36 protein-coding genes (1 of these 36 running past the window's edge) are annotated in these 46,450 nt (G+C 41.5%); 13 read left to right on the plus strand and 23 right to left on the minus strand.

Annotation, left to right across the window (positions count from 1 at the left end; all coding sequences use genetic code 11):
- Positions 1-280 carry the 3' portion of a hypothetical protein gene (locus BVH04_RS06975; RefSeq protein ID WP_086540757.1) on the plus strand. It extends 248 nt beyond the left edge of the window, so 280 of the gene's 528 nt are visible here — the last part of the coding sequence; its start codon lies off the left edge, out of view; it ends in the stop codon at positions 278-280.
- A 526-nt stretch (positions 281-806) separates the two neighbouring features.
- On the plus strand, positions 807-1,151 hold the full coding sequence (locus BVH04_RS06980; protein WP_086540758.1) for a hypothetical protein: 345 nt from the start codon (positions 807-809) through the stop codon (positions 1,149-1,151).
- 244 nt (positions 1,152-1,395) lie between these two features.
- Here BVH04_RS06980 and BVH04_RS06985 read toward each other — a convergent pair whose 3' ends face one another.
- Positions 1,396-3,561, minus strand: a complete 2,166-nt coding sequence (locus BVH04_RS06985; protein WP_086540759.1) for a xanthine dehydrogenase family protein molybdopterin-binding subunit — start codon at positions 3,559-3,561, stop codon at positions 1,396-1,398.
- A gap of 2 nt (positions 3,562-3,563) precedes the next feature.
- On the minus strand, positions 3,564-4,022 hold the full coding sequence (locus BVH04_RS06990) for a (2Fe-2S)-binding protein (protein WP_086540760.1): 459 nt from the start codon (positions 4,020-4,022) through the stop codon (positions 3,564-3,566).
- 285 nt (positions 4,023-4,307) lie between these two features.
- On the opposite strand from BVH04_RS06990, the gene BVH04_RS06995 reads away from it, so the two are divergent.
- From BVH04_RS06995 to BVH04_RS07020, 6 genes are all read left to right on the plus strand, one after another.
- Positions 4,308-5,480, plus strand: coding sequence for an MBL fold metallo-hydrolase (locus BVH04_RS06995; protein ID WP_240510858.1), 1,173 nt, complete (start codon positions 4,308-4,310; stop codon positions 5,478-5,480).
- Between the two features lie 307 nt (positions 5,481-5,787).
- On the plus strand, positions 5,788-6,936 hold the full coding sequence (locus tag BVH04_RS07000; RefSeq protein ID WP_086540762.1) for a Gfo/Idh/MocA family protein: 1,149 nt from the start codon (positions 5,788-5,790) through the stop codon (positions 6,934-6,936).
- Between the two features lie 233 nt (positions 6,937-7,169).
- Positions 7,170-7,676 (plus strand): DUF2911 domain-containing protein, encoded by a 507-nt coding sequence (locus BVH04_RS07005; protein WP_240510859.1) that lies wholly within the window; start codon positions 7,170-7,172, stop codon positions 7,674-7,676.
- A gap of 435 nt (positions 7,677-8,111) precedes the next feature.
- Positions 8,112-10,211 (plus strand): outer membrane protein assembly factor BamB family protein, encoded by a 2,100-nt coding sequence (locus tag BVH04_RS07010; protein ID WP_086540764.1) that lies wholly within the window; start codon positions 8,112-8,114, stop codon positions 10,209-10,211.
- A 402-nt stretch (positions 10,212-10,613) separates the two neighbouring features.
- On the plus strand, positions 10,614-13,547 hold the full coding sequence (locus tag BVH04_RS07015; RefSeq protein WP_086540765.1) for a PVC-type heme-binding CxxCH protein: 2,934 nt from the start codon (positions 10,614-10,616) through the stop codon (positions 13,545-13,547).
- Complete coding sequence (locus tag BVH04_RS07020) at positions 13,547-13,957, plus strand: MoaF-related domain-containing protein (protein ID WP_086540766.1); 411 nt, start codon at positions 13,547-13,549, stop codon at positions 13,955-13,957. The genes BVH04_RS07015 and BVH04_RS07020 overlap by 1 nt, the downstream gene beginning before the upstream one ends.
- On the opposite strand, the gene rhuM is transcribed toward BVH04_RS07020, so the two are convergent.
- Positions 13,954-14,115 carry a RhuM family protein gene (rhuM, locus tag BVH04_RS26595; protein WP_394335225.1) on the minus strand — a complete coding sequence of 54 codons (162 nt, stop codon included), beginning with the start codon at positions 14,113-14,115 and terminating at the stop codon, positions 13,954-13,956. The genes BVH04_RS07020 and rhuM overlap by 4 nt on opposite strands.
- Positions 14,116-14,794: 679 nt before the next feature.
- Here rhuM and BVH04_RS07030 point away from each other — a divergent pair.
- Entirely contained in the window at positions 14,795-16,210 is a 1,416-nt protein-coding gene (locus BVH04_RS07030; RefSeq protein ID WP_086540767.1) for a nucleoside hydrolase-like domain-containing protein, read from the plus strand.
- 328 nt (positions 16,211-16,538) lie between these two features.
- Here the strand turns inward: BVH04_RS07030 and mnhG are convergent, their stop codons facing one another.
- The 8 genes from mnhG to BVH04_RS07070 form a co-directional block, all read right to left on the minus strand.
- A complete protein-coding gene (mnhG, locus tag BVH04_RS07035) occupies positions 16,539-16,928 on the minus strand; it encodes a monovalent cation/H(+) antiporter subunit G (RefSeq protein WP_086540768.1) in 390 nt (129 codons plus the stop codon).
- Positions 16,925-17,197 (minus strand): cation:proton antiporter, encoded by a 273-nt coding sequence (locus tag BVH04_RS07040; RefSeq protein ID WP_086540769.1) that lies wholly within the window; start codon positions 17,195-17,197, stop codon positions 16,925-16,927. The genes mnhG and BVH04_RS07040 overlap by 4 nt, the downstream gene beginning before the upstream one ends.
- Entirely contained in the window at positions 17,194-17,670 is a 477-nt protein-coding gene (locus BVH04_RS07045; protein WP_086540770.1) for a Na+/H+ antiporter subunit E, read from the minus strand. Before BVH04_RS07045 ends, BVH04_RS07040 begins: the two co-directional genes overlap by 4 nt.
- On the minus strand, positions 17,667-19,193 hold the full coding sequence (locus tag BVH04_RS07050) for a proton-conducting transporter transmembrane domain-containing protein (RefSeq protein WP_086540771.1): 1,527 nt from the start codon (positions 19,191-19,193) through the stop codon (positions 17,667-17,669). The genes BVH04_RS07045 and BVH04_RS07050 overlap by 4 nt, the downstream gene beginning before the upstream one ends.
- Positions 19,190-19,543 carry a Na+/H+ antiporter subunit C gene (locus BVH04_RS07055; RefSeq protein ID WP_086540772.1) on the minus strand — a complete coding sequence of 118 codons (354 nt, stop codon included), beginning with the start codon at positions 19,541-19,543 and terminating at the stop codon, positions 19,190-19,192. Before BVH04_RS07055 ends, BVH04_RS07050 begins: the two co-directional genes overlap by 4 nt.
- Position 19,544: 1 nt before the next feature.
- The gene (locus tag BVH04_RS07060) at positions 19,545-19,955 is read right to left on the minus strand and encodes a Na+/H+ antiporter subunit B (RefSeq protein WP_086540773.1); all 411 of its coding nucleotides are present in this window, start codon (positions 19,953-19,955) and stop codon (positions 19,545-19,547) included.
- An 11-nt stretch (positions 19,956-19,966) separates the two neighbouring features.
- Complete coding sequence (locus BVH04_RS07065) at positions 19,967-22,270, minus strand: putative monovalent cation/H+ antiporter subunit A (protein WP_086540774.1); 2,304 nt, start codon at positions 22,268-22,270, stop codon at positions 19,967-19,969.
- A 280-nt stretch (positions 22,271-22,550) separates the two neighbouring features.
- Entirely contained in the window at positions 22,551-23,600 is a 1,050-nt protein-coding gene (locus BVH04_RS07070; RefSeq protein ID WP_240510860.1) for a hypothetical protein, read from the minus strand.
- Positions 23,601-24,030: 430 nt separating this feature from the next.
- On the opposite strand from BVH04_RS07070, the gene BVH04_RS07075 reads away from it, so the two are divergent.
- The gene (locus tag BVH04_RS07075; protein ID WP_086540775.1) at positions 24,031-24,726 is read left to right on the plus strand and encodes an outer membrane beta-barrel protein; all 696 of its coding nucleotides are present in this window, start codon (positions 24,031-24,033) and stop codon (positions 24,724-24,726) included.
- 72 nt (positions 24,727-24,798) lie between these two features.
- Here BVH04_RS07075 and BVH04_RS07080 read toward each other — a convergent pair whose 3' ends face one another.
- Both BVH04_RS07080 and BVH04_RS07085 read right to left on the minus strand, forming a co-directional pair.
- Positions 24,799-25,896, minus strand: a complete 1,098-nt coding sequence (locus tag BVH04_RS07080; protein ID WP_086540776.1) for a hypothetical protein — start codon at positions 25,894-25,896, stop codon at positions 24,799-24,801.
- A 141-nt stretch (positions 25,897-26,037) separates the two neighbouring features.
- Positions 26,038-27,228 carry a hypothetical protein gene (locus BVH04_RS07085; protein WP_086540777.1) on the minus strand — a complete coding sequence of 397 codons (1,191 nt, stop codon included), beginning with the start codon at positions 27,226-27,228 and terminating at the stop codon, positions 26,038-26,040.
- A gap of 115 nt (positions 27,229-27,343) precedes the next feature.
- Here BVH04_RS07085 and BVH04_RS07090 point away from each other — a divergent pair, with 115 nt between their 5' ends.
- Positions 27,344-28,495, plus strand: coding sequence for an ATP-binding protein (locus BVH04_RS07090; RefSeq protein ID WP_086540778.1), 1,152 nt, complete (start codon positions 27,344-27,346; stop codon positions 28,493-28,495).
- A gap of 131 nt (positions 28,496-28,626) precedes the next feature.
- Here BVH04_RS07090 and BVH04_RS07095 read toward each other — a convergent pair whose 3' ends face one another.
- The 6 genes from BVH04_RS07095 to BVH04_RS07120 all read right to left on the minus strand — a co-directional run bounded on the left by BVH04_RS07095 (position 28,627) and on the right by BVH04_RS07120 (position 37,812).
- Positions 28,627-29,388, minus strand: a complete 762-nt coding sequence (locus BVH04_RS07095; RefSeq protein WP_240510863.1) for a 6-bladed beta-propeller — start codon at positions 29,386-29,388, stop codon at positions 28,627-28,629.
- 41 nt (positions 29,389-29,429) lie between these two features.
- Complete coding sequence (locus tag BVH04_RS07100) at positions 29,430-29,732, minus strand: hypothetical protein (RefSeq protein WP_086540780.1); 303 nt, start codon at positions 29,730-29,732, stop codon at positions 29,430-29,432.
- A gap of 150 nt (positions 29,733-29,882) precedes the next feature.
- On the minus strand, positions 29,883-33,089 hold the full coding sequence (locus BVH04_RS07105) for an efflux RND transporter permease subunit (protein WP_086540781.1): 3,207 nt from the start codon (positions 33,087-33,089) through the stop codon (positions 29,883-29,885).
- Between the two features lies 1 nt (position 33,090).
- Positions 33,091-36,135, minus strand: coding sequence for an efflux RND transporter permease subunit (locus BVH04_RS07110; RefSeq protein ID WP_086540782.1), 3,045 nt, complete (start codon positions 36,133-36,135; stop codon positions 33,091-33,093).
- 3 nt (positions 36,136-36,138) lie between these two features.
- The gene (locus tag BVH04_RS07115; RefSeq protein ID WP_086540783.1) at positions 36,139-37,209 is read right to left on the minus strand and encodes an efflux RND transporter periplasmic adaptor subunit; all 1,071 of its coding nucleotides are present in this window, start codon (positions 37,207-37,209) and stop codon (positions 36,139-36,141) included.
- A gap of 81 nt (positions 37,210-37,290) precedes the next feature.
- Entirely contained in the window at positions 37,291-37,812 is a 522-nt protein-coding gene (locus BVH04_RS07120; protein WP_086540784.1) for a septal ring lytic transglycosylase RlpA family protein, read from the minus strand.
- A gap of 240 nt (positions 37,813-38,052) precedes the next feature.
- Between BVH04_RS07120 and BVH04_RS07125 the strand changes: the two genes are divergently transcribed.
- Both BVH04_RS07125 and BVH04_RS07130 read left to right on the plus strand, forming a co-directional pair.
- Positions 38,053-39,282 (plus strand): metallophosphoesterase family protein, encoded by a 1,230-nt coding sequence (locus BVH04_RS07125; RefSeq protein ID WP_205635814.1) that lies wholly within the window; start codon positions 38,053-38,055, stop codon positions 39,280-39,282.
- Positions 39,279-42,308, plus strand: a complete 3,030-nt coding sequence (locus BVH04_RS07130; protein WP_086540785.1) for an SbcC/MukB-like Walker B domain-containing protein — start codon at positions 39,279-39,281, stop codon at positions 42,306-42,308. The genes BVH04_RS07125 and BVH04_RS07130 overlap by 4 nt, the downstream gene beginning before the upstream one ends.
- Positions 42,309-42,445: 137 nt before the next feature.
- Here the strand turns inward: BVH04_RS07130 and BVH04_RS07135 are convergent, their stop codons facing one another.
- The 4 genes from BVH04_RS07135 to BVH04_RS07150 form a co-directional block, all read right to left on the minus strand.
- Positions 42,446-43,642 (minus strand): ATP-binding protein, encoded by a 1,197-nt coding sequence (locus BVH04_RS07135; RefSeq protein ID WP_086540786.1) that lies wholly within the window; start codon positions 43,640-43,642, stop codon positions 42,446-42,448.
- 436 nt (positions 43,643-44,078) lie between these two features.
- The gene (locus BVH04_RS07140) at positions 44,079-44,687 is read right to left on the minus strand and encodes an alpha/beta hydrolase (protein ID WP_086540787.1); all 609 of its coding nucleotides are present in this window, start codon (positions 44,685-44,687) and stop codon (positions 44,079-44,081) included.
- Positions 44,680-45,630, minus strand: coding sequence for a ring-cleaving dioxygenase (locus BVH04_RS07145; RefSeq protein WP_086540788.1), 951 nt, complete (start codon positions 45,628-45,630; stop codon positions 44,680-44,682). The genes BVH04_RS07140 and BVH04_RS07145 overlap by 8 nt, the downstream gene beginning before the upstream one ends.
- Positions 45,631-45,762: 132 nt before the next feature.
- Positions 45,763-46,290, minus strand: coding sequence for a YceI family protein (locus tag BVH04_RS07150; RefSeq protein WP_086540789.1), 528 nt, complete (start codon positions 46,288-46,290; stop codon positions 45,763-45,765).
- Between the last annotated feature and the right edge of the window lie 160 nt (positions 46,291-46,450).

The following is a 46,450-nucleotide window of genomic DNA, read 5'->3' on the forward strand; positions in this document are numbered from 1 at the left end:
AGCAAATGGAGTAGTCACAAGAGTTCAAAAAGCAAAAGGTCTTGGTAAAGAAGGTTCTCTCGAAATCGAAATCAAAAGCGTACAGGCAGTTGATGGTACAGAGATTAGATTAACTAGTACTAAGGTTTCTGAAGTAGGTGAAGATAAGCAAACAACGGCTATCTTATTAGGAGTATTTATCTGTATTTTATTTCTAACAAAGAAGGGCAAAAACGCTGTGGTTCCTAATGGCTTCACTATCGATGGAAGAGTAGCTTCCAATGTAGAAATAACTGTATAATTTCTCGTTTCAAATAAAAAAGCCTTCTGAATTAATTTCAGAAGGCTTTTTTATCTTAAATGACGTTGTATTTTCTTCGTGTCAATATATAAGTATCGAAATTTTTCTTTGTAGTCTAGCCAAAGTGCTCTCCAAACCAAGGAATCATTGCTTCAATCACCTCTGGAGCGCAAGGAGTGGTGGCATTGCAATCTAGGTAAATGGGTTAATTTCATGTTTTAACAGAATTGGAAGGTACAATTTCCATAGTATTCAGTAAATGGTTATGAGGAAGGGGTTGTAAGACCGTTGACCGATTTTACACCCTAGATCAATTTGAGTCTTTTTTAAGATTTACCATATTTCTAAAGGAAGCGGATAAGCAATTTGGTTGATCGATTACAAACTACTGTTTAAAGACATTTGAATAAAAATAGAGGATTTCCTTCAATTGGCAGTGACATCTTGTATTAATAGAAATTGAACAGAAGCTTTCGCATGTCACTCTTACAACTTGAACCTAAACAAGAATTCATTAAATTCAAACATGCAAGAAACCTGGACACTCGAACTATCCAAATCTGAAAAACCTCTTTCTGATCAAGTCAAGGATCTATTGGTAGAAAATGAGAAAGACTTGGGCATTTTCCTTTCCTACTATTTCAAGAAAGAAGGAGCACTCGCTGAGAAAGTTAATTTAGGTTCTGTGATCAATTTCGAGGATCAAACTTCAGGAGATTTCAACTTAGAGTTTGACTTGGTTCACTTCAATGCCTGTCTGGCTATAAACGAGCAAAAGCGGGATACGATGAAAATCACCTTCGAGATTGAAGATGAAAAACTGAATCTTAAAGGCCCCTATTGGCCTGAAAGAGAGATGGATGAAATTTAGATTATAGTGTAAAGTAGCTAGTAGCAAGACATTAGTATAAAGATTTAAGTAACTAAACTTGAGACATCAGAAATAAGAACCAAGAGTTGAAAATCAAGAGCTAGGAAATACGGTTGACAAATAACGACTAGCTTATCGCACAAAAGCACTTCCATATGTTTCTGGAAGTGCTTTTACTTGACTCTTGGATCTAATAACTATCGTATAGTTTCTTGATACTTATGTCTAAAGTCTATCTACTTTTCTACGCTCTCTTTATCTTCAAATTAATATCCTGAAACTCTGTCTGGTCAATAAATGGCTGACTTCGCAGTCTTCGTTGTGTTGCGCTGAAAATAGCATTTGCGATAGCTCCACCAGTCGGTGGTAGGCAAGGCTCACCCAACCCCGTAGGATCATAGCCGCTATCCAAATAATAAGTATCTACCTCGGGCACTTCCTTCATACGGATTAAGCGATACTTGTCGAAGTTTGTTTGCGTTGGCAATCCACCTTCAAAAGTGAGGTTGCCAAACATCGCGTGACCCATACCATCTACCACTCCACCACGCACTTGGTGATTGGCTCCTGTTGGGTTTACAACCATTCCACAATCAGTCACCACATGAATTTTCTTTAAAGTAGGAGTTCCGTTTTCCATTTCAATATCAGCTACTTGAGCTACATAGGTTCTATGAGAGAAATAAACAGAAATACCCTGTTTAACATTCGATTTTTTTCCCCAGTTTGATTTCTCAGCCGCGGTTTTTGTCACAGCGATCATACGATCTACGTTATATTGTAGCTCACCTCCTACTGGATTCGCTTTGGCTTTTTCATAGAGTTCAAGCCTGAATTCAACCGGATCTTTTTTCGCAGCTGTTGCTACTTCATCCAGAAAAGACTGCTCAGCATAAGCTAGAAAATTGGTAATCGGTGCTCGCCACGCATTAGTAGTAATGGATGATTCATAATTAATATTTTCGATCAACACATTATCCACTGCTCCGGCTGGGAAATTATTCTCTCGAGTGCTGTTACCTGCATTCATCCCCACACCACGCAGTTTGTAGCCTGTCATATTGCCATCAGCATCCAGAGCCGCTTCAAATCTATAGCGAACAGCTGGACGATAAGCTCCGCCAGTTAGATCATCTTCTCTACTCCAAGTCAGCTTCACAGGTGCGTTCATCATTTTGGAAACATGAACAGCTTCTGCCACATAATCTGCACGAAGTCTTCGTCCAAAACCTCCTCCCAATCGAGTGATTTCTACCGTGATATTCTCAGGAGCAATTCCCGATACCTCTGCTGCAGTCTTTCTTGCGCTTTCAGGAGTTTGTGTCGGACCGACTAATTCAACTGAATTTTCCTTGACATGAGCAAAGAAATTCATTGGCTCCATAGGAGAATGCGAAAGGAAAGGACATTGGTATTCCGCAGTTACGACTTGAGCTGCGTTTTTAAAAGCAGCTTTCACATTGCCATCTTCCCGTTTTACTTCAGTTTTTCCGTTAGCAAGTAAATCTTTGAATATCTGATCGTGATCAGAAGAGCTTTCCACTTTTCCATCAGCTTCGTATTCTACTTTCAGAAGTTTCTTGGCTTTCATGAGTGGCCATGTGGAAGTTCCCACCACGGCTACACTGTTTTCAAAAGTCACCACATCTTTGACTCCTGCTACATTTCTGGCGGCAGCATCGTCGATAGATTTTATTTTCATCCCAAAAGGAGCACGCTGAATCATCGCATGAAGCATTCCTTCACGGTAAAAATCCAAACCAAAAAGTGGCTTTCCTGTAAAAATAGCTCCGTTATCTACATTCTTTACGGGTGTACCAATGATCTTAAAATCCTTTTTATCCTTTAAAGTAATCTCTTCCGGAGCGGTCAAAAGTGCTGCATCATTGGCAACTTCTCCATAACCGATTTTCTTTCCGCTGGATTTGTGATAAATCACTCCTTCGGAAGTTGTCAACTCCTCGGCAGAAACCTCCCATTTCTTTGCCGCAGCAGCTACTAGAAGATGCTTTGCTGTAGCTCCTGCTTTGCGCAAGCGCTCCCAAGAGTGCGGCATTGCTCCAGAACCACCGGTCAGCTGACGTTCGAACTTGTCTGTATCCAAATTTGCCTGAAGAACTCTGACTTTTTTCCAATCGGCATCCAATTCTTCAGCTACCACCATTGGGAATGAAGTCTTGATATTTTGTCCCAATTCAGGATTAGGTGAGTATATCACGATGTCGCCTGTGGGTGAAATGGATAGGAATGCGTTGAAATTCTTGGCTTGACCCAAAATCTCCTCGGTACTTAGCACTTCCATTTTTGGCGAGTCGCAACTCATCCAATTGAAGCCAATAAATAATCCTCCAGCCGTGGTTCCGGCGATTTTCAGAAAATCTCTTCGATTTGTTTTTGTGAGTGTTGCCATGATTATTTGGAGTTTGCAGCCATCGCAACGGCCTCTCTGATTTTATGATAAGTACCACATCGACAGATGTTTTTGTTCATTGCTTCATCTATTTCTTCCATTGAGGGAGCTGAGTTTTTATTTAGAAAAGCAGAAGCATTCATGATCTGACCAGCTTGGCAATAGCCGCATTGGGCTACATCCACTTCTGCCCAGGCTTTCTGCACCGGATGATCACCATCTTCTGAAAGTCCTTCGATCGTGGTTATCTCATCCTCAGTCAGACTTGCTGCTGGGGTAATGCAAGAAAACATCGCTTCTCCATTTCTATGAACCGTGCATGCGCCGCATTGCGCGATGCCACATGAATACTTTGTTCCGACTAATCCAAGATGATCTCGAAGTACCCAAAGTAGTGGGGTATCTTCTTCTACATCAACCGAATGAGCTTTACCGTTGATTTTAAGATTTATAAGTGCCATAGGTTATTGATTAAATTTATCCGTTTAAGATAAAGAAAATCAGATAAGTAGAGAAACCGATTATAAAAATTAGGGTTGTTTGGAATCAATTTAACTCCTACTCTGGCGCAAAAGCGCAGATATCTCTCATCGCATCTTTGTGATTTTCTTTGCGTCCTCTGAGTCTTTGCTGTAAAATAGGCTAATCACGGGAATCAATGTGGTTATTTTCTTGATTTTTGCACCTTTTGCATAGTATCTCAGTTCAACACCAATAGTTTGACCCACAGCTTTTATAGCTCACCTATGCTCAAGTTTTTATACAAATCACTGAAATACATAATGATCATCATCATTTCAATTATCATCATTATAGTAATTATCGCTACACTTTTTATCACCCTCAGTCCTCAGTTTGGAGGAAGTCCTTCCAAACAGAAATTGGCTCAATTCGAGAAACTGGATTACTACGAAGATGGAAAATTCAGCAATCTCATGCCTACCAATATGGATATGGATTTCACTGAAGCGATCAAAATGCTTCCTGAGTTTTTCAAAAATGATCCAACCCGAAGACCTGATTTTGAATTGCCTATTACGCATAGAGATTCTATGGAGCTGGTCAAAAAAGATCATTCTACCCGTTTGGTTTGGTTTGGACATTCTACCTTTTTACTACAGATAGATGGGAAAAATATTCTCATTGACCCTATGTTTGGTGAAGTTCCATCCCCTAGCCCACTTTTAGGTAAGAAGCGTTTTAGCAAGGAATTGCCGATTACCGTTGAGAAACTTCCGCAAATTGATATGATCATCATGTCCCATGATCACTACGATCACCTGGATTATGGATCCATTCGTAAGTTGAAGGATAAAACAACGGCTTTTTATATGCCTCTGGGAATGGGAGCGCACTTTGAAGAATGGGGAGTGGATTCTTCCAAAATCCATGAATTAGGCTGGTGGGATGAGATTCAAGCTGATGGCTTACTTCTGGCATTAACTCCTGCCCGACATTTTTCCGGTCGTGGATTAAACAACCGCTTTTCTACGCTTTGGGGTTCTTGGGTGATCCGTGGCGAAAGTGACAACATCTACTTCAGTGGTGACAGTGGCTACGGTCCACACTTTAAGCAAATCGGAGAGAAATATGGCCCTTTTAATTTTGCCATGATGGAATGCGGTCAATACAATGAGCGCTGGACTGATATACATATGGTGCCTGAGGAAACTGCACAAGCTGCACAAGACCTTCAGGCAAAAACTTTCATGCCTATTCATTGGGCAGCATTTACGCTGGCAATGCACTCTTGGACAGATCCGGTAGAACGGGTGATAGCAAAATCTAAGGAAATAAACCAACCTGTTTTTGTCCCTGAGATCGGTGAATTCATCGAGTTGGATAAAAATCTCGTGACAGGCCGTCAGTGGTGGTTAGAGCCATCTTCGCCGTCTATCCAAATGATTTCCAAACAGTAGAAACCAAAATATCAAGGATTTCCACCCCTTTTCCCTAATACTAAAACAGATTCTATTGAAATCACTTTACGGGAATGGGAATGTTTTGAGGCATTTTTCCTAATTTGACATTCTGAAATCAATGAATATTTGCTTTTCTGCCACTAATAGAAAATGAACAAACTAGGATTCGCTTAACGCTAGCGAAATGGGTTTATCGGTCTTCCGTCATCGGTCTTCCAGCTCAGGTCCAAGTTTATAATCTATTACATAGTAGACTACCAGATAATCACTTTAAAATTAATTTTTAAACAACCTAAAAAAACCTATGCCCCAGACTATCAAAGCTGCCATCGTGGGAACCGGATTTATCGGACCAGCTCATTTAGAAGCACTACGAAGAATTCCTTACGTTCTAGTGACAGGCCTTGTGGAAGTAAACCAGGAAGTGGCAGATGCCAAAGCCGCTGAGCTTGGAATCCCAAATGCCTATACGTTTGAAAATATGCTGAAGGATGACAGCATCGACGTAGTACACATTTGTACGCCTAATTTCCTTCATTTTCCGCAGGCAAAAGCCTGTATGCTAGCTGATAAGCACGTCGTGTGTGAGAAGCCTTTATCAGTGACAGTAGAAGAAGCTGAAGAGCTTGTTTCTTTGGCAAAAGAAAAAGGATTGATTAATGCCGTTCACTTCAATCTTCGCTATTATCCTATGGTTCGCCAGATGAAAGTGATGCGTGAGAAAGGCGAATTGGGAGAAGTATATTCCGTAATGGGTTCTTACCTACAGGATTGGCTTTTCTTCAAAACTGACTACAGCTGGAGATTGGACCCGAAGCAATCTGGTGGATCAAGAGCAGTAGCTGATATAGGTTCTCACCTGTTGGACATGACCGAATATGTGACTGGTCTGAAGATCATCGCTGTTATGGCTGATTTCTCGACCGTCTATCCTACCCGATTGAAGCCTTTGAAAGCAGTAGAATCTTTCTCTGGGAAAAAGCTGGATCCATCAGATTACCAGGAATATGATGTGACTTCGGAAGATTATGCGACTATTCTCCTTCGATTTGACAATGGACGTACAGGTTCAATCACCGTCAGCCAAATCAATGCAGGACGAAAAAACCGTCTGAACATCGAGGTCTCCGGTTCTAAGTCCAGCTTTGAATTCAATGCCGAGAAGCCTAATGAACTTTGGATCGGTAAGAGAGAAACTGCCAATTCCATTTTGATGAAAGATCCAGCGTTGGTGGATGAAGGAGCACGTTCTTTGGTAAGCTTCCCAGGAGGTCACCAAGAAGGCTTTCCAGACACTTCCAAGCAGCTTTTCAAGGAAGTGTATGCAGCAGTGAGAGAAGGCAAGCAGCCTGAGTCTCCTACTTTCCCAACTTTTGCCGACGGCCTGAGAGAGTTGATCATCGGTGATGCGATTGTGGAAAGTAATGCGAATGAAGCTTGGGTGAAGATTTAGGGAAATTGTTGGATGATGGATGTCAGATGACGGATGTTACATAATTTTCGGCATTTTAACTTTCTTGAATGGTTTAACTTTAATGTTGGTGATAATCTTTTAAGCATGAATTTACATCTTAGATAACTGAAGATCCGGCATCGGTCACCTGACATCCTACATTATGTTCCTCCCAAAGACTTTCTGTTTTGATAAAAAGTTGTATTTTCAGGTCAAATCTAAAACCAATGACAATGAATTTTAAAAACACCCTTTTAGCCTTTGCCCTACTTGCATTTGTAGGCTTTGCGGCTAACGCACAAGAGAAAGCTAGCCCGGCCAAAACTGCAGAAGGAATGGTAGGCGATGCAAAAATCACAATTAATTACAGCAGTCCTGCGGTAAAAGGCCGTACGATCTGGGGAGATTTGGTTCCTCTGGGCGAAGTATGGAGAGCTGGTGCAGATGAGGCGACTACCTTCACTACTACTAAGGACATCATGGTAGAAGGTAAAAAACTTACTGCCGGAACATACGGTTTCTTTATTATCCCTGGCGAAACTAGTTCCACACTCATCTTCAACAAAACTGCAAAGCAGTGGGGAGCATTTGCTTATGATAAAGCTCAAGATGCTTTGAGAGTTGATGTTCCTTCTGGACAAGGCTCGTCTATGGAAGAGCGTTTGGTTTACGAAGTAAAACCATCCAGCTTCGAAATCAGATGGGAATATGGAAAAGCATCTGCGAAATTGGGAATGTAATCGATTTAAATAAAATATGAAAAGCCACAGGGATAGTAATCCTTGTGGCTTTTTTGGTTCTAAACTCTTTTGGGTTTAACCACAGAAATACAAAAGTTTTGCAAAAGTCATGGATTTTCTTTCTCTGGCGAAACTGTACTTCAGCGGATTGAATTAAGTTGTTTGAGTAATAAAATCTAATTGATAGAATGGTGTCATTTCCTCCAGATGACTACCTTAGGTTGGAAAGATTGGAAAATGCAGTTTTAGAAATTAATAATTTAATCTGATTATCCGCAATGATGCCAGTTACCTCTTTTTCTTTGCTAAACTGGCAGGAAGACCGATGACGAGTGACCGAAGTACAGGCAATGCTAGTGTTTACCATATATTAAGTCGCTTTTTGCCTTTTACTGGTGCAATTGCGGATATACATTTAATTTAATATAAAGATTCATGAGAAGGTATGCTGAAACTGTCTTTTTGTTATTTCTCACTTTAATTTTTTCACACTGTTCCAATGATAAAAATGCAGATTGGCCGGAGTATAACGGTGATGGCGCGAGGAGTCACTATTCTCAACTCGTCCAGATCGATACCTCGAACGTTTCAAAACTAAAAATTGCCTGGACCTATTCTTCCGGCGGCAAGGATACCCTTCGAAACCTCTCACAAATACAATCCAACCCAATAATCATTGATGGGGTAATCTTTGGAGTTTCGGCAGATACGGAGGCATTTGCCCTAGAGGCAGAATCCGGAAAAGAACTTTGGAAGACAGCTATTAAGGAAAAAAACGGAACAACTAGCCGCGGAGTAACCTATTGGTCTAACAAAGAAGATAAACGTATTTTTTTTGGAGTGGGTCCTTGGCTTTATGCGCTTGACGCAAGAACCGGTAAAATGATTGATACTTTCGGAGTGAATGGACGAATCGATCTTAAAGTGGGAATTGACCGACCTGGCGCCGATAATTATGTGACTTCAAACACCCCAAACACTATTTTTGAAAACTTAATCATCACGGGGACACGGGTTTCAGAATCTGAAACTGCCCTGCTTGGTGACATCAGAGCATATGATACACGAGATGGGAGTTTGGCCTGGACTTTTCATACCATACCAGAGGAAGGTGAAGCAGGTTATGAATCATGGGTCCCTGCAAATCCAAGGCAAAGAATCGGTGGAGCAAACTCCTGGATGGGAATGGCTATAGACCGGGAAAGAGGTGTCGTGTATGTGCCCACTGGATCAGCAGCCTTTGATTTCTATGGAGGCAACCGCAAAGGCGACAACTTGTATGCAAATTCCCTTTTGGCACTAAACGCCAGTGACGGACAACTTCTATGGCATTATCAGGTCGTCCGTCATGATATTTGGGATCGCGATTTACCTGCTCCTCCTAACCTATTCACAATCACGCGAGACGGTAAGCAAATAGATGTAGTGTCAGTTATCACCAAGCAAGGATATACCTTCATATTTGATCGTGGTACAGGGGAGCCGATATTTCCAATAGAGGATGTTGCCTTTCCGCAGGAGGCGGCACCGGGTGAGTATCCAAGTCAAACCCAACCTGTCCCAGTTAAGCCGGCGCCTTTTACCAAGCAATCCTTTACGGCAAATGACTTCAATTCATTTGTAGCAGACAAGGATTCTCTGGCTGAAATTTTAGCCCAAGCAAATACAGGATCCGCGTATACGCCTATCACAAAAAAGATGACGATTATATATCCTGGCACCGATGGCGGTGGTCAATGGGGAGGATCTGCAACGGATCCAGAGGGTATGATGTATATACCTGCAAAAGAAATACCCGTCTATACCTCTTTGGTACTAAGGAAGAATGAAATCACCCAAGTACTTTCCAATGAAAACACGCTGTATAACCTATACTGCTCAAATTGTCACGGAAAAGATCTCAATGGCAGCCATGATGGTTCCTATCCTGGATTGATCAATATAAAAGCCCGACTCACACGAGATCAATTGCTTGCAATGATGCTTAACGGGAAAGGTATGATGCCCTCATTTTCTCATATTTCGCAACCTGAGCGAGATGCAATTGCCAACTTTCTACTGGGTACGGCTACTGATGAAAATGTAAAGACCACACAACAAAATTTCTCAGCCTATCAGCACACCGGATACAATCGATGGTACGATACGAATGGTTATCCAGTAAATACTCCACCTTGGGGTACTCTAACGGCAATTGATTGCAATACAGGAGAAAGACGCTGGCAGGTTCCTTTGGGAGAATATAAGGAGCTTACTGCTAAAGGAATACCCCCTACCGGAACCGACAATTATGGCGGTCCGCTTGTGACAGCCGGAGGCCTAATTTTTATGGCAGGTACACCGGATGAAAAAATCAGGGCTTTTAAAAAGTCCACGGGGGAAATGGTATGGGAGTATGATCTTCCTGCCGCAGGATACGCTACACCCAGTTCTTACAGCATTAATGGGAAGCAATATATTGTAATCGCATGCGGAGGAGGAAAGCTAAATTCAAAATCAGGAGATCAATATGTGGTATTTACCCTCGAGGACTAAATCCTCTAGTGTCAGGAGAAAAATTAAGCCTATTTCAAAACCTTAAACTACTCTAAGCCTGCAGCCTAACTTGATTTTGCATTTTTGGCGAACTGGCAAAAATCTACTTTTCGATTCGATTTTTTCAAAAGCTCAATTTCTCGATCTGCCTGTAGCCCGTAACATGTCGAACGACTACTGCCCAGAGGCTTAAATAATTTAGAATGGAATTGCTGCAAATAGCAATCGGAGCCTACCAAGTCCAAACAGCGATTTGACTAAAATAAGAGGGTCATATAATTATGGGCATGCAAATCCCAAAAATAGTTGGAGCATCTCTAGCAGTAGGATCATGAATATACTTTCAGCACTATCTAATTTCCCAAGACTTTTTTAAATTGACTGTAATAAATTGATTTGATCATGCGCGTATTAAATGGTGGTATTTTATTTCTGGTTCTAGCGGGTATTAGTTTCAGTCGATCTGAAAAACGTGAAACCCTGGCTGGCTTTCAAATTGAGGAGGGTTTTTCCTTATCACTTGTTGGGAGTGAACCTCTGTTTGCGGATCCAGTTGATTTTGAATTTAACGAAGCCGGTGAGGCCATGGTGCTTGAAATGCCCGGCTACCCTTTTGAAGATCAACAAAGCCGGATAGTTTTATTGCAGGACACAAATAATGACGGAGTTTATGATGACTCGCAGGTTTTTGCTGAAAATCTTCAATTAGCTACTTCATTTTTACCCTACAAAGAAGGCGCGCTGGTGGCAGCTCCACCTTATCTTTTGTATGTAAAAGATTTGGACAAAGACAAAAAAGCAGATGCCATTGATACTTTGATGGGCGGATTTTCCACCGGGAATCTTCAGCATAATTACAATGGCCTGACCTATGGATTGGATAATTGGATTTACGCAGTAAATGGGGGCAATTCAGGTAAGCCTTTTTGGTGGGGCGATTCCTCTTCGAGAATGGATCTGCGTGGTCAGGATTTCCGGTTCAATCTCAAAACGCGCGTCATGGAACGCATCGGAGAATCTTCGGGTGGATTTGGCTTGGGCATGGATGAATGGGGGCGATTATATGAAACCCACAACCTTACACATATTTCACACCTGGTATTTCCTGATCGCTATCTGAATGGTGCGCGCTTGCTGCAGGAACATACACTTGAAAATATTTCCGATCATGAGGAAAATGGCCTTGCCCGCATTTATCCCATTGGCGAACAGGAATCGCGGGTAAATCATCCCGAGCAGTCAGGTTATTTTTCCGGGTCTTGTGGAATCACCTATTATGGTGGCGGAGCATTTGGCGCGGAGTATAACAATACCGTTTGGGTGGCCGATGTAGTACTCAATCTCATTCACACCGATAAAATCACAGCCAAGGGATCTTCCCTAAAGGCTTCGCGTATGATGGAAAAGCGCGAATTTCTTGCCAGTACTGATCGGTCCTTCCGGCCGGTGAATATGAGCGTAGGACCTGAAGGCGCAATGTATGTGGTAGATATGCATCGGCAAGTGATCGAGCACCCCGAGTGGATACCGGATGAAATCGAAAAGACACTTGATTTAAATGCAGGGAAGGACAAAGGAAGAATTTATAAGATCACCAAAGTGGGTGAAAAAAACCCATTTGACGTAACTCAATTAAAATCTATAGACGGGATGATTGAGGGGTTAAAACACAGCAATCAATGGGTGCGCAAAACAGCTCATCGCTTGCTAATGGATCGTGAGCTGACAGATCCGCAGCTAAACAAATTATCAGAGCTACTTACCTCCGAAAACGAGCTGGCCCGACTTCATGCCCTATGGATTTTACAGGGAAAGAATAAACTTACAGCAGATCAACTCACTCGGGCATTAGAAGATCCTACTGCTGGAGTACGTGAAAATGCCTTGTTGATTGCTGAAAACACCTTGTCATCCAACCAAGATCTGCTTAAGAATTGCATCGCTCTGATGACTGACGCCGATGCACGCGTGCGCATGCAGGCTGCACTTACAGTAAGTACTCTTGATGATGTGATGTTTGATCAGCATAAAGCTAAATTACTTCCGGTCTATCTAGAGGCAGCCAATACCAAAATGGATGATTGGAATATTGCGGCCATCACACTGGCTGCAAAGCATGCGGCTCCTGAATTTTTCAATAGACTGGTAGCATCTGGCAACTTCGAGACTAACCCTTCACTCTTAAGTTCTTTGGCGTTGGCAAGCAGCAATTCGGAAGCGGATATGCAGACCATAATGCTTACGCTGAAGGATGCCGAAGTAAACTCCGAAATAAAAAGTAATGTAATTCATCAGCTTTCTCAAGGAAGTACATCTGGTTCCGGTAATGGTTTGTTGCCACAAATTCGTGCACTGGAACAAACTAACGACCGGCTGGTGATTTCAGAACTGGCCAATTTCCGCAACCGGCTTCAACTCCCTCCTTCTCCCGAATATTTAAAATACAGTCGTGAAGCACTGAAGTTGGCAGTCGATGACACACAGGCAGATAGTGTGCGAATTCAACAGATGTCCTTGATCGCATTGTTACCCTATAATGAAAAGTCGGAAGTTCTCTATCAGAGCTTGCAAAACTCCGCTCCTTTGAAAATTCAGGAAGAAGCTTTGCGACAGCTTTCAAAATTTCGCGAGCCAGAAATCGGGGACAGGGTTGTAGCGATATGGAAAGAGCTGAGTCCGCAAACCCGCAGGTATGCCAGCGATTTATTGCTGTATATCGAATCAAATCATGATGCCTTGTTAACCGGACTTGAACAGAATACCATAAATATCGGGGAGATGAATTTTGATTTGGAACGTAGAAGGACGCTACTCTGGTGGACAGACAATGCGGATACCAAACGCAGGGCAAGGGCATTGTTTACCGATGAAGGCGTAACGAATCGCAAAGAAGCAATTGAAACGATGAAACCTGCTCTTACGCTTGCCGGCTCCAGCATAAACGGCGAAGAGGTGTTTGAGTCAATCTGCAGCAACTGTCATGTGTACGGTGCAATAGGAAAAGACGTGGGGCCGGTGCTTACTGAGATTAATCGCAAGAGTAAGGAATCTTTGCTGCACGAAATCCTGGATCCAAATTCGGCCGTGGATACCAAATACATTAACCACCGCCTGGAAACGAAACAAGGTGATTTGCACATGGGTATCGTAGAAGCAGAGACGGATCAGTACATCACGATTAAGAAAATGGGAGGCGAAAAGGTGACGATAAATAAAACCGACATCAAAACATTCAACTCGCTCGGCACATCATTGATGATGGAAGGACTTGAAAACAGCATGACCCCGCAAGAGATGGCCGACCTATTGGCATTTTTACAAAACCTAAATACCTGATGAGAGGATTGTTTTTCACATTGATTGGATTGGTTGCGATTCTCTACGGATGCACCAATTCTGTAAAGGAGACTTCAGAGGAAGATTCAAATATGCACGTGACAAGTCTTTCCTCGCTCCTCGGCAAAACGATTGAATATCGCTATGGCGAAAGTATCTATCATGTTACTTTGGATTCAGACTCCACCCTGCATTGGGAAGCTATTGCAGGTGCCGAAAAGGGAGCTTTCGAAGAGGAAAAGTATGTAGCAGAGTGTATCGAACCAAACATTCTTTTTATAAGCTGGGGTGAAGCAAATGGGATCAACGTAAGCCAAGTACTCGATTTTAATAAAGGGATCGTGTACAATCATCTTATTCGCAATCGCGAAGCAAGTATGGGACAGGGCGAAATCAAAATACTAGATTAATGGAAGGGGGTTTTAATAGCCCAAATTCTAAATTGGGTTGCGTGGACAGAGTTTACGCGGTAACCCACAGAGATAATAGCATCTATGTTGTAAAATTTAGTCCTATAATTTTTCCGTCGGAGGCAGGTGTTTACAAAATGGAAATAACTTGAATTTATTGAAGCTCTCCTTCTTCAAAAATGTTGTTAAGGTGCTTACTATTTGCTGTCACGCCATAAAGCTTTCCCAGTGCACGATTGTGGTTCTCCAGAAGCAGAATTTTTAGTGATATTCAAAATTATAGGGCGAAAGATTTTTCGCCCTTGCCTAAAAAGAGTTTCAAATTCTAACTATAGGAAGGCGAATTACGTCCGACTACTGTTAAGATTATACCTGATCAACATTTTTCACCTAGCGGGGTAAGCAATTGGTTTTGGTCTTTATTTTATGTGATTATAAGGAATCTTGCCAGTAGAAAATTTATAGGATCAAAAATTCAAAGACACTTTGAATTCTGGTTGACTCCGGTCTTCGGTCATCGGTCTTCCAACCCATTGACCAAAAAGAATTCGCTTACTGACAGAAAAGAGTATATACAGATTATTTTATTTGATTATCCGCTACTTTACCAGTAGGCAGAAGAGGCGAGAATATAATTGGCGCATAATTGATAATTGAGCGTTTCGGTCTCCCGTCTTCGGTCTTCGGTCCCATTAAACGAAGAAAATAAGGTTACTGCCAGAAAAGCGTATATACAATTTATTTTATCATCCAATTACAAAATCAGCTTTATTGGAGGTCAGATTTTAAAATTTCACCTAGAAAACCTAACTTAAAATTCTATATGTCAATAACCCCATGAAAAATATCCTCGCTTTTTTACTTTGTCTTTTTGCCTCTTTTGCCTTGGCTCAAACTCAATTGAAGTTTGTAGAACCTGTCAAGCAACGGGTTTTTGTACTTACTGACATCACCAACGAACCGGATGATCAACAATCCTTGGTTAGATTTCTGGTTTATTCAAATGAATACGATGTCGAAGGGATAGTTGCTACGACTTCCACTCACCTGAGAAGTCAAGTCCGTCAGGATAAGATCGAAGTCCTGATCCGAGACTATGGAAAGGTAAAGAAAAACCTTGATATCCATGACTCCGGCTTTCCCAGTATGGAGAATTTACTCAGCGTGACCACCAAGCATTTGCCTTTATTCAGTATGGAGGGAGTGGGTGCCGGCAAGGATTCTCCAGGGTCGGAACTCCTGATCAAAGCGGTGGACAAGATGGATGAACGGCCGCTTTGGGTTTCCGTTTGGGGTGGGGCAAATTGTCTAGCGCAGGCTTTATGGAAAGTGAAAAATACCCGATCTGAAGAGGATTTGAAAGTATTTGTAGACAAGATTCGAGTTTATACTATCTCAGATCAGGATTTTGCGGGGCCATGGATACGGCAAAATTTTCCGGGAATCTTCTACATCGTCGATGCCAGTGCTGGGGATAATTGGAGGGAATATTACAAAGCAACCTGGAGCGGAATCAGCGGAGATCGCTGGTATAAAAACGGTCCTTTGTACCAGTTTGAACTGGTAGACAATCCTTGGTTGAAGGCAAATATTCAGGAGAATCACGGTACATTGGGAGCCAACTATCTGCCGCTCGACTACATCATGGAAGGCGATACTCCTTCTTTTATCGGGCTGATCCAAAATGGATTGGCTTGGGATCACAGCCCAGCTTGGGGCGGCTGGGCGGGGAGATATGAACTATGGAAATCCAATGGGGAAGTGGATAAAATCTGGACTTCATCCATCAATACGCAAGATGAGGTTACTTTGTCTGACGGGAGTTTGGAAGCATCCAACCAAGCAACGATCTGGAGATTTAGGGATGCTTTTCAATACGATTTTGCAGCTAGAATGGACTGGAATGTCGCCGATACCTACCAAAAAGCCAATCACAATCCTGTAGTAGTATTGAATGGAAACGAAGGAAAAGGTTGGGCAAGTGCTCAAATCAATGAAGGTGAAGAGGTGGTGCTATCCGCAAAAGGAAGTGATGATCCGGATGGAGATCAGACTCAGGTCAAGTGGTGGGTCTACCGCGAGGCGGGGAATTTCACCGGGAACTTAGTGCTTTTCAATCCATATGGGGAAGAAATCAAGTTTCAAATGCCTAAGCTGGATGCTGGACAAGCCCTCCATCTGATTTTGGAAGTTCGTGATTCTGGGATTCCTACGTTGACTTCGTACCGAAGAGTGGTGTTGACGAATTTTTAGGAAGAATATCGGGAAGTTGGATTTACTAAATTTTGAAAAAAAATGCTTTGTTGAGAAACTAGGAACCATCCTAACTGTGCAATCCGCCGATTGAATTCTCACAAATAGCTGTTAAGGAAAAGTTGGTAAATTTTTGATGCCAACCGAAACAGTTGACTAGAATCGCATTGATTTTAATTGCCGGATATACATTTCGACTTCACGATCGTTGGCGCCGACATAGTCTTCATGACCGAAGCAGATCAAGTTCATCCAAATGGATTTTAGGATTTAATAGATCAATTGCTGAAAAAAATTGGACACAAATAAAATCAACTTTCTTCTTCAGCTATTTTTTGGAATCTGAATTTTCGGGTTCATCCTCCAAACCGCTACCTAACTCTTCGGTTTCAGGGTTATATTTACCTTTCATGTCATCCATTACGGAGTTTTTCCAAAGTTTCACTCCTGAAAAATAAGAAGTACGCCCTACCAAATGAGCACTGACAGGAGCCGTAAGAAACAAAAACAAGATTATTGCAAAAACCTTGGCTGTTATGGCCAGTTCGTAGGAATGGACAGCAGATCCCACAAGTAATAATCCAATACCCAAAGTCGCAGCTTTGGTGGTCACTGAAATTCGCAAATAGGTATCGCGCATTCTTAACATACCTACCGCTGCAAAAAATACAAATAGGGTTCCAAATAAGGCTAAGACTCCCACAATTAAATCTGTCATGGCTTATTTTTTTGTTGAATGTAATAGGTAAAAGCTACGGTGCCCAAAAAAGCAATAAGTGCCAAAATCATAGCCACATCAAGTAAGGTGGGCTGATTGTAAAGGATACTGTAAGCGCTGATAAAGCCAATTCCTGTAGTGATAATCAAATCCAGAGCAATGATTCTATCTACCATTTTGGGCCCCATTAAAAACCTGATAAATATCAAGAGGATGGATATGGATAATACCGGAAGAACGAAATAATATATAAAGTCCAGTAATGTCATCGTAATATTTCGAGTAAACGTTTTTCAAATCCATTTTTCAACCCTGCAATAAAGCTTTCCCGGTCTTTTATATACATGGAATGCACATAAAGTACTTTTCGATCATCAGACACATCCAGGCTAAGCGTGCCAGGGGTCAAAGAGATTAGGTTGGCTAAAATAGAGATCTCAATATCGCTGCTAGCCTCCAGAGGAAATCCCACTATTCCAGGAGTCATTTGAAACCTCGGGGTCATCACTTCAAAGGCTACCTGCAGATTGGCTTTTACGAGTTCTTTGAAAAAGTAAAATATAAAGGCAACAACCTTAGGAGCGATCCTGAAATATTTAGCCCTACTTTCTCCAGAGATAACCATTTTCAGGACGAAGAAACTGAGCAAGAATCCAAAAAAGAAATTTGATAAGGTAAAATCACCTGTCAGGGCCACCCAAATAAAGGTCAATAATATATTTGATAGAAACCTGTTCTTCATGGCTTAGTAGTTTGGCTTGACTTAAAAACAGCTTCAATATACTGTTGCCGATCCATTAGTTCAGTTGCGACTCGTGAGGAGAGTTGCTGCACATGTTCTGCCCCAAATCCTATATACAATGAAACAAGTGAAAGGAAAACAATGGGAGCAACAAGCTGCATCTTTCCTTCATTGGTCAATTTCTCATAGTACCTGAAATTAAGCCTTTCTGGCAATTCGAGTTTCTCTTTCCAAATCACATTGGCCCATACTTTAGCAATAATCACCAAAGTAATTAAGCTGGCAAACAGGATGGCACCAATTACCCACCAGTTTTCCCCTTCAAAAGCAGCAGTGATCAAAGATATCTTCGGCCAGAATCCAGACAAGGGCGGTATTCCCACCAGAGAGAATAACGGAATAGCAACAAGAAGACTTAACATTGGATATTGGGCATATAAGCCTCCCAAAGATCTAATGCTATTGGTTCCTGTGATCCTGTAGATCAAGCCACTGACCATGAATAAATTGGTTTTCACCACAATATCATGAATAAGGTAGAATATAGCACCTGCAATAGCCATCTCTGTAAATAATCCAAGGCCGATAATCATAAAGCCTATATGGCAAATGATAAGATAGGAAAATACTTTTCGCAGGTTGTTTTGTACCAAAGCACCAAGTCCTCCACTGATCAACGTGAGGATAGCCATTACTAAAATAGTGTCTTGCAGAAATGTATTATCCACAAAAATTAGGGTAAAGAATCTGATAAGAGCATAGACTCCTACTTTGGTAAGCAAGCCTGCAAAAATCGCCGAGACTGCAGAAGGTGGAGTGTGATACGAGTCTGGAAGCCAGAAATATAGCGGGAATACCGCTGCTTTAATTCCAAAGGCAATAAGGAATAGAATACCTGTAATCTCGACCAGCCCTCGGTTTTCAATAGCAGCCACTTTTATGGAAAGATCTGCCATGTTGAGTGAACCTGTCAATCCATACAACACCGCAATAGCAGTCAGAAAAATCATGGAGGCAAGGATATTTAGCGTAAAATATTTCACTGCCCCTTCAAGTTGGGCTTTTTCTCCTCCGAGGGTGATCAGAACGAATGAGCTTATGATAATGATCTCAAACCACACGTACAAGTTAAATACATCTCCGGTTAAAAATGCGCCATTAAGCCCGAGTAGCAGAAAATGAAAGATAGGAAAGTACCCATATTTTAGTCTCGCTGCCACGATAGAGGATGCTGAAAAGACAGATACAGCAAGGCCCGAAATCGCTGTAAGGAGCACCAGCGTAGCTGAGAGAATATCGGCCACAAAGGTAATTCCAAAAGGGGCAGCCCAATTTCCGGCTTGCACAGTGTGTGTACCCTCATTCCATATAAAAGCAAAAAGCCATATGGAAACTGCAATATTTATAAACCCGCCGACGATACTTATCACTCTTTGCCAGCTTATCCTTCTCCAAGCGAACATAAGAAAAATGCTCAAAAATAATTGAAGCAAAAGAGGATATATCACTAATTGATTTGTCATGAATCTTGATCTATTGCGTTCATTTCATCTAAATCGTCTGTTTTCACTACTTTGTAAACTCTTTTGATAAGAATAATGGCAAATGACTGCAAGCCAAAACTGATCACAATTGCGGTTAATATTAAAGCCTGAGGAATAGGGTCGGCATAGGCTTCAGCAAACACCTTGAGGTCCCCAGCAATTATTGGAGGGCGTCCTTTAGAAATCCTTCCCAGTAAGAATATCAAAAGATTGGCACCGTTACCCAAAATTATAATTCCGAGAATAAGCTTTACAAGGCTTCGGCGCAAGATCATATAGATACCCGCAGCATATAAAAACCCAATCATAATCGCTAATACTATTTCCATATTAAATAGTGTCTACAATTGTAAAAATTATAGTAAGTGTTACCCCCACCACCACTAGGTATACCCCAATATCAAAAAATAGCGCAGAGCCGATCGAACCCAGAACTGGAATTTCCCCGGGGTACCATAATCCCGTCATAAAAGGCAAGTCAAGAAACAAGGGAGCCATCCCGCTCACAAATGCAAGAGCAAGGCCTATAGGCATTAGAAATCCGGGATGAAATCTCAAAAGGTTTTTGGTATCAGAGAGTCCGTTTGCAAATGCGTGTAATACATAGGCCATAGATGCAATCAAGCCCCCAACAAATCCTCCACCTGGCAGATAATGTCCTCTCAGTAGAATAAATACACTAAATATCAGTAAAACCGGCAAAAGGTAAGATGAAGCTGTTTTTAGTATAATGGTTCTCATTGATTTCCTATTTAATGTTGATCCGTTTCTTTCAAATGCAATTTCAACAGCGCGTAAACACCAATAGCTGCAATGGCCAGGACGGAGATTTCCATGAAAGTGTCAGATCCTCTAAAATCTACCAGGATCACATTCACCACATTTTTCCCTTTGGCAAGGACGTACGCATTCTCTGCATAATATTTACTTATTGTTTTATCTACCGGAGATGCTAACACTTCTAAAATCAATACGGTAATAATAGATCCAAAAGCTAGCGAGATAATCCCATCCTTAATCCTAGTGCGATAATCTGAAAGCTTTAAATATCGAGGCAAACGATATAATACCAGCACAAAGAGTATGACTGTGAGCGTATCTATAGAAAACTGCGTCATCGCAAGATCCGGAGCACTGTAAAACACAAAAAGTAAACATATTGACAATCCCATCACTCCCATGGAAGCCACTGCCGTGAGCCTTGATTTGGTAAATACAACGAAAAAGATCGATGAGAACATCATTGCCACCACGGCCATTTCGTACAGAGTTATTTCATTCAAAGTAGAAAGGTCTAGGTCAAACTTGGCTGTTTGGTACAAAGAATATCCAGCTAAACCAATCAAAAACACTACAATAGTAGAAACGTAATTTCGGAGATACCCATTTTGAAAAATGCGTGTCCAAAGCGAAGAGACTTTATTGAAATAAGCCCAGCCTACTGTTGTAAGAGCTTTAGGAGAAAGAAATTCAAATCTCTCCGCACTTTCCACCAGCTTTTGTGAAGGTTTTAAGATAAAATACAAAACCGTTCCTATAGCTATCGTTGCTATACTCAGCCAAAGCACCGTATTGAATCCATGCCATAGCTTCAAGTGTTCGTTTCCGAGGCTTTCCCCCATGGCAGTTACTACTGGAAAGACAATAGGCTCAACCAATGCCGGGAAAATCCCAAAGCCAATCCCTGTCACTGCAAGGATCATTGGAGGAAGCCATAAAAGCATTCCAGGCTTTTTTGTATTTGCAAATTGCTCGGGAAGTTTGCCCACAAAAGGGCTGATTCCAGCCACAAATCCCGCATACAACAATAAGATCTTGGTGATTAAAATAAGTGCAATCCACAACACAGGCATACTAATAAGAGCAAGTGTTGACTCATAAGTAAGTTCTTTTCCCAAAAATCCTACGGTTGGAGGAATTCCCGCACTAGAAATAGCCGCCAGAAACCCTGCAATGGCTACGGGCAGCATTACCTTTCTCAGTCCCCGAAGTACAGTCACGTCCCGAGTTTGGGTTTGAAGATCAATAATTCCCGTTACCAGGAATAAAGTCGCTTTATAAAGTGCATGAACCACAATAAAAAGCGCCGCTGCTAGCAAAGCCTTTTCAGTTCCTTGTCCTATTAGAAAAACTAATATTCCTAAAGCTGAAATGGTGGAATAAGCCAATATTCCCTTCAGATCCTTTCTGAAAAGAGCATGAATGGCTGCGTAAACCATCGTAATCGCACCTACGATGAGAAGAGTAGAATTCCAAAATTCGGTATTGCCAAGAATCGGTGTAAACCTCATCAATAAATAGATCCCAGCTTTTACCATCGTTGCAGAATGCAAATAGGTAGACACCGGAGTCGGAGCTAACATAGAGCCGGGCAACCAGAAATGAAATGGAAATTGAGCAGATTTGGTAAATGCCGCACCAAACATAAAAATGACAATAGGAATATAATATGGGCTGTCGGCTATTACTTGGTTGGAATTCAGCAACTCCGAAATAGTATATGTACCTCCTACAGAACCCAAAATCAACGCCCCTGCCAGAAGGGACATTCCGCCTAGTCCAGTTACTGCCAAAGCTGTAATGGCCGATTTTCTGGAAGCCTCACTCTTGTTATTAAACCCAATAAGGAAAAAGGAACTAATACTGGTAAGCTCCCAGAAAACGAACAGGGAGATCATATTATCTGAAAGAACAAGGCCCAGCATAGACGCCATGAACATACTTAGGTAGCCATAAAATCTGTCCAGATACTCATGGCCTTTGAGATAGGTCGAGGTATAGACAAAGACAAGAAAACCAATGCCCGTGATCATTAATGAAAACAAGAGCGACAAACCATCCAAGGTGAACCCAAGATTCACTCCAAAAGAAGGAACCCATTTGAAACTTTGTCGTATTACCCCACCACCGGAAACTTCGTTGATGAACCCTGAAAAATAAACAAATAGGGATAAAGGAATTATTGCTGAGAGGATCGCAGGTTTTCCCCGAAAAAATTTTCCGGCTACAACCAGAAGTAATGAAAAAACAAATCCTAATAATACTGCTATAAGCATGTGGCGACTTCAAATTCTCTTATAGGTAAATATAACAGTTATTATTGAAGTCCATTAGGCGAAAAACCGTCGTATTGGGAGAAGGTTGAGTTTAAAAAAAATCAAAAACCTACATGAAAATGGAGTTTATAAATTCCTTTTTGTATATCCGTTTTGGTAGTTAATTCCATTGTAACCACGGATCCTTTCAAGATTCACTGCCGGCTTGTATGGTTGAAATTGTATCTAGCCCTACTCTACACCCACCTAAGGAACCTAAAATTAATCTCAAAAACCTCCCCTACTCTGCCTTATGAAATTTGATCTCACGATCTTGTTCCCAAACATACAATACCGACTTATCTGGTAAAATGATCGACTTTAGGTAGCTTCCTTTTCCGATTGGATTGTCATACTTGTCTTCCAATGATACAGATTTCACGACATCTCCATTTTGCATAGTAATCAAAATAGTATCGGAAGTTCCTGAAATACTCGAATTTCTGCCTTCGCCGATCTTAACCTCAGCAGCTCCCGGCTTGCTGTAATACACGACTCCTTCTCTTCTCCAAGTGGTGTGAATTCCCTTGGCATCATCAATCACGATCCCGCCGCCATCCATGGGACAGCCTTCCAATTTCCAGGTTCCCAGCCCTAGCTTTTGAGCAGTTTCGAAGGATTTCCCACTGTCAGATGAATTGGTTAGGTATAAATCCCTCGAACCTTCCAGCCAGTTTCTAAACATGATCGCAACTTCAGTTCCATTCACCGCGATACTTGGCTTGCAGCATTCACAGACATGCTCGTCGGGAGACTGATAGGCCAACTGGTTTTTGGACCATTTTGATCCGCCTTTGGAAAGTGAAGAGAAAAAGATCTGGTTTCTTTTGCCTATTCTGGTATCAAGCCAAACTGCATAGAAATTGTCTTTTTTGTCGGCAGCGATGCTCATCAATCCTTCCGGAGCCGATCCGCTTTGGTCATTTACGATCCCTTGGGCTTTCCAGCCAGCTGATTCCTTGCTCAGTTCAAACCAATGGATGTTTCCTTTCTTGTCCATCGCAGTAATGACTGAATGCGTATCAGAACTTGCAATTTGCGGCCCTCTCGACATTCCCAGATGCATTCCCGGAACTTCTGCTACCAAGACAGTATTCGAAAATGTAAGTCCCCTGTCTTTGGAAGTAGCGCAAAATACCTTGTCCTCTTGCCCGAAAACCACCCGGATAACCCCTTTGGTGTCCAAACTGGCTTGTGGCTGCTCTCCTTGCGATATCGTGCTGACTTTGGTCTGAGTCCAAGCTGATATAGTCGAGGCTATAATCAGGAATCCAATTAGTAATTTTCTCATATTGATTTGCTTTGAAATCAAGGTAACTAAAGGCCGGAAGTATGACTATAAGAATTTGACAAAAGGGGTGTTGATTGATCTGGTGACTGGGTGAAAATATACTTAATTACTGCTCAAAAATATGCTCAGGTAAGATTCTAAAACTAGCCCAGCTATAGAAATGGAATTGTCTCATAGCCCATTGTTTCAACATAGGATTTAGGCGTCCTGTAGGGATGCTAGTTTGGTAACCTTGGGATTGCAAAGCCCTCGATCAAGGTTTCAACCATGGTTTAGGCACTACTAAGTAAATTGTCGAATATCTTTAAGACACTAAAGTCACCCGCACCAACAGGTTCGACCATAAATTAAAATCTTATCCATTTATCTTTTGACAATTCATAAAACAAAACCACCTATTTATCCCGTATGCATCATTAACTGTAAGCTTATGCGAAAAACGATACTCCTCCTTCTTTTTTTAATCAGTGCAACAAGTCTTCAGGCGCAATTCTTCATCGCGGGTGGGCATCTCAACGGTGGGTTCCCAGTCTCCAAGTTGAAAAGTGAGGTAGATAAAACAATTTTCCCGACCATTTCAGGAATACTATTATATGAATTTTATGCCCAACCCATTCAAGTGGGACTGGAAGTTGGCTATGGAGTCTATGGCACCAAAGTAGAGAAGCGAAACGATCTTTATCCTGGGTTTTCGGATGAGTATAGGATCAGAAGAAACAACAACTATACTTCCGGAATGGCAGTATTCCGATACTTACCTTCTCTGACCAGCAAGCTTACACCTTTCATTGAGATCCAAGCAGGGGCAAATTATCTTTATTCAGGATTTAAAATACGTCCATCTATTTTTGAAGATCCCGTGGAAGCGGGCAAAGACATGGAGGACTGGGCATTTGGCTATAAGATCGGCGGAGGTATTCAACTGCCGATTCCTGGAATAGAAGGTGGAAAGCTGGAGTTGAGAGTGAATTATCAAGATGGGGGAACGATGCGGTTTTTGACCAAAAGGGATACCAACTATTTACCGGATAAAGGCGATGGAGAATTTGATTACAAACCTCGCCAAAGTCCACTTCAGCAAATCACTGCTTCTGTGGGGATTGTTATTTATGATGCGTTTCGGTAGAAATTTTGTGGGTACCTCTATTAATCTCCTCTCAAAAAATCAGCTAATTATCCCACAACTTCACTAACCTACTCAGATCGGATCAACAGATACCAAATAATACTTAAACGTATCCTCATCAGGATCTTTGGAAGATTGAATCAAGATTTTTCCTTCTACAGTTAGATGAAACGAGTCCAAGTCAGGCTCAATCCCGGTAAGATCAAACTCTCCAACTTTTTCAAATGTATTATCAAATAATTCCAAAAATTTTTTACGAGATTCTTCTTGAGAATCAAACACCATTCGATACAGCAAGCTATCATTTAATCTAAACACAGATCCATAATAGACATCTTTGTTCCACTTGGTACTAATATCCATAAATTCAGTTATATCCTTAAAATCACTTTTTTTTCCCGGGAAATTTTTCTGCGTCTTGAAAAGCTTAGATTCATATGAACGGTCTACTTGCTTCAGATCCTTTAATCCAATCTTACTTATTTTATTCATAAACGGATAGGATACAATGAGCGTAGAATCAGAGAGAGTTAAATAAGGGGAAAAAGCATTTGATACTACAGAACCTTTGCGTAAATCATAAGAAATTCTATGTTTTGCCATTTGATCCAAATCAAATGAAAAAGGAATTTCTTCAAAGGATTCAAAATCATAATTCCACAGAGAAAACTTTTGCGTTTCATGATCTTCAATAATTACTGAAAGGAATTCTCCTGCAAATGGAGCTACCTGAAATACTCCATTTTTCCCTGCCCCCTTAATCGCCTTTAATGCTCCACTACCATCATCCAATACTTTGGTGATCTTTAAATGTACAGTCTCTCCATCTTTGAGATAGTATATGTCATCCAGTGTGAAAAATATAATTCTTTGATTAGTGTAAGTGAAATTAGAAACACCAGGAATACTACCTGGCCCCTCTTTTGGGATTTCCAACCCTGACACTATTCTATTTTTCTCCGGGCCAAAAAAAACAGTATCCAATCTCCTGTAGAAAGTATTAAAAACCAGAAAAGACTTATTTTTCTTATCCAGTGGAGAAATAGAAAAAGGCACTTGCGAGGACATGCCCACTTCACCAAAGTCCAAACTCAGTTCTTCGCTGAAGGAGATTTGGGTAATCGTGCACTGAAGAGGATTGCTTCTCAGTGCAGCCCCATAAAAGCCCAAAAACTCCTAAAACCAATAATCTTTTCATGTGTTCCTTACTCTGCAAACCAAAAATATACGTAGTACAAACTAAAGATTTTCATAAAGTTCTCAACTGTCGAGGTTGTTAATATTCCTTAAGTGAGAGTAAAAATATTGCCTTTACTCCTCCACCAACCTGATCTTATAAAACAGATTATAATCCCGCTCCACTTCTCCGTCAGCAGCTTTGACGATAAGTGTGCCATCTGGAAGTCCGAAATATATGTCTCCAATAATTGGAAGCTCATTTACGATACCGATCTGAACCCCGTTTTTCACTACAATATATTTCCGCTTTCTATAAGTCTTCGAAGCCTCTCCATAAGCTGGATCTTGCCAATAGTTCTCTCCCTTAGCCCTAAATCCATTAAAAATATCCTCGGGCATAGCAGTATAAAATTGGACTAGCTGATACTCACCAAAGATTTTGATATCATTAAATCCAGGATATACGATAGGGTTAGTCCCTTCCTTTGCCTCAAACCCATCTCGGTCAGGGTGCGTTAATTCCACTGATTTTTCATAGACCAGCTGATTCCCTTTTAGCTCATAGATCCCCAGTTGATTTCCGCTAGTCGGCAAAGAAGCTACCGTTTTGGACGTTGGGTCAAAAGCCAAAAAAGGATAACTCGTTCCCACCCAAGTTTGGTTTTTCTTTGGTGCCCAATCGTTGGGATATGTATTGACAAATTGGATTGAGTCCTTACCTAAGTCATAGATAAAACCCATATTGGCTTTGTTGTAGAATTCCGCCCCAATTTCATCATAGTCTATAGTCGCTTTGGAAAAAGAGTTGAATTCCTCACCAAATAAGAAATGATCTCCACCATTCTCATATACTGAAAAAGTCTGCCTGTTGTTTGAAATAAAAATTGCCATCATTTCTTGCATCGTACCCTGAAATTTCTTCGTTTTCTGAAAATTCAAATCGAACAGATTAAAATCCATTGTCGCAGAGAACTCTTTAAAAATATAGCCTTCTTCTCCATAAAATCGACCTTCTCCCACCATCTGAATCTGATTTGGCCCCTCTCCTGCTATGTCCTTTTTGAGCAGTATTTCGCCTTTCCCGTTGACGACAAACACTTCTCCTTTGCGAAGCTTTTTCATCAGATACTGATCCTTTGAAGGTAAGTAATCTAAGACCGCAAGATTTTCCAGCACATCCACCATAATAGAATCCACGACCTCAAACTGTAATTCCTGAAAAGGGTCAATAGCACTAGAAGTGGCTTCATTTTCGGATTGGGAGCAGGAGAAAAGTGTAATTGCAAAAAGTGTGGTGAGGATAACAAAAGTAGATTTATTCATAGCGTAGTAGTTAGGTTCTATGTTAGTCGGGAAATGTTGGGAATTATAGGACAAGAGATCTAAGATAAATAAAATAATTCCTGCAAATCTAAAAATTATTTTTAGATTTGCAGGGATGATTCATAGAGCAATAGAGAAACCATTCTTGAAATCTGTCTCACAATTTGCTGTGACTGGAATAGTTGGACCTAGGCAGGCTGGCAAAACTACGTTAGTAAAACAGTCTTTAAAAGATCTAAATGCACTATATCTTGATCTCGAAAAGAATTCAGACATCAACAAACTGAATGATCCTGAATTATTCTTCTCCCAAAACCAAGAAAAAACAATTGTGTTGGATGAGATCCAACATCAACCTGCCATTTTTCCTTTGCTGAGAGCTGTAATCGATGAAAACAGAAAACCGGGAAGATTTATAATACTTGGCTCTGCTTCACCTACCTTACTTCGTCAAAGTTCTGAAAGTTTGGCCGGGCGGATCAACTACCTGGAAATGACTCCGCTTTCTATTTTGGAAACTACTGATAAAATAACACCCCAAGATCTCTGGATTTATGGAGGGTTTCCTGAGCCTGCATTGTCAAAGGATTCGGACTTTGTCCAAGATTGGTACCGCAGTTTCACCACGAGTTACATTCAGCGAGATTTACCACAATATGGATTACCAGCAGATCCTAGGGTAACAAGGCAGTTTTTGATGATGATTGCCTCAGCACATGGAGGGGTGCTCAGCTATGCAACTTTTGCCAAGTCATTAGGGTTGACCGCGCCCACGATCAAAACTTATCTTAGTTTTCTTCTAGATGCATTTCTATTGAGAGAGTTACCCGCTTGGTCAGTCAACACAAAAAAGCGGCTCGTCAAATCTCCTAAACTGTATTTTCGTGATACGGGAATGCTACACTATTTGCTTGGGATCAAGAACATGGAAAGCATCTTTGGTAATATCGTTTTAGGCAGTTCGTGGGAAGCTTTTGTCATCAACCAAACTGCAGCGGTATTAAAATCTGATGACGAAATGTACTTCTATCGTACGCAAGACGGTTCCGAAATTGACCTCCTAATTCGACGCAATAACCGATGGCTGGCAGCAGCAGAAATTAAGTTCAGCGTAAATCCCACACTCACCAAAGGGACTTATTTAGCGATGGAAGATCTGGGAATCGAACTACTACATGTCGTTATCCCTAGAGAAGAGAATTACCCAATGGCAAAAAACATTCAGGTAGTAGGGCTTGCTCATTTCATTCAAGCGATTTCTGGCTAACCACCTTTGCCCCTCTCATTTATCTGCCGATAGCGAGAGATTTAACACTCTGCTCAAAACCTTCGAGGTTCAAAAAAAACCTCAATGGTTATCAAACTCCGTTGCGCCGTAGCGCCGTGGCGAGCAAAAGACTACTCTGGTATTCTCGCATAGATAATTACTGGATTAGAATCTTCTGTCAGATTAGATAAAGAAGCTTTAGCTTCATCACTAAGATTTAGATTTTCACTATTACTCACCAAATAAGGTGAATAGGCAATAAATACAAGTTGATTTCCTTCGATCCCAATTGGTGTACTAAAATATCCTTGCTCGTCTTCATCAATCTCTATCTTGAACTCTTTGTTGGTTGACTTATTCCAGATATATAATTCCTTTTTCCGATCTCTCTCTTTTTGCGTAGCGACAATTGCAATAAAGTACTTCTCCGTATCGAATAAATGAGATAAATCCGAAAACCCTTGCTTGCTGATCATCTCAAACCCCGCAAAGGCATCCATCTCCCAGTATTTTTCAGGAACAGTAGTCGCTCCAAAATTAAATCTGTACAATTCCCTCAAAGAATCTCCCTTGCTCAATTCATACACGCTTGTCTTAAAAGACTCCCTAAAAAGCACTGCTTCATTTCCCTCAAAAAATGATTGCTCACCAATAGGAAGCATTTTATCATTGAAATCATTCGGTAGCAATTTCTTCTTCACCTTACCATCCCCATCGGTAACAAACAATCTATGATCGCCAGCCACCATATTATAACTGCTGTAAAACCACATTTCATCGCTTGGCATGATGTAAAAAGTAGTGGCATTCAGATCAATGGGTATAGAACCAACTAGTTCTCCAGACTTTTTGAACGTGTGCACCTGAAGGGAATTGCCCATTCCTGTATTCACTTTCAAATCATCCCCGACTAGCCTAAACTCGGAAATCCCTGTTATTTGCCCTGGGCTTCACCGATCTCAGCCACTTCCCCCAAGAGCTTTCCTTCATTGGAAAAATGGTGAATTCCTGTTGGGCGCTCGTAATTCATTACAAAAAATCCTTCTTCGTCGTACATCACTTTGAGGTATTCGCCTAAAAGCGCTGAAGAATCAGACTCCAAAGGAATAGCTTTTTCGATCAGCAAATCAGCCGAAACCTTCTCCAAAGCTCCAAAATCAATCAATCTCACCGCTTCAGGCTCCTTCTCACTACAGCCGATTACGGCCAAAAATGCAAATGCTAGGAATTTTTTCATGAGATAGAATTTAGAGTCAAAACTTTGATAAATCGGTAATAAGTAAAATGCTAAAATTTTTGCTCCCTTGCGCCTTGGCGGGAGATTTTAAAATATATCAATTCAAAACCCTCGAGGAGATTCCTCCTCCTACTTCGTTGGAATGACACCTCAAAGGTTATCCAACTCCGCTGCGTCGCCACGCCGCCGCCAGAAAAACCATTTACGCCGCGCCTTCTTTACAGAAACAGAGTCGTCGCGCCATTGCGCCTCCACGAGCCCCTTCTTCTTCCACAGCAACACCGGCAGCACCCAAAACACCCCAATCATACTGAATATCAATCCACCAATGGTACCTATCGCCAGTGAAAACCAGAAAACCTCGTTTTGCCCTTCCATAATAAATGGAATCAACCCAAAACAAGTGGACATAATCGTCAGCAAAATCGGAATTGCTTTTCCGGCTACAGACTTCAATACATTTCGATTATAAAGTCCTTTATCTCGATTATTCAAATCATTGACGATGAATATCCCAGCGTTCACCGCCAATCCTCCCAGCATCACGAAGGCAGCATAACCGCCCTGATCAAAGTAAAAATCGAAGAGCGAAAAGATCAGAAACAAACCGATGAAACTAATTGGGATGATCACAATGATATAAATCGGTTGCTTTAGGTTCTCAAATAAAACTGCGCAAATCATAAAAATTCCAATAATCAGCAACCCTAACAACGAATACTGACGCTTCTGTTGATCATAGTTCCAGTTATACGATTCCTTCTTGGCTTCATATCCGATAGGCATAATCTGCTTCATCTCCGCCAGCACTTCTTCGAGATATTCATTACCAAACTTCCCAGAACCCATGTACTCAAAAGCTACAATTCTTATGTACTGTCTATCTTCTTTGTGAAGTGAATTGGTAGTACTTTCCTTAGTCAAGGTGCCATAATCAGAGATTTTAAAAATCTTATTCTCTCCACCTATCAGTCCCTTCTGTTCCATATCAAACTTGCTGAAATCACCGGATTTTCGTTCGCGGATTACCAATCCATAGTTTTTGTTCTCCAAAGTCAATAAAGTTGATGCGCCTCTTGGCTTGGACATATCTTGCAAAGCTGTAATCACCTCGTATTGATTGGTTTGTCCTAGCGCGATTTTATTCTGATCCAGACGAAGTACATATTCTTCTGTTTTCTGCTCACCATATCCTGCCCGCTCATTGGTTTTCACTTCCTGGATTCGCTTATGTGCCAAAAGCTTTTCTGCCAACACATTTGCCTGTCGCTCCAACTCATCGAAGTTATATCCTTTCATTTTCACCCGATAACTTGGAATCTGATCGCTGGATCCTCCGGTGTAAAAACCTTGTCCTACTCCATAGACGTTCCACTGTGCGCCACTCCAATCTGTTGACTTTACAGATAGTTTTCCTTTCAGTTGATAGGGCAAAGCCCCTTTTTCGTAAGCTTCCTTGAAAGTGATCTCAATCCGAGCGCTTTGCCCAGAACTCACCGTAGTCACAAACTGATCTATCCCCTCCACATCCTGCAGGTATGACTCAAATTCACGCATGATAAAGTCCATTTGCTCCAGCGTGTTCCCAAACGGCAATCGGCAGGTAACATAAAGTCTTGTCTTGGTAGCCTCGCGATAGCCACTTTTTTCGTACACACCACGTACGAACATCCGCATGGAACCTCCCAGCGCTTTGTCCACATACGGTCGTACCTCCTCTTGATAGAATGCATTTCCCACCGTCTTGTTATACCATTCGTGCTCATCCCATTTGGCAGGAAGAAAAAATATGGGCAGTCCGAAAAGTAAGATCAGAAGAGTAATAAATGTCTTTCGGTATTTCGCTGTCCATCCTATTCCTCTTTCATAGCTGCGCAAAGCTTTGACACGCTTTCTCAACTTCGGAATGGTCAATTTTCGACCTTGCCTTACTGACTCTTTGAACATCACCTGATAAAAAGCAGGAGTAAATACCAAAGCTATCAACAATGAAATTCCTAACATCACAGAAACCACGATAGAGAATTCAGTCAGGTTTTTTCTTTCATCTTCTGGTAGAAAAAACACAATCATCAGCGCCGCAATGGTCGTGAGCGATGCTGCTAAAAGCGCTAAGAAAACCCGACGGTTTTTGTGCTTGTGCAGGTGATCGATCATAATGATCGCATTGTCTACGATCAAGCCGAAACTAATCGTCAACCCAGCCAAAGAATACATGTGAATATCTACTTTGAGAAAATATAGTACAATGGCACAAAGGCTGAGATTTGCCAAAATCCCCAAAAATAATATGCTCAGGTATTTAATATTTCTATTGATCAGAAAAATAAATACCACCAAAATCAGGATCGAAAGTCCAGATCTCTTGTAGATCTTATTCAGTTCCTTTTCTAAGAATTCGGTGTCGTCATTTTCTAAGCGAACTTCAAAACCAGCGGGAAGCTGTTCCCGTGCATTTTGGATGGCAAGTTTTAGGTTTTGCGCCAGCAAGACCTTATTCACTCCGTCACGGTTATATACCGATAGTGTCACTGAGTTATTGCCGTTGATTCGGAAGTATCTATTTGCTTCGGCTTCTTCCAACGTCAAGCTTGCCACATCGCGGAGTCGGACTTCCATTCCATCCATTTCGCTCACCACCAAGATTTCTAGTTGATCCTTATCCTTCAGAGAGCGATCCACTTGGACGAAGAGCGTTTGGCCTTGGCTATTCATCACCGCGCCTGGATAAGTTAACCCAAAGGCTCTCCTGATACTTGTCTCCAGCTGACTTCTAGTGATACCAAAAGCCTGCATCTTTTGGATGTCGTAGGTAACGAAAAGTTGTAAATCATTTGCGCCTCGGACATCGACTTCCTCTACTTCATCAAAGCGGGTGAGTGCTGGTTTCAGGATATCCTCGGCTATTTTTTTTATTTCAAAAGATGCAAAAGGACCATTCACACTGTAAGTTAAAATCGCACTTTTTTGGTCTGATCTTGCCTGAGAAGTTTGAGTGACAGTGGGATAACCTACCCGCTGATCCATTTGTGGATAAATCTGTCGAATCATGGAAGAAATCTCAAACTTCTTCATCTCCATATCTGCCTTCTTATCGAAAGTCAGGTTGATCTCTCCTCCATCGTAACTGGAGGTAGAGGTAATCTCTTTCAATTCAGAGAGTCGGGAAAATGCACCTTCCAAGGGAGAGGTTGCGAGTTTTTCCACAATTTCCGGAGAAGCATTGTTAATACTATAACCTATGGACAAAACCGACGAGCGTTCCTTGGGATTCAAATCCACAGAAAGCAAGGGGATCACTGCCAATCCTAGAATTGAAACGACTACAAAGACTATCAGAATTCTGAATGGAGTCATATTAGGCGGCTTTCAAAGATTTCTTAGAAACAGTAAACCAATATGCCAATGGCACAAAATACAAAGCAGTGAGTGTACCGATAGTCAAGCCCCCGATCACCGCATAAACCAATGGTCGCTGCAAATCAGCTCCCAATCCACTGCTAAATACAATAGGAATCAAAGCTAAAATCGTCGTGATCGACGTCATCAGAATAGGCTTGAGACGAATCTGTCCAGCTTTATGAAGCGCCATTTCCAGTGCTTCCGCAGCCGAAATCGTATCTGACTCTACATAAGTTACACGCAGGCGGTTGATCGTATCGATCTTCAAAATCGCGTCATTCACCATGATCCCCAGCATCACAACCAGGCCGATGGCAGACATCACATTCAGCGAAGCTCCACAAATCCAGAGCACCAAAAATGCTCCTCCGATTCCCAAAGGAAGGGTGAATACGACTATCAGAGGCTGGATAAAACTCTCAAACTGCGCAGCCAAAATGAAGTATAGCAGCAATACTGAAATCAATAAGATTCCGATCAATTGACGAATATTTTCCCTGTCTCTAAAATACTGACCGACGACAGTCACGCCTAGATTCTTATCCTGCCCCCAGCGATTGTATGCACTCGCATTCTCATCAGGATTCTCGGCAGTCACATTCAGCGATTGATAAATCCCGCCCTTATCTGCCGTCACATATTTGTAATGATCCTCGTATTGATACTCTACGAATTCACCGAGAATGTAAGAAGTCGTATCAGAAGCAACAACCCTGGTATTGCGCAGTATGTCTTCAAATCTCGCATTCGGCTCTTTCAAACGAATCGGAGTGATCTCTCCAAACCGTCTGATATCTGTGATGGTGAAGCTGCCAAAAAGCTTGGCAATCTGATTTTGTACCGCATCCACAGGAATCTGATAGGTAGCCATTTTATCTGCTCGCAGCGTAAAGACTACCGATGCTTCTTTCTGCAATCCCGGGCCACGCTCCCATTCCTGAGTTGGAAATTGGCTGAGCCAAGGATCCATCTTAGTCTCTGGCACAGGCTTTTTTGCCCCCAGATCTTTCCACCTCACTTCGTAAAATGGCATGTTAGAATTGAATAACTGATCAAAAGCATTGGGTGCATCGCCCAGCGTAAATGATGCTTCTGGATAATTCTTCTTCAGGTTAGCTTCCAATTCTTTAATAGAGGATTCTTTTTCTTCTACCGTAGGAAAAAGGAAATAAAGCAAGGCCTGCTGTATAGAGTTCTCACCATCGAAAAGCAAGAATTGTTTTACCCCAACATCCGCTTCAGCCTGAGAATAACTTCCTTCCAGACTTTTCAAAAGTGTAACCACACGATCTCGATTTTCAGCAACAGAAATCGGCTCACTCCAGTCCACATCAAGCGTAGCATCCAGCTTTTCGATTTCTGGCAAACCGGTCGTATCTAGCAAAAGACTAACGGCCAATCCAAGCGGGATAAGAAGTAAAAATACTGCTATAGCCGTTTTTCTGCTTCCGGTGACTTTGCGATAGCCAAACTCATACAAATCTAAAACCTTGCTGAAAAACGCTCCTTCTCCGTCATCGTAAGCTTTTTTGCTCCGGGAGAACATCAGGAAATAAAGCATGGGCAGCAGAATAAAAGCCACTGCAAGAGAAACCGACAGAATAGCTGTCACTGCCACTGCCTGATCAAAGAACAGCGCACCGGAAATCCCGCTCAAAAATACCAGCGGTACAAATACCGCAAGCGTAGTAAGTACGGAACTGACAAGCGCTCCCATGACTTCATTCACACCTTCCACGCAGGCTTCGAAAATCGGCAGGCCACTCTCCCGCTTTCGGGTGATATTATCCAAAACAATGATCGCATTATCAATCAGCATCCCGATTCCGAGCGCCAAACCCGAAAGGGAAATGATGTTTATTGAAATATCAAAAAAGTAGAAAATTAAGAAACTGATCAGCAAGGAAGACGGCAAACTGATCCCTATGATGAGCGGAAGCCTGTAGTCTTTCATAAAGAGAAAAAGCACCGCAAACGCGAAAACACCTCCAAAAAGCAAGGATGTTTCCAAATTAGAAATCGCTGCATTCAAGAGACTTGACTGATCTTGAGTAAGCTCAAATTCCACCTGCGGATAATCCTCCTTGAACAGTTCAAGACCTTTTTTCAATTCAGGAATTAGCTCATTCATTTTGGCGGAAGCCTGCTTGTGAACAGTAATGACCAAACTTTCCTCCGTTCCGAAAAGATGATAACCCAGCGTCTCCTGCGTTTCATAGCCTACCTCGGCCAGTTTCCCCAGTGGAATAATCACTCCCGAAGAGGCCGCCACTGGTAAGCTCTCGATATCTTTGGGAGTATCCACTCTAGTCGCCAGGCGAAGGTAATAGCGGAATTGACCGTCTTTCACAGAGATCCCTGGAAGCTCAGAATTACCGGATTGAATTGCCGAAATCACGTTTTGCTGCGTCATTCCCAGCGCCGACAAAGCCTCCTCGTTTGGCTTCACCGTGATAATCCGCTCCTTTTTTCCGTTGATATCTACCAGTGAAACTCCAGGCAACTGCTCTATTCTTTTCTTCAAGACATTTTCTGCAAGCAAACTCACTTCTACTTCATCCGCTCCTTCTTTTGGCACCACCTGCACCCGCGCAACTGGTATATCAGAAGTGTTGATTCGGATGACTTCAGGGCGTCCCAGATCTTCAGGTAACCCATTTGTCAATCGGTCTATTTTCTCATTGACATCAATATAGGCCAACTCCATTTTGGTACTGTAATCAAACGTCAATCTGATCGTCCCTACTTCTGATCCTGCTTTAGAATCCATTTCTTCCAAGCCATTCAAAGTGATCAAACCTTCTCGGATTGGGTTCAAAACATTTTGCTCGATAGCTTCAGGAGAAGCATTCGGATAGCTGACTTTCACCACTATCTGTGGCACATCGATCGGTGGCAAAAGCGAAATAGGCAGCGTGCGCAAGACGATGAAGGCAAAAACCATCAGCGCCATAAAAGTCATAAAAACTGCAATCGGCCGGGCCAGTAAAAATCTAACCATGGCTTATTCTTTTACGATTTGAACCGGAGCTTGGTGTGCAAGTTGTAGGTTATTGGAAGTGATTACAGTACTGTTTTCCTCGACACCATCGAGAATCTCCACTTCCTCTCCATTGTCTTTGCCTACTTCTACATAGTTCCATTTGGACTCTTTGTTTTCTATGGTAAATACCACTGCTCTACCAGATCTGTAAACTAACGCGTCCTTTGGAACTACCAAAGAATTATTTTGAGGAGCGCGGATAACTGCCCGTGCATTCATGCCTGGAAGGAGATTTTTGTTGGCTGCCAGTGTAATAGAAACCTGGACGAGTCCACTTTCATCTACTTTGGGATTGATCCCAGTGACTCTACCATTCAGAGCAGTTTGGGTATTAGAAATAGGATAGACTTCTGCTTTTTGATTGATGGAAATAAGGCTAATATCAGATTCCAGCACTTTTACCTTTAGGATAAATTCGCTTGTTCCCAGAATTTGACAAAGCTCTGTATTGGCCGCGACTAAACTTCCTGCTTTGTATTTGAGGTCTGCCACTTGTCCTGAAATTGGCGCTTTCACCACACTTCGGTCAAACGCCATTTGGGCTTCTCTAAGCTCTACTTCTGAAAGAAAGACCCCGTTCTTAGCTTTAAGCTGTTCATCCACGATGGCTTTTTCCTCAGTACGATCGGAAGCAAAAAGATCAGGGAAGCCAAACTTGGCAGATTCGTACTGCGCATTTGCATTTCGAAGGGAAATCTTAGCTTTTTCGAGCCTGAACTCCGACTCTGTCGGATCCAGCTTGGCAATGATGTCACCTTTCTTGACGAACTGTCCTTCCCGGACATTCACTTCGAGGAGATACCCAGCTTGCTCTATCACAGCCAAGACTTCGGAGCCAGCTTCAAGTTTGCCGGTAGCATTAATTAGATAATCGAAGCTTTTGCGCTCAGCTGTGGCGATATTCACCTCTGTGGCGGCGACTTCGTTTCTAAAGGATTCTGTAGGGGCTTCTTCGACCTTTTCCTTATCTTCCTGACATGCGGAAAACAGGACTATTAAAAAACCGAAAAGTATAAGAGTAGAGTTTTTCATTGAAATTGTAGTTTCAGCCTTTAAGAAACTAACTAATTATTCAATGTCAAAATACTTATTGCATAAAGGGTGTTAATGATTCTAAAAAAAAGGAATAGAAGTATCAATTTCTAATGAAGGAGGAATAACAGCATCTTCCACAGGCCTAAGTCTCATCGTAGCTGGCGGATCATCTCCAAAGTATTCTATGAGTCGATCTATTTCTTCAGGATTTTCCACGTCTATCCTTACTTTAGTAACACCATCATCAATAAGCCCCAATTGTGTTCCTGCAGCTCGGGACACATCGATGATCCGCCTAGAGTTCTTGGGGAGTCTATCGTTGACCCTAACCCAAACAAATTCTCCAGTATCCACACGAGTCACCTTTATCCTAGTACCGAAAGGCAAAGTTTTGTGTGCAGCAGTTAGGCTGTCCATGTGAAAAATCTCGCCATTGGAGGTTCTTTTTAGGTGAAACCTTCGACCATAGAAACTGGCGGTACCTTCTTGGATAAGCAAGGCGTCGGGAGCCAACTCAGGCTGAGAGTACTCTGGGATGAGTGACACAACTAAAATAAGAAGCCAATTCCACATACGGTATCCTGAATTATCGCGTGCCATTTCAATAAAGATGCCAATTAATGTCTATTGCATCAAATCACTTGCAGCAACTCCTCGTGAGGAGTAACTTAGTTTTATTCCTAGTCCGTTTTGAGAATACTTAAGATAATAAACTCAACTTAGGTTCTTTCAAACACTACCAAAACTCCTCTTCGGTCTTCCAGCCTTTCAAAAAAGGAAAAATCACTTGGTGTAATTAGGTATCAAAATAGAGAATAATATACATTTTCAGACAAACACATGATCAAAATCCTCCACACGGCAGATTGGCATTTGGGCAAGAGACTTCAGGAATTCTCCAGACTGGAAGAGCAAAAATTGGTTTTGGAAGAAATCAGAAGCATCGCCGATCGGGAAAATGTTGATTTGGTAGTACTTGCTGGTGATATTTTTGACACCTTCAACCCCAGTCACGAGGCAGTAGAATTACTTTACAAGTCACTTCGCAGACTGACTAATGGTGGAAAGCGGCCAATTATCGCCATCTCAGGAAATCATGACAGCATACAGTTCGTAGAAGCTCCCGATCCACTGGCCAGAGAAATGGGTATCTTTTTCTATGGGAAATATGATACCGTCATCCCAACTGGTAAACTTGACAATGGCATAGAAATCACACAATCCGCAGAAGGTTTTGTGGAAATGAAACTCCCTCAATTCGATTTTCCAGTTCGCTTTATTTTAGCTCCCTATGCAAATGAGGTGTCAATGAAAACCTACCTCGGTGAAGGAGATCGTGAAGAGGAATTCCGCAATCTGATGGGAGCAAATTGGAAGAAAATAGCTGATCAGTATTGTGATGACCAAGGCGTAAATCTCTTTGCAGGACATTTTTTCTTTATGAAAGAAGGAGAAAAACAAGAGCCTGAACCTGAATCCGAGCGACCAATTCTCCATGTAGGCGGTACTCAAGCACTATACACTAGAAACATCCCTTCACAAATCCAATATGCAGCCTTGGGTCATTTGCATCGCTATCATGCTGTCGGACACGAGCACTGCCCTGTTATCTATTCCAGTTCGCCACTCGCCTATTCATTTAGCGAAGCTGAACAACAAAAACAGGTGGTAATTATTGAAGTTGAGCCTGGACAACCCGTGAATTTCAGTCCAATTGGATTAACTGAGGGAAGACCGCTTTATCGCAAAACCTTCGATAACCTACCAGATACCTTAGCTTGGCTCGAAGAAAATCCCTATTGCTTTGTGGAATTGACATATGTCACGGAAAGCTCAATTGAGGCAGCAACCAGAAAAGCAATCATGAAAGCCAATGACGGAATCGTCAACTTGATTCCCCAAATCAAAAATCCTTTGGGTCGCGAAAATCAAAGTTTGCAGGTGGAAGACCTAGGCAAAGACATGGAGAGTCTCTTCAAGCTTTTCTACGAAAGTGACAAAGGCCAGGAGCCTAATGAGGAATTACTCACGATTTTCAAAGAAGTAATCAGCCAAAACGAAGAAGTATGATTCCTATTAAACTCGATATTCAGGGATTGTATTCCTACAAAGAGAAGCAGACGATAGAATTTGATAAGTTGACAGCAGCGGGACTGTTTGGGATTTTTGGAGCAGTGGGAAGCGGGAAATCTTCCATTTTGGAAGCTATACTTTTAGCGCTTTATGGCAGTACTGAACGACTTTCTGATCGAGGGGAAAAGAATAGTATGGTCAATCTTCAGAGCGATTTGCTACTTCTGAATTTCGAATTCAGCTCAGGAAGAAATAATGCAAAAACCTATTTGGCTCGCTATTCCGCAAAAAGAAATCCTAAAAACTTTGATGACATCAGACCAGCCGAACATACTTTTTACGAAAAAATAGATGGGAACTGGGAGCCGATTTCTGCAAGAGCTGAGGAGATCGTCGGTATGAAAAAGGAGCATTTCAAGCAGACTATAATTATTCCTCAGGGAAAATTCCGTGAATTCATCGATCAAAAGCCGCTCGATCAAGCTAAGATGATGAAGGAGCTTTTTGGACTGGAGCGTTTTGACCTTTCATTCAAAACTGGCATTCTTCTAAAAGCGGTAAAGGAGCAGAAAATCCGACTGGAAACTCAGTTGCAGGGACTGGAAGGATTTTCAGAAGAAGTTCTGACAGAAAAGCAAAGTAAATTTTCTGAGCTAAAAACACAGTCTACGGAAGCATCATTCAAGCTAAAAATTGCAGAAACAGAAATTCGACTTCAAGAAAACCTAAGAATTAAAAGCCAGCAATTACTCAAGTTCAAAGTAGAACTGGAAAATCTTGGATTGCAGCGCCCTGAAATAGAGAAGCAACGTCTGCTTCATTCAGAATTCATAACAGCGAAAACCTATCTCCGGCCAGTTTGGGAACAAATTCGTGATACCAAAGCTGATTTTGAAAAGTATAGAGTAAGTGTGATAGATTGTGAGCGTTTCAAAATTGAATTTGCCAAAGAAGTTGCTGAGCTGGAAGAGCAAGAAGCAGATCTGAAAGCAAAAAATAAGGAAAGACCGCAGCGGGAGGGAAAGATACGCGACTTGAAGAAAGTCATAGAAATTCAAAAACTGGAAACTCAACGTGAAACAGCCAATTCTAGCTTCGCCAATTTGCAACCGATTATAGAAAGCAAAAAGCAATCTCAAAAGGCATTGGAAACAAAAATCAATGAGCTAGAAGGCGAAGCTGAAAATATTAGTACCACAGATAGCTCAGTTTTAGCACATCTGATGAGTTCTGCTAAAGACTGGAGACAACTCGAAAATCAACTGAATAAATTTCAATTAGAATCAAATGAAATAAATGAGGAAGTAAAAACTATTCAAACCAAAATAGACCAACTAAAAAGTATAATTCCTCACTCAGAGGAAACTTTCGAAACTTGGATCACATCTCAGAAGACGTCTATTCAAGAATTAGAGTCACAACGCGATCTCTTGATGCAAAAGCAGGGACTTGCAACACATGTTCATCTTCTTCATCAGGGAGAACCTTGTCCACTCTGCGGAGCAATGGAGCATCCAAATCCTTTGGAGAGCGATGGAGAAAGTACACTAGAACAGAAGTTTAATGAAATCTTAGAAGCTAAGCTCCTACTGGAAAAGATACAGACATCCCGATCCAATTTAAATGAATTGACTTTCCAGCTAGATAATCATAAGAAAAATATTGCTTCCATAAACACTGAAATACAAGAAACTAAACAGAGTCTTACTTCAATAAAAACCAATCTTGCTCAGAGTGGAATAGATTCACATGAAGGTCTTTTGGCGAAAATTCATGCGATAGAGCACAGCAGTCAATCTCGCGAAACCCTTTTGCAAAAAGTGAAAGTACTACGTAAAAACTGGGATGCTGACAGGATTCTAATAGATCAATCTGAAAAAGAGTTGCAGCAGGCTCAGTTGAAACTGCAAACAGTCCTCTCCCATATCTCCTCTAAGAAAGAAGAAATCAGAGATATGGCGTTTTGTAAGCAATTCTTTACCAAAGAATCAGAGCAAATCCAATTGGCTATAGACAAAGTAGAAAAAGACATAGAAGAAGCAATCCAATCGCTAGAAGGGAAGCAAAAGCACTTGCGTGAAAAACGAAGTGTATCGGACAAGAATTTGGCCGACTTGGTCAATTTCACCCAGCTTCGTGATCAAAGCTCGACCAAGCTAGAAAAGCTAAATTCTGATTTTGAATCGCTGAAGGTTCAGCATGATTTTACCGATGAGGCGAAGCTAATCCGCATATTCCAGCATTCGATTGACGCGGAGAAAGTTGCTCGCGAAATTTCCCAATTCGATCAAAAATTAGCCATTGCAGAAATTAGAATTCAGGAATTGGAGGCTGAAGATGGCGTAGTTGATTTCTCGGAGCAGGCTTTTCAGGAGCTTTCTGCCCTATTTGAAAACTTGAAAATCAATGCTGAGTTGTTCCAAAATCAGGCACTTTTACTCAATAAGGAGATTCAGGAAACAAATAGTAAACTAGCTGAAAAGAAAGTTTTGCAGACTGATTATGCAAAACTGGAAATCAGAGAAAGCTATCTCAGAGAATTGGACAATATGTTCCGAGGTAGCGGGTTTGTGAAGTTTGTGAGTTCTATTTACCTCAAAGAACTTTGCAATACTGCAAATGTACGTTTTATGAAACTTTGCAAAAACCAACTCAGTCTGGATATCGACGATAACAATACGTTTTGGGTGATTGACTACTTAAATGGAGGTAAAAAACGTTTGCTAAAAACACTCTCGGGTGGACAAACTTTCCAAGCATCGCTTTGTCTGGCTTTGGCTTTGGCAGAAAAAGTAAAAGCACTAAATCAGGCAGATCAAAGTTTTTTCTTTATGGATGAAGGCTTTGGAGCTTTGGATAAGAATGCGCTTCGAGTGGTTTTTGAAACACTCAAATCACTCCGCCATGAAAACCGAATCGTAGGAATCATCAGCCATGTGGAAGATCTGCAGCATGAAATCGGAGTCTTTGCCAATGTGGAGTTAGATCCAGAGCGAGGCTCACAGGTGAGTTATTCTTTCTGATCAAATCTTTTACTCAATGCATTGAGTAAATTTACTCAGTATGTTGAGTAAAATAGTAAAAAGCATCATTATAAATTGAATATCAGTGTTTTACGAGATAATTATTAGCAAAAAAAGACAGTCATTCGACTGTCTTTTTAACTATATAGATCTAGCACATCCACCTGCAAGAATTCCTCCCACGGAATTCCATCTGTACCGATGACTAACGATTTCTCTGGATGATAGGTATTCTTGAAAGCATTCATGCCTGTCAATCCACCGACCTTTGAAGTCTTAACCTCCAGAGCGATCACACGCTTTTTATACTCAACCACGAAGTCTACTTCGTCATTTCCCTCCCGCCAATAATAGATGTGCAACTTTCGCTCTTTGAACGCCTGATTCATCAAGTGAGCACCTACGGCAGATTCCACCCAGCGACCCCATGCCCTATGGTCAGCTTGAAGAGTATCCATGGTTTCATTAGAAATACCAGACATAATCGCAGTATTGTGCACCATGAATTTTGGGCTGGAAGAGCGTTTCCGAACTAAATTGGGACTGTACTTTTTCAATCCACTCAGCAAACCAGCCTCACTCAAAAGTTCGAGGTAATTGGCAAGTGTAGTGGTATTTCCAGCATCAGCAAGCTGCCCCATGATCTTAGTGAAGCTAAGAACCTGTCCAGAATATGCCGAGCCAAGCTCGAAAAGACGCTTCATAAGTGCGGGTTTGTCCACCCTAGTCAACATGAGAATATCCTTAGAGATACTCGTCTCCAAAAGTGCATCCCGCACATAATTCTTCCAACGATCTTCATCTTCTTTTAGGAGAATGGCTCCAGGGTAGCCACCGAACCAGATAAACTCTTCTGGTGAAAGTCCGAAAGCTTCTTTCATTTCCGTGTAAGACCAATGTCCCAAATAAGTAGATTCGAATCTGCCAGCCAATGACTCGGTAAGCCCTTGCTGCAGCATTAATCTAGAAGAGCCAAGCAACACCACACGGATATCACGCTCCTCCGCAGTATCCTTATCCCATTCGGCTTTGACCTGCTCGCTCCAATTGTCAATTTTCTGTACTTCATCGATCACCAAAATATAAGGAACATCAGGAGATGCACTTTGCTTCACTCGAGCATTTTCCCATTGCTGTGCTATCCATACCTTATCTGTCGCCGGGACTGCATCGGCTGCTACCAGCGTATGCTGCCAATTAATATCTTTCATAATCTGACGCACGAGGGTAGTTTTACCAACTTGTCGAGGGCCATAGATCACTTGGATGAACATTCTAGGCTCATCGTGAAGACGTTTTTGTATCTGAATTTTCTCTGAACGCTGATAGCTCATGCTTTCTACTCTTTATCCTGAGTAAAATTACTCAATACGTTGAGTAATTTCAAAATATGACTCACATTTGTTTTATTATCAGTTGATTACAAGATAATTTTTAGCATGGATTGTGATTAAAACCTCTTAAAATGATTGAAAATTTGATTTTTTTCTTTGAGATTAAATTAATCATTCGTCCAGCTTATGGAGAACTAGGAAGCAAGGCAATAATACTTCGCTCTTTCCGAGCTTTTGAACATAAATTGCTCCTTTTACAACCCAGCCCTATCGAGCTGGCATCGGGTATCTAAGGCTTTCAACCCTTTTCTCAAAATCGATAAGCTCCTCAATTGTGCTCTCTGCGAAAACCTGCGTGCCTAAGCGGTTAAAAAGTGAATTTCCAAAAAAATCCTCTGACAAACTGCCAGAGGATTTTTCGAATTAAGAAAACCTATTACAATATATTTCCATTTACCCAATCCATTTCCTCCTCACGGATGGTATGATTTGAGTCTTTGAAAATCAATAATTTAACTTTCGCCCCCATCCTGCTCAGTAGGGTTTCTGATTCTTTTATTCTTGAAAGTGGGACATGGAAGTCTTTTTCACTGCTTCCAATGAAGATCCTTGTTCCACTAAAATCTCCAGAATATTTCTCTTTCTGAATCTTCTCACCAATCAATCCACCAGTAAAGGCAATCACTCCTTTGAGCTTTTGGGCATTTTGCGCAGCAAACTCTAGGCTTAGACAAGCTCCTTGAGAAAAGCCAATAAGCACAACATTTTCAGGAGTAATACCAACTTCAACTATTTGGTCCCAAGCTTCTCTTATCGTCTCTAGCGAATCTTTCAAAGCCACTTTATTAGATTCATCTGGGGCCAAAAAACTATATGGATACCAGCTACCTCCATCTGATTCTGGAGCCAAAAGCGCATAATCATCCAGCTTCAGGTGTTTTGCTAGTGAGAGAATACTACCTGCATTTGCTCCTCTTCCGTGAATGAGAATCGCAGCTTTCTTAGCTTTTGACAATGAAATTCCTGCTGTTTTTATCTTAGTCATAGGATTCTACATTTAGCTTCACTGGAGTCAAACTCTCTTCTAGTTTTTCGCGATTAGGTTCAGCCCATTCTGGCAATTTGATCAACTCGCCCAAGTGAGCTTCGTCCTCATCAATCGCAAAGCCAGGCTCATCTGTGGCGACTTCGAAAAGAACTCCTCCAGGTTCACGGAAGTAGATGGACGTGAAATAATTTCTATCCTTTACCTCAGTTACTTGATAACCATTTTCCATCAAAATTCCCTGAACTTGAAGCTGTGTTGTGGCATTCTCAGTTCTGAAAGCTATGTGATGAACAGTTCCCGCACTTTGTACACCTCTTTTTCCTGAGTTATCTAATACGATGTCAACTATATCTCCGGGCTTTCCAGCGGTACCATATCGGAATCTACCATTTTCCTCTCCTATAAATCGATAATCCATATGCTCGGTAAGCAACTTTTCAGTCAAATCCTTTGACCGTAGATTCAAGGTAGCTCCATAGAAGCCTTTGATGGAGTGCTCAATTGGCACCTGCCCATAAGACCAACCAGTTCTATTATCCTGATCATTGGCAACCAACTCAATCCCCATGCTGTCATGATCTTCGAATCGAATCAACTTATCACCGAATCGCGTCAGCACATCAGAAATAGGTAATCCGTATTTTTTCAATCGCGCAATCCAATATTCCAATGCCCCAGATGGGATTGAAAAGGCTGTATAAGTAACTTCGCCAGCTCCCTTAGCTCCCTTACGGGCGCCAGTAAATGGAAAGGTGGTAAATACAGTTCCTGGTCGTCCCAACTCATCTCCAAAATAGAAATGATAGACACCAGGTGCATCGAAATTGATGGTCTTTTTCACCAGTCGCAATCCAAGGATTCCGGTGTAGAAATCAATATTTGCTTGTGGGTTGCCAGCTATCGCAGTGATATGATGGATTCCTGAGATTAATGGTTTCATGATTGTCTGGGGAAATGTTTATTGAAATATTTAAACCTTAACTCCTATATGACCGAGGTTGGTTTTAAAAAGAGCTACGTAGACTAATTTAGACCTTTGAGATTTAAAAAAAACTCAAAGATCTTTTTCTTATTAAGCTTGCTTTACAAGCTGAACGCTCAAAATCAAACGAACTTGATCACTAACGACTATGCTTCCAGCCTCGGTCACTGCAGACCAAGAAAGGCCGAATTCCTTCCTATTGATTTTTCCCTCAATTTCAAAACCAGCTTTGATTTGACCATATGGATCACCCGCTACACCACCGAAATCAACATCAAATTCAATATTTTTAGTAGTTTCTCTCAATGTCAAATCACCAACTAGTTTATAATCACCGCCATCATTCGTGATTTTTCCAGCGTAGGTCAATTTTGGATGATTTGCTGCATCGAAAAAATCAGCAGATTTCAAATGATTGTCTCTGTCCTTTTGATTCGTATCGATACTGTTGATGTCTGCAGTGAAAGATACAGTTGCACCTACGAAATCGTCTGAAGTGCTTTCTGCATTTCCTTCAAATTCTTTGAATTGCCCAGTCACCGTAGAGATCACAAGGTGTTTCACTTTGAATGAAACTTCAGAGTGTGTAGGGTCGATAATCCATTTTGTAGTACTCATAATTTTTGTTGTTTTAGTTAAATTTTTGTTTGTATTATGTGATGACACGGAATCTTGCCAGTAGAAAATTTATAGGATCAAAAATTCAAAGACACCTTGAATTCTGGTTTACTCCGGTCTTCGGTCATCCAACCCATTGACCAAAGAGAATTCGCTTACT

The organism is Algoriphagus antarcticus (assembly GCF_002150685.1).
Lineage (GTDB): Bacteria > Bacteroidota > Bacteroidia > Cytophagales > Cyclobacteriaceae > Algoriphagus > Algoriphagus antarcticus.

What these genes read in the sequence shown, in the direction of transcription:
- BVH04_RS06980 (WP_086540758.1), top strand. Translation starts at nt 807, where the DNA reads ATGCAAGAAACCTGGACACTCGAACTATCCAAATCTGAAAAACCTCTT.
- BVH04_RS06985 (WP_086540759.1), bottom strand. Translation starts at nt 3,561, where the DNA reads ATGGCAACACTCACAAAAACAAATCGAAGAGATTTTCTGAAAATCGCC.
- BVH04_RS06990 (WP_086540760.1), bottom strand. Translation starts at nt 4,022, where the DNA reads ATGGCACTTATAAATCTTAAAATCAACGGTAAAGCTCATTCGGTTGAT.
- BVH04_RS06995 (WP_240510858.1), top strand. Translation starts at nt 4,308, where the DNA reads ATGCTCAAGTTTTTATACAAATCACTGAAATACATAATGATCATCATC.
- BVH04_RS07000 (WP_086540762.1), top strand. Translation starts at nt 5,788, where the DNA reads ATGCCCCAGACTATCAAAGCTGCCATCGTGGGAACCGGATTTATCGGA.
- BVH04_RS07005 (WP_240510859.1), top strand. Translation starts at nt 7,170, where the DNA reads ATGAATTTTAAAAACACCCTTTTAGCCTTTGCCCTACTTGCATTTGTA.
- BVH04_RS07010 (WP_086540764.1), top strand. Translation starts at nt 8,112, where the DNA reads ATGAGAAGGTATGCTGAAACTGTCTTTTTGTTATTTCTCACTTTAATT.
- BVH04_RS07015 (WP_086540765.1), top strand. Translation starts at nt 10,614, where the DNA reads ATGCGCGTATTAAATGGTGGTATTTTATTTCTGGTTCTAGCGGGTATT.
- BVH04_RS07020 (WP_086540766.1), top strand. Translation starts at nt 13,547, where the DNA reads ATGAGAGGATTGTTTTTCACATTGATTGGATTGGTTGCGATTCTCTAC.
- BVH04_RS07030 (WP_086540767.1), top strand. Translation starts at nt 14,795, where the DNA reads ATGAAAAATATCCTCGCTTTTTTACTTTGTCTTTTTGCCTCTTTTGCC.
- mnhG (WP_086540768.1), bottom strand. Translation starts at nt 16,928, where the DNA reads ATGACAGATTTAATTGTGGGAGTCTTAGCCTTATTTGGAACCCTATTT.
- BVH04_RS07040 (WP_086540769.1), bottom strand. Translation starts at nt 17,197, where the DNA reads ATGACATTACTGGACTTTATATATTATTTCGTTCTTCCGGTATTATCC.
- BVH04_RS07045 (WP_086540770.1), bottom strand. Translation starts at nt 17,670, where the DNA reads ATGAAGAACAGGTTTCTATCAAATATATTATTGACCTTTATTTGGGTG.
- BVH04_RS07050 (WP_086540771.1), bottom strand. Translation starts at nt 19,193, where the DNA reads ATGACAAATCAATTAGTGATATATCCTCTTTTGCTTCAATTATTTTTG.
- BVH04_RS07055 (WP_086540772.1), bottom strand. Translation starts at nt 19,543, where the DNA reads ATGGAAATAGTATTAGCGATTATGATTGGGTTTTTATATGCTGCGGGT.
- BVH04_RS07060 (WP_086540773.1), bottom strand. Translation starts at nt 19,955, where the DNA reads ATGAGAACCATTATACTAAAAACAGCTTCATCTTACCTTTTGCCGGTT.
- BVH04_RS07065 (WP_086540774.1), bottom strand. Translation starts at nt 22,270, where the DNA reads ATGCTTATAGCAGTATTATTAGGATTTGTTTTTTCATTACTTCTGGTT.
- BVH04_RS07070 (WP_240510860.1), bottom strand. Translation starts at nt 23,600, where the DNA reads ATGAGAAAATTACTAATTGGATTCCTGATTATAGCCTCGACTATATCA.
- BVH04_RS07075 (WP_086540775.1), top strand. Translation starts at nt 24,031, where the DNA reads ATGCGAAAAACGATACTCCTCCTTCTTTTTTTAATCAGTGCAACAAGT.
- BVH04_RS07085 (WP_086540777.1), bottom strand. Translation starts at nt 27,228, where the DNA reads ATGAATAAATCTACTTTTGTTATCCTCACCACACTTTTTGCAATTACA.
- BVH04_RS07090 (WP_086540778.1), top strand. Translation starts at nt 27,344, where the DNA reads ATGATTCATAGAGCAATAGAGAAACCATTCTTGAAATCTGTCTCACAA.
- BVH04_RS07100 (WP_086540780.1), bottom strand. Translation starts at nt 29,732, where the DNA reads ATGAAAAAATTCCTAGCATTTGCATTTTTGGCCGTAATCGGCTGTAGT.
- BVH04_RS07105 (WP_086540781.1), bottom strand. Translation starts at nt 33,089, where the DNA reads ATGACTCCATTCAGAATTCTGATAGTCTTTGTAGTCGTTTCAATTCTA.
- BVH04_RS07110 (WP_086540782.1), bottom strand. Translation starts at nt 36,135, where the DNA reads ATGGTTAGATTTTTACTGGCCCGGCCGATTGCAGTTTTTATGACTTTT.
- BVH04_RS07115 (WP_086540783.1), bottom strand. Translation starts at nt 37,209, where the DNA reads ATGAAAAACTCTACTCTTATACTTTTCGGTTTTTTAATAGTCCTGTTT.
- BVH04_RS07120 (WP_086540784.1), bottom strand. Translation starts at nt 37,812, where the DNA reads ATGGCACGCGATAATTCAGGATACCGTATGTGGAATTGGCTTCTTATT.
- BVH04_RS07125 (WP_205635814.1), top strand. Translation starts at nt 38,053, where the DNA reads ATGATCAAAATCCTCCACACGGCAGATTGGCATTTGGGCAAGAGACTT.
- BVH04_RS07130 (WP_086540785.1), top strand. Translation starts at nt 39,279, where the DNA reads ATGATTCCTATTAAACTCGATATTCAGGGATTGTATTCCTACAAAGAG.
- BVH04_RS07135 (WP_086540786.1), bottom strand. Translation starts at nt 43,642, where the DNA reads ATGAGCTATCAGCGTTCAGAGAAAATTCAGATACAAAAACGTCTTCAC.
- BVH04_RS07140 (WP_086540787.1), bottom strand. Translation starts at nt 44,687, where the DNA reads ATGACTAAGATAAAAACAGCAGGAATTTCATTGTCAAAAGCTAAGAAA.
- BVH04_RS07145 (WP_086540788.1), bottom strand. Translation starts at nt 45,630, where the DNA reads ATGAAACCATTAATCTCAGGAATCCATCATATCACTGCGATAGCTGGC.
- BVH04_RS07150 (WP_086540789.1), bottom strand. Translation starts at nt 46,290, where the DNA reads ATGAGTACTACAAAATGGATTATCGACCCTACACACTCTGAAGTTTCA.